Genomic DNA, 56,132 nt, shown 5'->3' with positions numbered 1-56,132 from the left:
GGCGACGAAAACGCTGGTGCGAGGGGGCATGCCACCTCCAGGGTGTGAGAATCGGGTCCGGAAGTTTCCGGTACTGATCTTGTTTTAGCGCATTCCGGCGACGTTACGGCATGGCGGCCGGCATCTGCGAGTTGTCGGCTATGCGCATCTATTTCCGTTTTGCGCATCAACCTTTCAAGTGAGGCCCCGCGCGAGCAGATTCAAGGGCCGACGGCTATGTCCGAAAGCACTTAATTCGCCGCCAAGAAAGATTGAATTGTTTGCATCACCTTTCAGGGGTTACCTTGCGTGACCAGTTGCGCATGCTTGCGGCAGCCGCCGCGGGCGCAGATGACTGCGGGAGGGCGGCAAATGAATCCGTCGGGTCGGCTGTTGGGCGGCGCGTTGTCGCTCGCATCGCTGTGGCTGCTGGCCGCTTGCGGCAAGCAGGAGGCGCCGCAAGCGGTGCAGCAGGCAGTGCCCGTGCAGGTCGTCAAGACCGTGGCGCAGGACTTGCCAATCACTTTCGAGTTTGTCGGGCAGACCCAGAGCGACCAGGCGGTGGATATCCGCGGCCGGGTCTCGGGCTTCCTGGTCAAGCGCGGCTATAAGGAAGGCGCCATGGTCAAGGCCGGACAGTTGCTGTTCGAGATCGACCACAAGCCCTTCCAGGCCCAGCTCGACGCGGCCAAGGCGCAACTGGCGCAGGAGCGTGCGCGGCTGGAAGTGGCGCGCGCCAACCTGGCGCGGGTCAAGCCACTGGCCGAGCGCAACGCGCTGTCGGCGAAGGACCTCGACGACGCCACCGGCAACTATCATGCGGCCGCGGCCGGCGTGGAGCAGGCGCGCGCGCAGGTGGAGGAGCAGCAGCTCAACCTGTCCTATACCTATGTGCGCTCGCCGGTGGACGGCGTGTCGAGCTTCGCCGTGCTGCCCGAAGGCGCTTACGTGAGCCCCACCAACAGCCTGCTGACCACGGTGTCCACGCTCACGCCGATGCGTATCAATTTCAGCATCTCCGAGCCGCAGACGCTCGAGTTCCGCGCCGAGCAGGCCAACAAGCAACTGGTGCCGCCGCCTGACCAGCACTACGAGGTCACCGTAGTGCTGGCTGACGGCAGCGAGTATCCGCAGAAGGGCCGCATCACGTTCGCCGATGCCACCTACAACCAGCAGACCGGCACCTTCCTGGTCCGCGCGGAAATGCCCAACCAGGAAGGCGTGCTGCGCCCGGGCCAGTTCGTGCGCGTGCTGGTGAATGGCGCCAAGCGGCCCGCGGCCATCGTGGTGCCGCAGCGCGCCGTGGTCCACGGGCCCAAGGGCGACCTGGTCTTCGTGGTGGACAAGGACAGCAAGGCCACGCCCCGGCCGGTGACGGTGGGCGACCTGTCCGGCTCGATGTGGCGGATCTCCCAGGGCCTGGGACCCGGCGAGACGGTGGTGGTGGATGGTGCGAGCAAGATCGCGCCGGGTGCAACGGTGAAGATTACCGGCGAGGCCCCGCCCGCCGCCGTGGGCGCGGGCAGCGTGCCGGCGCCGGCCTCCGCGCCCGCGGCCAAGTCATCCTGAAGCGGAGACCAATATGCTCTCCGCCTTTTGCGTCCAGCGGCCCATCTTTGCGGCAGTGCTGTCACTGATCATCGTCATCGGCGGCGTGGTGGCCATGTTCGCCCTGCCGATCGCACAGTATCCCGATATCACGCCGCCCCAGGTCACCGTCAGCGCCACCTACGCCGGCGCGGATTCCGACACCGTGGCCCAGACCGTCGCCGCGCCCATCGAGACCCAGGTCAACGGCGCCGACAACATGATCTACATGCAGTCGACGTCCTCGCCCACCGGGTCGATGACGCTCAACGTGTACTTCGACATCGGCACCGATCCCGACACCGCGCAGGTGCAGGTGCAGAACCGCGTCAACCTGGCGCTGCCGCAGCTGCCCGACGCCGTGCAGAAGACCGGTATCAACGTGCAGAAGCGCTCCTCCAGCTTCCTGATGCTGATTGGCGTGTACTCGCCCGATGGCCGCTTCGACCAGCAATACATCAACAACTACGCCAACCTCTACGTGCTCGACGCCATCAAGCGCGTCAATGGCGCCAACCAGGCGCAGATCATGGGCTCGGCCGATCTCGCCATGCGCATCTGGCTCAAGCCGGATCGCATGGCGGCGCTCGGCATCACCGCGCAGGATGTGCAGCGCGCGGTGCAAAGCCAGAACGAACAGTTCGGCGCCGGCAGCGTGGGCCAGGCGCCCAACAGCAAGCCGGTGGAGTTGACCTTTCCGCTGGTCACACCGGGCCGCCTGACCACGCCCGCGCAGTTCGAGAACATCATCCTGCGCGCCGACAACACCGGCGCCGCGGTGGTGCGCCTGCGCGACGTGGGCCGCGCCGAGATCGGGCAGCAGCAGTACACGCTGCGCTCCGCGCTCAACGGCAAGCCCGCCACCATCATCGCGGTGTACCAGCAGCCCGGCTCCAACGCGCTGCAGGTGGCCAAGGATGTGCAGAAGGCGCTGGATGAGATGTCCAAGACCTTCCCGCAAGGCGTGAGCTACAAGGTGGCGCTCGACACCACCGAGTTCGTGCGCGCGTCCATCGACGAAGTGGTGCACACGCTGATCGAGGCCGTGATCCTGGTGGTGCTGGTGGTGTTCATCTTCCTGCAGAACGTGCGCGCCACCATCATCCCGGTGGTGGCGGTGTTCGTCTCGATCTTCGGCACGTTTGCCGGGCTGCTGGCGCTGGGCTTCTCGATCAACCTGCTGACCTTGTTCGCGCTGGTGCTGGCGATCGGCATCGTGGTCGACGATGCCATCGTGGTGGTGGAGAATGTGGAGCGCAACATGGCGGAGTTCAACCTCTCGCCAAAGGAAGCCACGCTGCGCGCGATGAAGGAAGTGACCGGCCCGGTGATCGCCATCGTGCTGGTGCTGTCCGCGGTGTTCATCCCGGTGGCCTTTGTCTCCGGCACCACCGGGCAGCTCTACCGGCAGTTCGCGCTGACCATCGTGGTGTCGGTGGTGCTGTCCGGTTTCGTCGCGCTGACCTTGTCGCCGGCGCTCGCCGCGCTGATCCTCAAGCCCGGGCATCATGAGCCATGGCGCGGCTTTGTCTGGTTCAACAAACGCTTTGACTGGCTGGTGGAGCACTACGGCAACTGGGTGCGCATCGTCATGCGCCGCTCGGTGGTGGCGCTGCTGTGCTTCGGCCTGATGCTGCTGGCGGTGTGGCAGCTGTTCGGCCGGATTCCCACGGCCTTCGTGCCGTCCGAGGATCAGGGCTATGTGCTGGTGGCGGTGATGATGCCGGACTCCGCCAGCCTGGACCGCACCGAGAAGATCACCTCGCAGGTGGCCGCCATGTTCCGCGAGCATCCGGCGGTGCAGGACGCATCGGCCCTGTCCGGCTACAGCTTTATCGACAGCCAGTACAAGACCAATGCCGGCACCGTCTTCGTGGCGATGAAGCCGTTCAAGGAGCGCAACGAGCCTGACCTGCTCGTGCCGGGTTTGCTGCAGTCGATGACGCCGAAGCTGCGGGCGATTCCCGAAGCCATCATCATTCCGGTCAATCCCCCGTCGATCCCGGGGCTGGGCTCGCAGGGCGGCTTCGAGTTCTGGCTGCAGAGCCGCGGCACCGGCACCACGGCGGAGCTGGAGGCCACCACGCGTGCGTTCATCAAGGCCGCGGCCAGCCACCCGGAACTAGGGCGGCTCAACAGCACCATCCAGGCGGCCTCGCGCCAGATGCGGGTGGAGGTGGACAAGGAGAAGGCGGAGACCATGGGCGTGCCCATTGCCGACGTCTACGGCACGCTGCAGACGCAGTTCGGCTCGCTCTATATCAGCCAGTTCTCGCAATACAGCCGGGTCTGGCAGGTGATCCTGCAGGCTGAGCCGCAGTACCGCGCCAATCCGAACGACCTGCAGTTCCTCTACGTGCGCCAGCAAAGCGGAGCGATGGCGCCGGTGTCCGGCCTGCTCAAGACCACCTACAGCAGCGGCCCCGACCTGCTCTCGCGCTTCAATAACTTCCCGGCGGCCAAGATCACCGGCGACGCCGCGCCCGGCTACAGCTCGGGCCAGGCACTGGCGGCGATGGAGGCGGTGGCCAAGGAGGCGCTGCCGCCCGGCTATGCCTACGGCTGGAGCGGCGAGGCGTTCGAGGCGAAGAAGTCGGGCAACACCACGGCCATCGTCTTCCTATTCGGCATCGTGATGGTGTTCCTGATCCTGGCCGCGCAATACGAGTCGTGGTCGCTGCCGCTGTCGATCCTGAGCGCGGTGCCGTTCGGCCTGTTTGGCGCACTGGTCGCCATCTTGCTGCGCGGGCTGTCCAATGACGTGTACTTCCAGATCGGCATGGTCACGCTCATTGGGCTGGCGGCGAAGAACGCCATCCTGATCGTGGAGTTCGCGGTGCTCAAGCAGAAGGAAGGCTTGTCGCACGCGGCCGCCGCGGTGGAGGCGGCCAAGCTGCGGCTGCGGCCGATCGTCATGACCTCGCTGGCGTTCATCCTGGGCGCGGTGCCGTTGTTCATCGCCAGCGGCGCGGGCTCCAACGCGCGGCATTCGATCGGCACCGGCATCATCGGCGGCATGATCGCCGCGACCACGCTGGCGCTGGTGTTCGTGCCGCTGTTCTCGTACCTGATCGGTACCGGCGTCGACAAGTGGGCCAGCCGCAAGGGGGCGCCGCCCGCCGCGGAGCCCACCAACCCGGCGGCGGGAGAGCCATCATGAGCGCCTCCCGCCTGCTGGTGGCCGCTTGCGCGATGGCGCTTGGGGCCTGCGCGCTCGGCCCGGACTACCGCCGCCCGGATGTGGCCCAGCCGCAGCAGTACCGCCTGGACACCGGCGCGCTGACGGTGGCCGCGGATAGCGCGTGGTGGGACAGCTTCGGCGATCCCGTGCTGAACGCGCTGGTGGATGCCGCGCTGCGCAGCAACTACGATGTGCGCATTGCCGCCGCGCGCATTGACGAGTTTCGTGGGCAGTTGCTGGTGGCGCGCTCCGGGCTGTTCCCGCAGGTCGGGCTCTCCGCCGCTGCCACGCGCCAGCGCGTGGGCACCTTCAACGGCACGCCGTTCGCGTCGCTGGACGGGCCGCGCAATAGCTACCAGCTGCTCGCCAATGCCAGTTGGGAGATCGATCTCTGGGGCCGCATCCGCCGCCAGGCGGAGGCCGCGCAAGCCAACCTGTGGAACGCGGAATACGCGCGGCGCGGCGTGGTGCTGGCGCTCGCCGCATCGGTGGTGCAGGGCTATGCCAACTTGCGCGGGCTGGATGCGCAACTGGACGTGGCCCGCCAGACGCTGGACGCGCGCGCCCACGCGCTGGAGATCTTCCGCTTGCGCTATGCGGGGGGCGTGGTCTCGCAGCTGGAGCTTGCGCAGGCCGAGAACGATTACTACGCCACCGAGGCATCCATCCCGCCGCTGCGCAGCGCCATCGCGCAGACCGAGAATGCGCTGTCGGTGTTGCTGGGACGCGAGGCCGGGCCGATCGAGCGTGGCAAGTCCATCGGCGAGCTGCAGGCGCCGCCGGTCGGCGCCGACCTGCCAGCGGCGTTGCTGGCGCGCCGCCCGGATGTATTGCAGGCCGAGCAGAATGCCGTGGCGGCCAACGCGCTGCTTGGCGCCGCCGAGGCGCTGTACCTGCCGGCGGTGAATCTCTCTGGCTTGTTCGGCGCGGTGGCCGCCTCGCCGGGCGCGCTGTGGCATAGCGCTTCGCAAGTGTGGGGCATGACCGCCGGGCTGACGCAGCCGATCTTCCAGGGCGGCGCCATCCGTGGCCAGGTGCAGACGGCCGGGGCGCAGCGCGAGCAGGCGCTGCTGGCCTACCAGGGCAGCGTGCTGGCGGCGCTGGCCGATGTGAACAGCGCGCTAGCCAATGGCATGGAGACGCGCAACCGGCTGGGCAGTCTGCAAAAGCAGGAGCGCAGCCTGACGGTGTATGCCGACCAGGCCGGCGCGCGCTACGAAGGTGGCTACTCCAGCTATCTTGAAGTCACCAACGCGCAGGAAAAGCTGTTCGATGCGCAGCTCGCCGCGATCCAAGGGCAGGTCGATGTGTTGAACGGCACGGCGGCCTTGTACAAGTCGCTGGGTGGTGGATGGCCGGCGGTGCCGGCCGAGGTCAGGGACGCCGGGCTGGGCGGCGACGCGCGCCCCGTGATGCGCTGAGGCGGGCGGCGCGTGCGCCGCCCGCCTCAGTCTCAGCGCGCCGACCAGTTAGTGCCGCGCACGCCGAACGCCGTTACCACGCCGTAGGCGGTGATGCCCAGCGCCACGCCCAGGAAGTGCCCGTCCAGGCCCATGCCCGCCACGTTCGCCAGCAGCCAGCCGCCGCCGGCGGCCAGCGCAATGCGCGAGATGCCGGCCGCGATCGGCCAGCCCATGCGGCTCGCGCCCATCGACGCGAAATACAGCGCCATGCCAAGCCCGAAGCCGCCAAAGGCCGGCGCCACCCAGGACAGCGCGCGCGCGGCGATGCTGGCCACCTCGGCATCCTTGGTGAAGAACCCGGCAAAGGCCTCCGGCGCCAGCCCCACCGTGGCGCCCACCGCGCCCGCCACCGCCAGCGCCATCAGCGCACCGGCCCATGCCGTGCGGCGCGCGGTGGCCCAGTCGCCGGCGCCTACCGCTCGGCCCACCAGCGCGGTCAGCGCCGAGCCAACGCCGAACGCCAGCGGGATCATCAGGAACTCCAGCCGTGCCGAGATGCCATAGGCGGCTACCGCGGCGGTGCCGTAGTGGCGCAGTTCCGCGGTCACCAGGATGGTGGACAGGTTGGCCACCGAGGCCAGCGCGCAGGCCACCAGCCCGACCGACAGGATGCGGGTGAACAGCGCGCGCGACGGGCGGATCCGCAAGGTCGGCACGAACCCCGCGCCGCCCCGCAGCACCACCCAGGCCATGGCCAGCGCCGCCGCCCACGACACCGCGGCCAGCGACGCACCGATGCCGGCCAGGCCCCATGCCCGCCGGTTCGGCCAACGTCCAGGCCAGCACCGGGAAGACGATCCACATCAGCGACAGCACCCGCGCCGCCAGCGCATGGCGCCACCGCCGCGCAGTACCGAAGCCAGCGTGTTGGCCAGCCAGGCTGGCACCGCGCCCGCGCCGAACAGCCAGATCGCGTACGTGGCGGCCGCGTCGGCCGCGCTCTGCCCGGCCACCGCGCCCAGGATGCCGCGCGGGAAGCCGGCCATCGCCACGGCAAAGGCCAGCCCCGCCGTGACCGCGATGATGAGCGCGTGCAGCACCAGCGACGAGGCCTCCTCGCGCTTGCCCGCGCCCAGCGCGCGGGCGATGGCCGCCACCACGCCGCCGCCCATGGCGCCGGTGGACATCTGCTGCAGCAGCAAGGCAAAGGGCAGCACGACCGCCCAGCCCGCCAGTGCAGCCGTGCCCTGGCGGGCCGCCAGCCAGGTCTCGATCAGTTGCGCGCCTGCCTGCAGGAAGGCGATCAGGCTGGTGGGCGCGGCCAGCACCAGGATGCGGCGCATCAGCTCGCGCATCAACGGGTGCGCGGGAGCGGGCGGCGGGCGCCAACGCGGCGCCGGCCATGGCGCTGGCTTGCGGCTCATGCATGGCTCGGCTCCGCTTGGTTCGTCGACTGATCGTCAGTGGCAGGTTGGTCCGGTCCGGCGCCAAAGCGCCGCCGCAGGTGGCTGCCCGCGCCGGGGCCGGGGACCACGCGCAGGTCGTCCAGCGTCAGCGGGCTGCCGTCCGGGCGCGCCAGCGCCGGCGTGGCGATCTCCGTGCCGGTGCGCTTGTCCTGCAGCAAGGTGAGCGGGCCGCGCTCGTCGGTCATCCAGCGGTCGGCCCAGGCCTTCAGCGCCACGAAGGCGGGGAAGAAGTCGCGGCCCTTTTCGGTGAGGTGGTAGACATGGCGCGCGCTGTCGGGCGCCGGCACGCGCTCCAGCATGCCATGCTCCACCAGCGTCTTCAGGCGTGTGCTGAGGATGTTAGGCGCGATGCCCAGGTGGCGCTGGAATTCGTCAAAGCGGGTGCTGCCGTAGAACGCCTCGCGCAGCAAAAGAATGGCCCAGCGCTCGCCCAGCACCGCCATCGAGCGGGCAATCGGGCAAGGCATGCTGGCAAAGTCGGTATGTCCCATGGTCTCCTCTCGCGCGGCTTGCAGGGTTAGCTCGGTTTTTACTTTTGTTTTGCAAGCCAGTGGTTTCGGCGCATCTTAACTTGCAATTTGAAAGTTTGCTGGCGCGCTGCAAGCGGCATGCGGGGAGACCCCTGCCACAGCGGATCAGGGGGCGCACAAAGCGGCATCACCCCGGTCGCTGAAGACATCCAGCGCCGGAATCCGCTCGCGCAGGAAATCGATCAAGGTGCGCGTGGCCATCGACGGATGCAGGTTGGGTGTGGTGATGATGTAAAGCCGGCTGCCCAATCCCTCCGGTTTCCATTCCGTCAGCACCGGCACCAGGCGGCCTTCGCGCACATCTTCCCAGCCGGCGTAGACCGGCAGCAGGCCCACGCCATGGCCGTCGCGCACCGCGCGCATCAGGAAGGGGAAGTGCTCGGACTGCAGGTGCGGGCTCAGTTCCACCTCCTCGCGCTGCTCGCCGCGATCGAGCGTGAGCATGAAGCGCCGCGCGGGGTAGGGCGGGCACAGGAACTGGCAGCGTGCCAGGTCGGCCGGGGTTTGCAGCGGGCCATGGCGGGCCAGGTAGCCAGGCGAGGCGCAGAGTTGCCAGTCGATGGCGCAGATATCGCGCGCCACGTGGTCCAGCGGCGGCTGCGAGGTGACTTTGAGCGCCACGTCGATCTCCGCGGCGATCAGGTCCACCACGCGGTTGGCAAAGAACACCCGCAGCGAGATGCCGGGATGCTGCCCGGTGAATTCCAGCAGCAGCGGCGCGAGGAAGGTGTCGCCCAGCCCTGTCGGCACGCTCACGCGCACGTGGCCGCGCAGGGTGGTGCCCAGGCTGTCGATCTCGGCTTGGGCGGAGGCCACTTCCTGCAGGATGCGCAAGCCGTGCTGGTAAAGCGAGCGGCCCGGCTCGGTCAACTCCAGCCGCCGCGTGGTACGGCGCAACAGCTGCGCGCCGGCCTGGTGTTCCAGCTCGCGCAGCTGGCGGCTGACCTGGGAGCGCGTGACGCCGCGCCGGCGTCCCGCCTCGGACAAATTGCCGGCTTCGACGATGTCGACGAAGGCCTGGATCAGGTTGAGGTCCATCCGGGATTCCATGGAGAATTGTCGCGTATGGCGCAACATTGTGAGTCGCGATGAGGGAATTGTCGATACCGGGAGCCGGGGCTACAGTGACCATGCCCGCCGGATTGCCAAGGCGGGGCCAGGCCGGCGCGACGCCGCCCTGAAACAGGCAGGAGACACCATGTTCAAGAACGATCTTTTCGCCGGGCAGCGCGTGCTGATCACCGGCGGCGGCACCGGGCTGGGCCTGATCATGGCCGAACGCCTGGCCGGGCTGGGGGCGGAACTGCACCTGTGCGGGCGCCGGCTGGCGGTGCTGGACGAGGCCGCGCAGATGTTGCGCCACCAGCACGGCACCAAGGTCGTGACGCACGCGGTGGACATCCGCGACGCGGCTGCCGTCGACGCCATGATCGAGACCATCTGGACCCGGCACGGCCCGCTCGATTGCCTGGTCAACAACGCCGCCGGCAACTTCATCAGCCGCACCGAGGACCTGTCGCCCAACGCCTTTCACGCCATCTCCGACATCGTCTTTCGCGGTACCTTCTACACCACGCAGGCCGTGGGCAAGCGCTGGATCCGCGACGGCCATCCCGGCTCGGTCCTGTCGATCGTCGTGACCTGGGTCTGGACCGGCTCGCCTTTCGTGGTGCCGTCCGCCATGTCCAAGGCGGGCGTGGATGCCATGACCAAGTCGCTGGCCGTGGAATGGGGCCGCCACGGCATCCGCTGCAACGCCATTGCGCCGGGCGTGATCCCCACCGAAGGCGCGGGCTCGCGCCTGCGCCCGCAGGATTCGCAGCAAGACGCGATGAGCGGCCAGAACCCCACGGGCCGCATCGGCCAGCCGCAGGACATCGGCAACCTGGCCGCCTTCCTGCTGGCCCGCGACAACTCCTGGATCAACGGACAGACCATTGCGCTGGATGGCGGCGATTACCTCGCCAACGGCGCTTATTTCAAGCAGTACCTCGATTGGGGCGACGCCGAGTGGCAAGCCGCGCGTGAGCGCATCGCGGCTAGAAACGCCGCTGATCGCGCCGGCCGCACCGTCAACGCACCCACCCCTACCCATACATCGACATCTAGCCAGGCTGGAGATAACTGATGGCCGCTGACCTCTGGTTTGAAGACACCCACCGTACCGGCGCCGAACTGAGCGAGCGCGGCGCGCACCTGGCCGGCGGCCTGCGCGCGCTCGGCCTGGCCGAGGGCGACGTGGTAGCGGTACTGCTGCGCAACGACCCGGTCTTTGCCGATATCGTGCACGCCTGCCGCACCGCCGGCACCTATTACTGCCCGATCAACTGGCATTTCACCGCGGAAGAAATCCGCTTCCTGCTGACCGACAGCGGCGCGCGCGCCTTGATTGTCAACGCCGACCTGATGGACGGCGTGCGCGCGGTGGTGCCGGCAGGCGTGCCGGTGCTGGCCGTGGCCGCGCCGGGCCAGGACAGGCCCGCCGGCACGACCGACTATGAAAGCTGGCTAGCCACGCAGCAGCCCTACGACGGCCCGCGCGTGGCGCCGCGTGGCCACATGGCCTACACCTCCGGCACCACCGGCCGCCCCAAGGGCGTGCTGCGCGCGGCGCCGCCGCTGACCATGCTGGACGAGCAACTGGCGCGCATGCGCTCGGTGGTCGCGCAGACCATGGGCATCGTGCAGGGCACGCGCGCGCTGATGGCCGCACCGCTCTATCACAGCGCGCCGGGCGTGTTTATCCAGAACGCGCTGCAGCTCGGCGAGCGCCTGGTGCTGTGCGCGCGCTTCGATCCGGAACAGGTGCTGGCGCTGGTGGAGAAGCACCGCATCGACGTGCTCTACCTGGTGCCGATCATGTATGTGCGCATGCTCAAGGTGCCGTCCGAGGTGCGCGCGCGCTACGACCTGTCCTCGCTGCGCTTTGTCGCCTCGACCGGCGCGCCGTGCGCGCCCGAGATCAAGCGCGCCATGCTCGACTGGCTCGGCCCGGTGATCCACGAGACCTATGCCTCGAGCGAGGCCGGCATGATCACCGTGGCCACCCCCGCCGACGCCATGGCCAAGCCCGGCACGGCGGGCCGCGCGGTGGACCAGGGCGAAGTGCGCATCCTGGATGAGCACGGCGTTGCCTGCGCGCCCGGCGAGATCGGCCTGGTCTATGTGCGCCAGCCGGCCTACCCGGACTTCACCTACCGCAACAACGAGGCCGCCCGCCGCGCCATCGAACGCGACGGCCTGGTGAGCCTGGGCGACATGGGCTACCTGGACGCCGACGGCTACCTCTTTATCTGCGACCGCGCCTCGGACATGGTGATCTCCGGCGGCGTGAACATCTACCCGGCCGAAATCGAGCACGAACTGGTGCGCTATCCCGGCGTGGCCGACTGCGTGGTGTTCGGCGTGCCAGACGATGAATACGGCGAGCGCCTGCTGGCCATGGTGCAACCGGCAGCGGACGCCACGCTGGAAGAGGGCGCCATCATCGAATGGCTGCGCCAGCGCCTGTCCGGCTTCAAGGTGCCGCGCACCATCGTGGTGGAAGCGCTGCTGCCGCGCGACGATACCGGCAAGCTGGCCAAGCGCCGCCTGCGCGACAAGTACTGGGAAGGCCGCACGCGGCGGGTGTGAGCCGTATCCAACACCAAGCACCAAGCACCAAGCACCAAGCACCAAGCACCAAGCACCGGACATCAGAAAAACCAAGGAGACGACCCCATGCATAGCTGGAAAACCGGATGGCGCGCCTGGGCTGGCGCCGCCGTCTTCGCCTGTTCGCAGCTGGCGGCTGCCGCCTATCCCGACCGCCCCATCAAGCTGGTGGTGCCCTACACGCCGGGCGGCTCCACCGACCAGTTCGGGCGCGGGCTGGCTGACGGCATGAGCCGTGCGCTCAAGCAGACCGTGGTAGTGGAGAACCGCCCCGGCGCGGCCACCATGATCGGCACGCAGAGCGTGGCGCGCGCGCCCGCCGACGGCTACACCATGGTGCTGGCCACCAACGGCAGCATGGTGCTCAACCCGATGCTCTACAAGAAGATTGCCTACGATCCGCCGCGTGACTTCAGGATCTTCACCGTCGGCGCCGAGGCGCCACTGGTGGTGGTGACCAACAGCCACGTGCCAGCGACCAATATCCGCGAGTTCGCGGCCTACGCCAAGGCCAGCGGCGGCAAGCTCAACTACGCTTCGGTCGGCCTGGGCAACGCGCTGCAACTCGCCACGGAAATGCTCAAGACCGAACTCGGCATCTCGGTCACCCATGTGCCGTACAACGGCAGCGCACCGGCGCTGTCGGCGCTGCTCGCCAACGATGTGCAACTGATGGTGGACGTGGTCAGCACCTCGCTGCCGCACATCAAGGGTGGCAAGCTGCGTGCGCTGGCGGTTACCGGCCGCAACAGGCTGGAAGTGCTGCCCAATGTACCGACGGTGGCCGAAAGCGGTTATCCCAACTTCCAGGCCGCGACCTGGTTCGGGCTCGCGGTGCCGGCGCAGACGCCGCCAGATGTGGTGGAAAAGCTGCAGGCTGCCGCAGCGCAGGTCCTCAAGGACCCGCAGTTCCGCGCGACCTTCAGCGCACTGGGACTGGTGATCCAGCCGCCGCGCACCCAGGCCGAGATCGACCGCTACATCGAGGCGGATCGTGAGCATTGGGGCAAGGTGATCCGCGCCAACCACGTCAGCCTGGATTGAGCGGTGGCCATGCGGTCCGGGATTGGCACGTGACGGGTGCGTGACGGGTGCGTGACGGGGGTGTGATTTGCGCGCGGCAGGCTTGGCGGCGATCGGCGTATAGTTCCATCACGCCGTGATGAATCCGGCCCTCGGGCCAGTCATGGCGTTTCCTTGCCCACGCCTGCCGCTCCATGAACGACGCCGAGCCAAATCACAACCCACATCCCGAACAGCCCGATTCCGGCGACGTCTCCGACCGCGTCTCCGACCGCGCCTCCGACCGCGATCGGCTGCTGGCGCTGCGCCGCCGCGCCAGCAAGGCCGCTGGCCGCAAGTCGCGCCAGATGTGGCGTATCTCCCGCACCACCTTGCGCTACGCCGTCTTCATGTGTGGAGCCGGCTGCGTGGCGCTGTTCTCATTGATCTTCGCCTGGATTGCCGAGATCGCCCTGCGCTGGAACGCGCAGCTCACATCGGCCACGCCCTGGCTGGCATTCGTGCTGCTGCCCTTCGGGCTGGCCGCGCTGCGCTGGCTTACGATCCGCCTCGCTCCGCAGGCGCGCGGCAGCGGCATCCCGCAGGTGATCGCCTCGTTCGGCCTGCCTCCGGCGGGACCCGCGCAGACCCTGCTGGTGTCGTTCCGCCAGTCAATGTGGAAAGTGCTGCTGACCACCGGCGGGCTGCTGGCGGGTGCCTCCATCGGCCGCGAAGGGCCGTCGGTGCAGGTAGGCGCCGCGGCCATGCTGAGCTGGGGGCGCTGGTGCCAGGAGAAGCTGCGCTTTCGCATCGGCTTTCATCCCAACGCGTTGATTGCCGCCGGTGCCGCTGGGGGCCTGGCCGCCGCCTTCAACACGCCGCTGGCCGGGGTGGTGTTCGCCATCGAGGAGCTTGGCCGCGGCACGGCAGTGCGCTGGGACCGGCTGGTGCTGTCAGGGGTGCTGACCGCCGGTTTTCTCTCGCTGGCGATCCTCGGCAACAATCCCTATTTCAGCGTCAAGCTGGCGATCCTCGGCAACAATCCCTATTTCAGCGTCAAGACGCCGATCCTCGCGCTGCATGATGCCTGGGGGCCGGTATTGCTGTGCGCCTTGGTCAATGGCGTGCTCGGCGGGCTGTTTGCCAAGCTGCTGATCGGCGGCGTGCCCGCGCTGATGCCGGCGCGGCTGCGCGCGTGGCCGTTGCAGCATCCCGTGCTGCTGGCCTTCCTGTGCGGCCTGGTAGCCGCGGTGATCGGCTGGTCCACCGGCGGCGCCACCTTTGGCACCGGCTACGCGCAGGCTGCCGGCCTGATCAATGGCGAGCCGCACGCCACGCTGTGGTTTGGCGTGGCCAAGCTGGTGGCGACCGTGGTCTCGTATTTCGCGGGCGTTCCCGGTGGCATTTTTACGCCGTCGCTGGCCATCGGTGCCGGCATCGGCGCCAATGTGGCGGATTGGGTCGGCCACCTCTTCGGCGTCATGGCCGAGCCGCGCGTGCTGGCGCTGGTGTCGATGGCGGCCTTCCTGGCCGCCGCCACCCAGGCACCCATCACCGCCAGCGTGATCGTGATGGAAATGACGCGCTCGCAGGACCTCACCTTGTTCCTGCTGGCGGCGTCGCTGCTGGCCTCGTTCCTGGCGCGCCAGTTTTGCCCGCAGCCGTTCTATCACTACGTGGGCCATGCCTTCCGGCGCGAGGCGCTAACGGTCACGCGGAAAGCGGCCCCGCTCGCATAAGGCGAGGCCATGGCCATGGTGCAGGGCGCCGCTTTGTCTTACCATGGGCGGCGCCCGGGCCATGCACCCGGCGCTGTGTATCGGCGGCACGAGTGGATCCGTGCCGGCACGACGAACCGGGGAGCACAGATGGCCACAAATCGACCGCCGGGCAGTAACACCGCACCACGCCGGCAGCCGCAGCAGCCGCAGCAGCCGCAGAAGTCACAGAAGTCACAGGGTGCGCAACGTCCGCAAAGCCTACGGAAGCCGCATGGCAAGGAAAGCACCGCGTTGCGCGACCTCGGGCCGGACACCGTCTGGCATACCCGTGGCCTGCACGGCCGTACCCGTCAGCGCCCGTCACGGCCATCATCGGTGCGCTCGCCGCGCCCGCAGTTGCCGCCCAGCCGGGTGCCGCGCCTGCTGCTCTGGGGCTTGCTGCTGGTGCTGCTGGCGGTGCTGGCCAACGCGGTGATGAATATGACGCATTAACTCCCGGCAGTGTGGCTGCCATGCCATCTTGTGGCTGGCGGCAGGAACCACGCGCGCGCGGGGCGCTCCAATCCGGAGCTTTTCTCAGGAGTCTGGATGAAATACCCCCTCGCCGGGCTGGCCGTTGCCAGCCTGCTGCTGGTTTCACCTTGGGCCGGCGCCGCCCCCAAGGATGGCGCCGCCGACAAACTGGCGCCGATGCTGGGTAGCCTGGAGATCGGCAGCCCGCTGCCCACGCTGCCCGATTGCGCCGACAAGCGCACCCCCGACGGACGTGACGTGACCGCCCTGTGTGTCGAAGTGCGTGGCGATGGCGTGATGCGCCAGGTTGGCGTGCCGCGCGACAAGCGGCCCGCCTTCATGGACGGACCCCACGTGGTGGCCTTTGTCGACGGTAATGCGCTGGTTGGCGTGATCGTGCCGACCGACGGCGTGCGCTCCGAGAAAGACGCGGTGGACAGCCTCACCGCGCGCTACGGCAAGCCGTTCCGTTCCGAGCAGGTGAAGATGAAGGACAAGGCCGGCCAGCCGGTCACCAGCCTGCATGCCGGCTGGATGAGAAAGCCGCTGACCGTCGAGCTCTACGCCATTCCGGAGGATCCCAATACTGGCACCATCGAACTCCTGCTGCCCCAGGCCCGCATCTTGATGGCCAACCAGGACAACGCCATGGCGCAACAGCTCAACCCCAAGCCGGCGTCCGCCCCGCAAGCGGCGCCGAGCGGCAAGGCCGGGGAGAAGAAGGGGAAGGAAGGCAGCTGGTAGCGTTGGTGGCTTCGCGGCGCCTGGCGCGCCGCAAAGCGCGCAAAGTACTCAGAGCCCCTCCATGACCTTGTCCAGCCCGCGCACCAGGCCCGTCACGGTATGCACCTTGCGGATCGCCAGCAGGGCGCCCGAGACATAGGGCTTGGAGCCGTCGCCGGACTCGTGCTTCAGGTGCAGGCGCTGCCCGTCGGCGCCGAAGATCACCTCCACGCCAAGCTGGTAGCCCGGCAGGCGCACGGCGTGCACCTGGCTGCCGGACATCGTTGCGCCACGCGTCTCTTTCGGGCCTTTGACCTGGTCGATGGGCACCGCTTGCGCGGCTTCGCGGACCTGGCCCAGGCGATAGGCCAGCTCGCGCACGGTGCCGGAGGGCACGTCGATCTTGCCGGCCTTGGCGTAGTCGATGATTTCCCAGTGTTCCAGGTGGCGTGCGGCCATCTCGGCGAACTTCTGCAGCAGCACCACGGTAATGGCAAAGTTGCCGCAGGCCAGCACGCCGCGCCCGGCCTGGCGCGCCGCGGCATCAATCTCGGCATAGTCCTCGTCGGATAGCCCGGAGGTGCCCACCACCACGTGCGCGCCCTTCGCCAGCGCTTGCAGGATGTTGCGCTTGGCAATGTCCGGCTTGGTGTATTCCACATAAACGTCGAAGGCGCCTTGCGCCAGCTCGTCGATGCTGGCCACCGCCACGCCCGGCGTGCCCTTGTGCGCGGTCAGCGCCGCCAGGGTCTGGCCGGCCGCACCGCGCGACAGCCCGGCCACCAGCGTCATGTCGTCCGCGTGCGCCACGCCGCGCGCCAGTTCGCCGCCGGCCCAGCCGGTCACGCCGCCCACGGCGACTCGAATGCGATTGCTCATCGTCTTGCTCTCCTGATCTGGATGGTTTTCCGGGGTGCCCAAGCGCGCCGGGCTGGTTGCCAGGCTGTGCAGCATAAGCCTTTTGCGTGTGCGCCGCTGGCTCAGTCCGCGGCGCGGCGCCGGTCAATCTTGCGCGCCAGCACGATCGAGGTGGTGGTGTGGTTGACGCCATCCAGCGCGCCGATTTCGTCCAGCAGCTTGTCCAGCCTGGCATGGGTGTCGCAGCGGATCACCGCCATGTAGTCGACCGGGCCGCTGACCGAGTTTAGCTCCTCGATTTCCGGAAAGCGCTGCAGCGCCCGCACCACCGCGGGTGCGGTCTTCGGCATCACCGACATGCCGCAGAACGCCAGGATGGCGTTGTCCTCCATGACCTTGCCCAGCCGCACGCCATAGCCGGCGATCACGCCATCGCGCTCCAGCCGCGCAATGCGGGCCACCACGGTGGTGCGGGCAATGCCGAGCTTGCGCGCGAGGTTGGCGGCGTTCTCGCGCGCGTTGGCCTGCAGCAGGGAGAGCAGGTGGCGGTCGGTCTGGTCGAGTTCGGTCATGGGCGGGCTAGCGGCTGGAGGCTGGGGGTCGCGGGCTAGAGGCTGCGGGCAGGTCAAAGGCATGGGGTTCGTCGATTCGACCATTGATGTCGCCGAATCGTTTGATTGTGGGGCCTTTTCGTCAATCTTGTCCCTTCATTCTGACTATGCCCGCAACCATACTTCAGCCATGGCCGCACTCCGCCGAATCACTTCCACGAGGCACATCATGACCCGCATCACGCCAACCGGCCACCTGGACCAGACTGGACAGAACACCCAAGCCAATGCGCCCGCCGCTCCGCCCGCTCAAGCCAGGCAGACGCCGATGCCGGTGGTTGTGCTGGGCGCGGGCAAGATCGGCCGCACCATTGCCGTCATGCTGCATGACAGCGGCGACTACCGCGTGACCCTGGTCGACCGCGAGCCCGCCCATCTCGAAGGCATGCCGGAGGGCATCGCCGTGCGGGTCGGCGACCCGGACCAGACCCAGGATTGCGCGTGGCTGCTTGGCGGCGCGCAGGCCGTGCTCAACGCGCTGCCGTTCCATGCCGCGGTCGGCGTGGCCACGGTGGCGGCCAGCCTCGGCGTGCATTACTTCGACCTGACCGAAGACGTTGCCGCCACCCACGCCATTCGCCGCCTGGCCGAGGGCGCGCGCTCGGTGCTGATGCCGCAATGCGGGCTGGCACCCGGCTTTATCGGTGTGGTCGGCAATGACCTCGCGCAGCGCTTCCTGCGCGGCGGCGGCGAGCTACTCGACCTGAAGATGCGCGTCGGCGCGCTGCCGCGCTACCCGAGCAATGCGCTCAAGTACAACCTGACCTGGAGCACGGAAGGGCTGATCAACGAATACTGCAACCCATGCGAGGCCATCGTCGATGGCCGCAGGGTGGAAGTCCCCGCGCTGGAAGGGCTGGAGAGCTTCGCGCTGGACGGCATCGAGTACGAGGCCTTTAATACTTCAGGAGGGCTCGGCACCTTGCCCGAGACGCTGGCCGGCCGGGCGCGCGACGTGGATTACAAGTCGATCCGCTATCCGGGCCACTGCGCGGTGATGAAGCTGCTGCTCAACGACCTGCGCCTGCGCGAGCGCCGCGACTGGATGCGGGAAATCTTCGAGAGCGCGATTCCCGCCACGCAGCAGGACGTGGTGATCGTGTTCGCCAACGCCACCGGCTATGCCGCCGGCGGCAAGGGCGGGCGCGGTCCGCTGACGCAGGCGTCGTTCTCGGTGCGCATAGGCGGTGCGCAAACGGCGGCCGGCCATGTCAATGCGATCCAGCTCACCACGGCGGCCGGCATCTGCACCGCGCTGGACCTGGTTGCCAGTGGCGAGCTGCCTCAGGCCGGCTTCGTTGCGCAAGAGGCGATGCCACTGGACACTTTCCTGGCCAACCGTTTCGGCCGGCACTACACCCGTCATCCGCTTCAAGAGGCAACGGTATGAAAGCAAAGGAATTCGCGGCCTGCTGGCAGGCCATCGGGCTGACGCCGCCGTGGCGCGACGGCGAAGGCCCCGCCGGCGCCTTGCCGGTGCGCTCGCCGATTGACGGCGAGGCCTTCGGGCACTTGCCCGCCTGCAGCCTCGCCGAGGCCGATGCGCGCATCGAACGCGCCCGCGTGGCGCAAGCCAGCTGGGCGCTGGTGCCCGCGCCGGTGCGCGGCGAGGTGGTGCGGCGCTTTGGCGAAGTGCTGCGCGAACACAAGAAGCATCTCGGCCAGCTGGTGTCACTCGAAGCCGGCAAGATCCTGCAGGAAGGCCTGGGCGAGGTGCAGGAGATGATCGATATCTGCGACTTCGCGGTCGGCCTGTCGCGCCAGCTGCATGGCCTCACCATCGCCTCCGAGCGGCCCCAGCATGCGATGCGCGAGACCTGGCATCCTTATGGCCTATGCGGCGTGATCTCCGCCTTCAACTTCCCCGTGGCGGTCTGGGCCTGGAACGCGGCGCTGGCACTGGTGTGCGGCAACGGGGTCATCTGGAAGCCGTCGGAGAAAACCCCGCTGAGCGCGCTGGCCATGCAGAGCCTGCTCGACGGCGTGCTGGAAATCGCCGCGCCACGGCACGTTGGCATCGCCACCGTGCTCTCTGGCGGGCAGGCGCTGGGCCGGCACCTGGTGGAACACGCCGATGTGCGGCTGGTGAGCGCCACCGGCTCCACCCGCATGGGCCGCGAAGTGGGCATCGCCTGCGCCGAGCGGTTCAAGCGCGCCATCCTGGAGCTCGGCGGCAATAACGCGGCGATCGTCGCGCCCTCGGCCGATCTCGCGCTCGCCATCCGCGCCATGACCTTCTCCGCGGCAGGCACGGCCGGACAGCGCTGCACGTCGCTGCGCCGGGCCTTCGTGCATGTCGATGTGCTGGAGGCCGTCACCACGCGCCTGGTCCAGGTGTTCAGCCACCTGCCGGTAGGCGATCCGTTGGCCGAGACGACGCTGGTCGGCCCGCTGATCGATGGCGCTGCGGGTGCCGCCATGGCGGCCGCGCTGCTCCGGTGCCGCGAGCACGGCAACACCGTGCACGGCGGTGAACGCGTGCTGGCCGAACGGTATCCCAATGCCGAGTACGTGCGGCCCGCGCTGGTACTCACCGATCGCCAGCACGAGATGATGCTGAGTGAAACCTTCGCGCCGATTCTTTATGTGATGCCGTACACCACGCTGGAAGAAGCCATCGCGCTGAACAACGCGTCGGAGCATGGCCTGTCGTCCTGCATCTTCACCGAGTCGCTGCGGGAGGCGGAGCGTTTCATGTCGGCAACCGGCAGCGATTGCGGCATTGCCAATGTGAACATCGGCACCAGCGGGGCAGAGATTGGTGGCGCGTTCGGTGGTGAGAAGGCGACTGGCGGCGGGCGCGAATCCGGCTCGGATGCCTGGAAGGGGTATATGCGGCGCGCTACCAATACCGTGAACTATGGGGATGCGCTGCCGTTGGCGCAGGGGGTCCGGTTTGACGTCTGAGGTTTGAAGTTTCGGATTCGAGGCATTTACGTTCATCCAAACGTTGCGATTCGTAACAAGGGTTACAGCAGGTTGACCCTGTATTACTAAACCGCCCCGTATAACGTTCTTATGGCTAGACAAGCCACACAAGGACGATGAAATGAAAACGTTGATGATGGGACTCGCGGTGGCTGGCGCCGCCATGCTTGGCGGTTGCGCGGTCTACCCGGCTTATCCCGGCTATGGCTATGGGGGCGGCGAGGTCGCGGTGGCGCCGGCGCCGGTCTATGCCGCGCCGTCGGTGGTGGTGGCCCCTGGGTTTTACGGTGGCTACTATGGCTATCGCGGCGGCTACTACGGCGGCCGCCGCTATCGCTACTGGCATTGAAGCGAGCGCGCTAGCACGGGATTGAACCAGGTAAAACGCGTGTATCAGGCCTGGCCGTTGAGCCCGGCCCAGCTCGGTGCCAGCGTTTGCGGCACGTCGATCAGGTCCAGCACGCGGCCAACCGTATGGTCGACCAGCTCCGCCACGCTCTGCGGCTTCTGGTAGAAGCCGGGCTGGTAGAAGCCGGGGACCGGGGGAAAGATGATGCCGCCCATCTCGGTGACGGCGGTCATATTGCGCAGGTGCGCGAGGTTCAACGGCGTTTCGCGCACCATCAGCACCAGCTTGCGGCGCTCCTTGAGCGTGACATCCGCGGCGCGGGTGATGAGGTTGTCGGACAGGCCATGGGCCACCGCCGCGAGCGTGCGCATGGAGCAGGGCGCTACCACCATCGCATGGGCCGCAAACGAGCCGCTGGCAATGGTGGCGCCGATATCGCGCACGTTGTGGACCACGTGGGCAAAGGCTTCCACCTCGGCCTTGCTGATGTCGAGTTCGTGCTGCAGGTTCATCACGCCCGCCGCCGAGATCAGCAGATGGGCCTCCACGCCAGGCGCGGCGCCTAGTATCTGTACCAGGCGGACCCCATAGACCGCGCCGGTGGCGCCGGTGATCGCGACGACGATGCGCCGCGGCTTGCCGTCACCCGCTGCGGTCATGTCGCGCTCAGGCCTTGAGCAGCGATTGCAATTCGCCGTTCTGGTACATCTCCATCATGATGTCCGAGCCGCCGATGAACTCGCCGTTCACGTAGAGTTGCGGAATGGTCGGCCAGTTGGCGTAGGTCTTGATGCCCTGGCGGATGCCATCGTCTTCCAGCACGTTGACCGTGGTCGGTGCGTCGACGCCGCAGGCCTTCAGGATCTGGATGGCACGGCCGGAAAAGCCGCACATCGGGAACTGGGCGGTGCCCTTCATGAACAGGACCACCGGGCTGCCCTTGACGATCTGGTCGATCTTTTGCTGCGCGTCACTCATGATGTCTCTTTTCAGTTGCTCGCGGTGCCGGTACAGCCGGCGCCACTATCGGGAAATCGGAGGGCGCGCGTGATGTGCGCGCCTTGAAAGCATTCAAGCGGTCGATTTTACCGGAATCGGCCGCTTGCTTCAGGCGGCCGCCCCGGCCAGCGTTTGCAGGCGAGCGCCGCTGCAGCGCTCATGGCCGGCCAGGTCGCGCGCGGTAAAGATCTCGGCCATGCCGGCGGCGGCCAGCAGGTCGCGGGCAGCCTGGCCCTGGTCATAGCCATGCTCCATCAGCAGCCAGCCACCCTCGCGCAGGCGCGCGGCGGCCCCGGCCACGATGGCGGCGAGGTCCGACAAGCCGTCGCCGTGATCGGTCAGCGCGTCGATCGGCTCGAAGCGCAGGTCGCCCTGGCCCAGGTGCGGGTCTCCTGCGGCAATATAGGGCGGATTGCTCACGATCAGGTCAAAGCACAGGCCAGCGGGCAGCGCGGCGTACCAGTCGGAGGCAAGAAAGCGCACATTGCCGGCGCCAAGCGCACGCGCGTTGCCTTGCGCCACTTGCAGCGCGCCCGCCGAGATATCGGTGGCCCAGACCTCGGCGTCCGGCCGCTCGCAGGCCAGCGTGATGGCGAGCGCGCCGGAGCCGGTGCCCATGTCCAGCACGCGCGGGGCCGCCAGCGGCGCCAGCAGCTTCAAGGCGGCTTCCACGGCAATCTCCGTGTCCGGGCGCGGAATCAGCACATCAGGGGTGACGCGGAAGGCGCGCCCGAAGAACTCCCGTTCACCCAGCAAGTAGGCCACTGGCTCGCCGGCCAGGCGGCGCCCCAGCAAGGCGGCAACGCTGTCGCGCTGGGCCGGGGCAAGCGTCTCGCCGTCGCGCGTGATCAGTTGGGTGCGGGTGAGCCCGGTGACATGGCTCAACAGCAGGCGCGCCTCCAGCGCAGGCAAGCCGGCTGCCGCAGCCAGGGCCAGGGCTTCGCGGACCGTGGCCGTCTCAGGCAGTGAAACCGGCGTGGCGGCGTTGGCGCCGGGGGAGGAAGCGATGGGCGCGGCGGCCGCGCTGGTGGACGTGTGGCTGGGCATGGAGAAAGCAAAAATACAAAACCCCGTCGGGAGGTGCCCTGACGGGGTTTGCAGTGTAACGCGCTTGCCCGGGCGGCGGTGCCGGCGCGCGGTGCGCCAGCCCCTCGCAGCCGTGGCGTGCGGATTACTTGTTGACGGCGTCCTTGGCCTTGTCCGCGCTGGCGTTGACTGCGTCCTTGGCGGCGCCCTTAGCCTTTTCCATGGCATTGCCAGCCTCGGCCTTGGCCTTGTCGGCGGCGGCGGAAACGTCGGAGGCAGCGCTGCTGGCAGCAGCCTTGGCGGCATCGGCGGCATTGCTGGCGGCGGATGCGGCGTCGCTGGCGGCGGCCTTGGCGGATTCGGCGGCGCTCTGCATGGCGCTGTCCGCGCTCGGCGTGGCGGGGGCTTCTTCCTTCTTGCTGCAGGCAGCCATGGCGGCGGTGATCATCAACAGCGCGAGCAATTTCTTCATGATTTCGTCCTTTCGTCCGTTTTCGAGTGGCGACACGCCGACCTCTGGATGGTGGCTCAGTCGAAAACGATTATAGACAGCGAAAAATGACGCGCCAGTGCTGTTGCAAGCATTTACAACAGATACAAAGGTTTTCGTTCAAGAATCGCGATTTATGCAGTGCGATCCATAGATTTGCCTTAATGACCGGTAATTCGTCGCAATAACCTGCTATTGCGGAGCGATTAATGCCCGTCGCCCAGCGCCGCCAGTTGATCCGCCTGGTGTTCCGCGGACAGGGCGGACAGGAGTTCGTCGAGATCGCCGTCCATGATCATGTCGATCTTGTAGAGCGTCAGGTTGATGCGGTGATCCGTCACGCGCCCCTGCGGGAAATTGTAGGTGCGGATGCGATCACTTCTGTCGCCGGTGCCGATCAGGTTGCGCCGGGTGCTGGCCTCTTTCGCCTGCGCCGCGCGCAGCTTCGCGTCCATCAGCCGGGCCGCCAGGACCTTCATGGCCTTGTCCTTGTTGCGGTGCTGGCTACGGTCATCCTGGCACTCCACTACGATGCCGGTGGGCAGGTGGGTAAGGCGCACGGCCGAATCGGTCTTGTTCACGTGCTGGCCGCCGGCGCCGGAGGCGCGGAAGGTATCCACACGCAAGTCGGACGGATTGATCTCCACCTCGGTCACCTCGTCGGCCTCGGGCATGACCGCCACGGTACAGGCCGAAGTGTGGATGCGCCCCTGGGCCTCGGTGGCCGGCACGCGCTGCACGCGATGGCCGCCGGATTCGAACTTCAGCCTGGAAAAGGCCGCATCGCCGGCGATCCGGATAATCACTTCCTTGTAGCCGCCCAGGTCGGACGCCGATTCGCTCATCACCTCCACCTGCCAGCGCTGGCGCTCGGCGTAGCGCGTGTACATCCGCAGCAAATTGGCGGCGAACAGCGCGCTTTCCTCGCCGCCGGCACCCGCGCGGATTTCCAGCAGCAGGTTGCGGTCGTCGTTGGGATCCTTGGGCAGCAGCAGTTTCTGCAGGCTGCCTTCCAGCATTTCCAGCCGCTCGCGGGCCGTGGTGATCTCATCGGCCGCGAACTCCTTCATCTCGGGATCGTCCAGCAGCGCTTGCGCGGTGGCCAAGTCTTCCTGTGCCTGGCAGTACTGCGCATATTGCTCGGCCACAGGCGTCAGTTCGGCGTGTTCACGCGTGAGCTTGCGGTACTGGTCGATCTTGGCGGTGGCATCTTCGCGCGCAAGCAGGGCGTTGACTTCGTCGAGTCGCTCGGACAATTGGTCGAGCTTGGCAAGCATGCTGGCTTTCATGGAAATCCGATGGGGCGCGGTGAAACGGGTGGAGACGGATGTAGCTGCTGGGATGCGTGCGGGCCAATGGCCGCAGGCAGCAAGGCTGGCCGCGCGCAGGACACGCACGGCCGAGGTGAGCGCGGCTAGCGCTCGGAGTGGCTGCTGTGGCGGAACAGGCCCGGCACCAGGCGCAGCAAGGTCTCGCGGTCGTCGCCCTGGGTGTGGTTCAGGGCGTGGGTCGGGCCGTGCAGGAATTTGCGGGTGAGCGCGCCGGACAGGGCTTCGAGCACGGCTTGCGGGTCGTCGCCGCGCGCCAGCATGCGGCGCGCGCGCTCCAGCTCGGCCTGGCGCATGGCCTCGCCCTGCACCTGCAGTTCGCGGATGACCGGCACCACGCTGCGGGTTTCCAGCCAGTGCATGAAATTCTGCACGCGGCTTTCGATAATGGCTTCCGCCTGGGCCACGGCGGCCTGGCGCATGGCATTGCCCTCGCGCACGATGGCGCCGAGGTCGTCCACGGTGTACAGGAAGACGTCATCCAGGCGGGCGACTTCGGGCTCCACGTCGCGCGGCACGGCCAGGTCCACCATCATGATGGGGCGGTGGCGGCGCAGCTTGACGGCACGCTCCACCGCGCCCAGCCCGATGATGGGCAGGGAGCTGGCGGTGCACGACACCACGATGTCGAACTCATGCAGCCGCGCGCCCAGGTCCGACAGGCGGATGGCCTCGGTGGTCAGGCCCTGGCCGGCCAGCTGCTCGGCCAGCCGTTCGCCGCGTTCCACGGTGCGGTTGGCCACCACGATCTGGCGCGGCGTTTGCGCCGCGAAGTGCGTGGCGCACAGCTCGATCATCTCGCCCGCGCCGATGAACAGCACGCGCTGGGTCGTGACGCTTTCAAAAATCCGCTGGGCCAGGCGCACTGCGGCGGCGGCCATGGATACCGAATGCGCGCCGATCTCGGTCTGGCCGCGGACTTCCTTGGCCACCGCGAACGTGCGCTGGAACAATTGGTTCAGGTAGGTGCCAAGCGCGCCGGCTTCACCGGCGGTGCGCACCGCATCCTTCAACTGGCCCAGGATCTGGGTTTCGCCCAGCACCATCGAATCCAGCCCGCTGGCCACGCGGAACGCATGGCGCACGGCTTCGGACTGCGGCAACGAATACAGGTGGGGAGCGAGCTCGCCGGCGGGCACGTTATGGTGCTGCGCCAGCCAGCGCAGCGTGTGCTCGAAGCCTTCCGAACCCGACAACAGCACATCGGTGGCGCAGTAGATCTCGGTGCGGTTGCAAGTGGAAAGGATGGCGGCTTCGGTGCCGTTCTTGCCCGCCAAGTGGGTGCGCAAGGCGCCCAGGGCGGGTTTGATCTGCTCAAGCGGAAACGCCACTCGCTCGCGCAGCGAGACGGGTGCCGTGGTGTGATTGATACCGATCGCGAGCAGTTGCATGGTGGGGAGCATGTCTCTCTGGCCGGGCTCCGGGCAGCGGCCTTGCAGGCAGCAGCGCGGGAGTCAGGTGCAATCCGGGCATGAATTCAAGCGCGGATTCCGGCGCAAAGCGCCGCCGAACCGGGCTACATTATAGCGCCCGGCGCGGATCTTGCCCGAGCGCGGTCGGGTTTACCGTATTGTTACGGCCGCGCGCGGCGCCCGGCGGGCCTCCCCGGGGCAGCGCGCCATATTCATGAATTTGGGAGAAAGTGATGTTGGGTACGCTGGTGGTGGGGGTGCTGGTTGGGCTGGCCGCGCGGTGGCTGCACCCCGTGGGCCGCGTCAGCCTGCTGGCCGCGGTGGTGTTCGGCGCGCTGGGCGCGCTGGCCGCGTTCTACGGCGGCCGTGGGCTGCACTGGTTTGCCGACGGGCAGATGGCGGATGCCTCTCAACCTCGAATTAACGCAGAACCAGGCTTAAGCCAGGTTACCCGCGCCAGGTTACCCGCGCTGCTCCAGAAACCGCCTCAAAACCCCACTCGAATAATGGCTGGCCACGTCGGTCAGGAACGCCGCAAAATCCACGTGCGCGGTATCGTCGGCCCGATCCGATAGCGTGCGCATCACCGCATGCCGCACGCCATATTCATGGCAAACCTGCGCCACTGCGGCGCCTTCCATTTCCACCGCCAGCACGCCGGGCAAGCGCTCGCGCAATTCGGCCGCGGCGCCGGGCGAGCCGATGAACTGGTCGCCGCTGGCGATCATTCCCACATGCAGCCTGGGCGCGCTGACCCCGAAGCGCGCCAGCACGCCGGCCGGCACGGAGCTCGGCAGGTCATCCCGCAGGTAGCCTGCCACGGCCTCGCGCAGTGCGGCGGTAAGCGTCGGATCAGTGGGGAATTCGGCGCGCTCCAGCAGCGGCACCTCATGCCGGGCAAAAAACGGCCGCGCGTCCAGGTCATGCTGCAGCGTGCGGTCCGCCACCACCACGTCCCCGACCCGCGTCTCGGCCCCGATGCCGCCGGCCAGGCCGGTGAAGACAATGTCATCCACACCGAACTCGCGCACCAGGGTGACCGTGGTGGCCGCCGCCGCCACCTTGCCCATGCGCGCGAGCACCAGCACGCAGCGCTGGCCGTAGAGATGGCCGACGTGATAGTCGCGCATGCCGATGCGCTGCACGGTGGCGCGAGCATCATCGTGGCGCATGGCGGCGATCAGGCCATCGACTTCATCGTGGATGGCGGCGAGGATACCGAGGGTCATGGCAAGGCGTGGCTGGATTGGAGAAACGCACAGCATACCGGGCCGGGACAAGGCGGCAAAGCAGCGCTCGCGCATGCCGTTCGCGCACGCAAGGAAAGCTGCGCAGATGGCGGCACCTTTGCTACAGTGCGCTGGCGTATCCATCACATGGGGCAAAGATGCAGGCAACCACAACGCAGGGCTTTCAAGACCGGCGGGCAGCGCGCCAGGCGCTGGCGGACTGGCGTGAGCAGGGCGTGCTCGGCGCCGGCGGCGTGGCCGCCGGCTGGCCGGGGACCGAACCCGACGCGGCGCAGTGGCGGACCTGGCTCGATCGCACCTTGTTGATGCTGGGCGCGGCGTTGCTGTGCGCCGGCGTGATCGTGTTCTTCGCCTTCAACTGGCAGGATCTGCACAAGTTCGCCAAGTTTGGCCTGCTGGCCGGCGCGCTGACGCTGCTGGCGGGTTTCGCCTGGCTGCGCGCGCCGGCTGATATGGCGGGGCTGGCGGCGCTCTGCGGCGCCCAGGTGGTGGCCGGCGTGCTGCTGGCCGTGATCGGGCAGGTGTACCAGACTGGCGCCGACGCGTGGCAGCTATTCGCCCTGTGGGCGCTGCTGGCGATCCCGTGGGCGCTGGCCGCGCGCGCGGCGCCGCACTGGTGGGTGGTGATCGTGCTGGCCAATGTGGCGCTGCTGCGGTATTTCAGCGTGCGTCTTGGCGTGGGCGGTATGTTCGACCTGCTGTTTGGCGCCGCAGGCGAATGGGCCACCACGCTCTCGTTGCTGGTGGCCACGCTGGTGCAACTGGCGCTGTGGTTCGCGCTGCGCGCAGTGGCGCCGGCCTACGGCTTTCGCGGGCTGGCCGGCGCGCGCATCCTCGCCACGCTGGCGTGCGCCTACGCCGGCTGGCTCGGCCTTGCCAGCATCCTGCACAACCGCTTCGACGCTGCCATGTTCGGCGTGGCCATGCTCGCGCTGGGCGGGCTGCTGGCCTGGTTCCGGCTGCGGGCGTTCGATGTGGTGGCGCTCAGCCTGGCCAGCTTCTCGGTCATCGTGTTGCTGGTGACCGGGGTTGCCCGGCTGCTGCTGGAGGGCAACCGGGACACGTTCGGCGCCTTCCTGATCCTCGGGCTGCTGACCGTTGGCCTGTCCGCGGCGGCGGCGGCCTGGCTGCTGCGCGCCTATCGACACCACGGGCAAGCCCAAAGCGGCACGCCCACCGGAGAGCCGGCATGACCAGCGACCGTCTTGCAGTACAAAGGTTATGGCAGGACCTGGCCGCGCGCGGCCTCGTGCAAGGGCAGCCGCAGCAAGCGCAAGCGCGCACGCCATGGGCTGTGAGGCTGCTGATGGGCTTCGCGGGCTGGCTCGGCGCCGTGTTCTTCCTCGCCTTCCTGCTCGGCTCCGTCTTTGTGGCCACGCGCGACAACGCCACGGCAATGGCGCTCTGCGGCGCCGCCATGATCGCGCTGGCCGCGGTGCTGTACCGGCGCCGCGCGGGGCCACCGCGCTCGGGCAATTCGCGCTGGCCGTCAGCCTCAGCGGCCAGGGCCTGCTCGTGTACGGCGCGAGCCAGGCCTACGGCGGCAGCCGCCTGCTCGAATCGGCCACCTTCTGGGGCGCGCTCGCGCTGCTGGAGGCGGTGCTCTATGTGCTGGTCGGCAACCGGCTCCATCGCTTCCTGGCAGCGCTGGGCGTATGGACCGGCGTGGCCCTGGCGCTCCACCTGGCCATGACGCCGGGCCTGCGCCACGTCTGGCAAGCCATGAGTTTTTCGCTCGGCTGGCTCGCACCGTTCGCCATGACCCTGCTCACCGGTTTCGTCCTTGCGGAGGGGCGGCTCTGCGCCGCTGGGCTGCACAACTGGATCGAGCCGGCGGCGGATGCCACGCTGCTGTTCGCACTGGGCGCGGCCCTGGTGGTGACCGGCCTCAGCCAGCCCCAGGCACTGCTGTTCGATGCCGACACCGGCCGCCACGCCGGCAACTACTGGATGGCCGGCGCGTTGTTCGGCGCAGTGCTCGCCACGTTTGTCCTTGCCGAAGCAGGCCGGCTGCAGTTAAGCCCGGCGGTGCGGGGCACCGCGCTGGTCGGCGCGGCGCTGTTCAGCGGCCTGCTCGCCGGTGCGCCAGCGGTAGTCGCCGCCGCCCTCGCGCTCGGCCTGGCCCTGCGCCGCGGCTCGCTGCCCTGGCTGGGCCTGGCCGTCGCCGCGCTCGGCTGCGGCTTCATCTGGTACTACAGCGCGCTGCACTGGACGCTGCTGATCAAGTCCGCCACGCTCGCCGGCGCCGGCATCGCCGTGCTCCTGCTGCGCCTGGCGCTGCAGCGCGATAGCGCAAGGAGGCAAACATGAAACGCTGGATATTGTTGGCATGGGTGCTCACGCTCGGGCTGGCCGCCTTCGCCATCACCGGCAAGGAACGGCTGCTGGCGCACGGTGACACCGTCTACCTGCGCCTGGCGCCAGTCGATCCGCGCTCGCTCATGCAAGGTGACTACATGGCTCTCAACTTTGCCATCGCCGACGCCATCCGCGAGGCGCATCGCCGGCAAGGCATCGAGCCCGCGCGCGAGCAAGTGGCCGTGATCCGCCGCGACGCACGCGGTGAAGCCACCCTGGTCCGCCTGTACACGGGCGAGGGCCTGGCCAGCGGTGAACAACTGCTGCGCTTCCAGACCGTGCCGTCGCGCTGGGGCCGCACGCAGGCGCAGGTATCTACCGATGCGTACTTCTTCCAGGAAGGGCAGGGGGCAAGGTTCGAGAAGGCGCGCTATGGAGAGTTTCGCGTGGGGCCGGATGGGCAGGCGCTGCTGGTGGGGCTGCGGGGGGAGGATTTGGGGGCGTTGTGAGTGGGCCAGCCGTGCAACTCTTCTGAGTCTGGAACAAGCCGGTGGCCAGATGATCGTCCACGCCGGTGAGGTTTATTATCGATCACTTTTCCTCGCCTGCCCCTGGCCTGTGACCTGGCCATCTCCGAAGGACCCGAAAATCCCGCGAGTGCCTAAGCCGTTCCATGGTTCGGAGGCCACGGGCGAGGGCCACCCAAAAATCCCAGTGATCGGTGCGCCAAGCGGAGCAATTTTGATTGCTCTGGGTTCGCGCGTTGTTGCCGCATCACAACAAGGCGCTTTCGATGGTTCGCTAACCCACTGTTCGTGAGTATCGTTAACTGGTTGCTGGTACATAGTGCAATATCGACATGGACGGATCGCGTCGGCAAGCCATCGGGATAGTCCAGCGTTTCCAATCATCAGCTAACAGGGAGAGTGTTATGAGGATGAAATGGATTGCTGCCGTCGCTGCATTGGCCGCTGGCGGCGCGTACGCGCAGTCGACCGTGACGCTGTACGGGCTCCTCGACGCGGGCATCGAGTATCAGAATAACCAGCCCGGTGGCGGCCACAGCGTGACCCGCCTGACTTCGGGCAACCTGTCCGGCAGCCGTTGGGGCCTGCGTGGCGTGGAAGATCTGGGCGGGGGGCTGAAGGGCGTCTTCGTGCTGGAAAGCGGTTTCAACCTCGACACGGGCACCTCGGCCCAAGGTGGCCGTCTGTTCGGTCGTAACGCTTACGTCGGCCTGCAGAACCAGTACGGCGCAGTGACCCTGGGCCGCCAACAGACCCCGCTCTATGATTTCGGTCTGCAGTTCGACCCAATGGCCATTGCCACGAACTACTCGATCATCGGCCAGGATGCGGGGTTTACCAGCCGTGCCGACAACTCGGTCAAGTACGCCGGCACCTTCGGCGGCCTGACCGCCAGGGCCCTGTATAGCTTCGGCGCAAACACCGGTGGTGGCTCTTTTGGTGAAGTCCCGGGTAGCCCCAAGATTGGCCAGGAGCTCAGCGCTGGCCTGACCTATGCCGTCGGTCCGTTAGCCGCCGGGGCGACATACGATGAAACCAACCTCGGCCTGGCCTCGACCGGTGCCCTGACTGGCGCCAAGATCCGTCGCGCCACCGTGGCCGGTTCCTACGTCTTCGGCCCGGCCAAGATGTATGCTGGCTATCGTTGGGCCATGGCGCTCGACGGTGCCACGCTGCCGGGCAACCTCGGGGCTAACAATGTCTCGAACCTGTACTGGCTGGGCGTTGGCTATCAGGTACTGCCTGCGCTATCGCTGACCGGCGCTGCCTACTATCAAGATTTTCGCGGTACCAAGGCCGATCCGTGGAGTTTCGTGGCATCGGTTGACTACACCCTATCCAAGCGTACCGATGCCTACGTGAACCTTGGTTACACCAAGAACAAGGATGGTTCGAACCTGGGCCTGACCTCAGGCGGTACCGGCGCGATCCAAAGCACCGGCTTTGGCACGGTGAGCGGGTCGGACAATCAGTTCGGCGCGGTCGTCGGTATCCGTCATAAATTCTGAAGGGAATCCTGCTGACGCCTCAAGAAACAAGAAAGCCCGCTGGGAAGCGGGCTCCGGGGCAATCGTGAAGTCGGCTGGGGTCTCGTGAACCCCTGCGTACGGCTTAGACGTTGAACAAGAAGTTCATCACGTCGCCATCCTTCACCACATATTCCTTGCCTTCCGCGCGCATCTTCCCGGCTTCCTTCGCGCCTTGCTCACCCTTGTAGGTGATGAAATCCTCATAGGCGATGGTCTGGGCGCGGATGAAGCCGCGTTCGAAGTCGGTGTGGATCACGCCGGCCGCTTGCGGGGCGGTGTCGCCCACGTGGATGGTCCAGGCGCGGACTTCCTTCACGCCGGCGGTGAAGTAGGTCTGCAGGCCGAGCAGGGTGAAGCCGGCACGGATCACGCGGTCCAGGCCGGGTTCTTCCATGCCGAGGTCGGCCAGGAACACGGCCTTGTCTTCGTCGTCGAGGTCGGCGATTTCGGCTTCGATGGCGGCGCAGACGGCCACGACCGGCGACTTGGTCTTGGCGGCGTGGGCGCGCACGGCGTCCAGGTGGGGGTTGTTCTCGAAGCCGTCTTCACGCACGTTGGCCACGTACATGGTGGGCTTGGCGGTGATCAGGCAGAGCGGCTTGATGGCGGCCCATTCTTCGTCGGACAGGTCGAGCGTGCGCACGGCCTTGGCTTCGTTGAGCACGGCCTGGGCCTTGTCCAGCACGGCCACCAGGCGCAGCGCTTCCTTGTCGCCGGCGCGCGCGGGCTTGATGTAGCGGGCGTGGGCCTTCTCGACGGTGGAGAGGTCGGCCAGCGCCAGTTCGGTGTTGATCACCTCGATGTCGGACAGCGGATCGACCTTGCCGGCGACGTGGATCACGTTGTCGTCCTCGAAGCAGCGCACCACGTGGGTGATGGCGTCGGTTTCGCGGATGTTGGCCAGGAACTGGTTGCCCAGGCCTTCACCCTTGGACGCGCCCGCCACCAGGCCGGCGATGTCGACGAATTCGACCACGGCCGGCAGGATGCGCTCGGGCTTGACGACCTCAGCCAGCTTGGCGAGCCTCGTATCCGGCACTTCCACCACACCCACATTGGGCTCGATGGTGCAGAACGGATAGTTCTCGGCGGCGATGCCGGCCTTGGTCAGGGCGTTGAACAGCGTGGACTTGCCGACGTTGGGCAGGCCGACGATGCCGCATTTGAGGCTCATGGTAAACCTTTAAGAATCAATGGGTTGCGGTTCACCCTGGGTGCGTCCCGGCGCACTGGAATGGCGCAGCGATGGGGACGCAGAGGGGAGAGTTCAGCACGAGACAAGTCAGCCAAAGCGGGGCGTTGCTCACCGGTTTTGTGCTGGGGTGCCATCGGAAAGATGGCTATTGTAACCTCGCCGGACGTTGCGCTGAACCGGCTGGCCGCGCCTCCCGCCTGCTGAATTTGTACTCCGCGAGCGCGCGCGGCCCTTTGCCGCAGGCGCCGGGGCGCCGCTTCAAGCGCGCGGGGGCGCACCAAAGCCATCGTGCAGGGGTGGCTATAATCCACACATGACTCGTCCATCTCCCTCCCGTTTCCAGGTTGCCGTGGTTGGCGGCGGTATCGTCGGCAAGGCTTGTGCATTGTTGCTGGCCCAGCAGGGCATGCAGGTGGCGCTGATCGCGCCGCGATCGCCTGCCCCCGCGGCCGCGCCGGAGCCTGGCCAGTGGGACAGCCGCATCGGATGCAGCCGGTGTGCGACATGCGCGTGTTTGGCGATGCCAGCGCGGCGCAGGCGGATGCCTCGGCCGCCGGTGATCTTCATTTCTCGGCCTACGCGGCCACCGTTGCGCAGCTGGCGTGGATCATCGAATCCGGCCATGTGGAGCGTGTGCTCGATACCGCGCTGCGCTTCCAGCACCAGGTGCACTGGCATGACGATACCGCGGCGGCGTTCGCGCGCGACCACGATGGCGTGACGCTGACCCTTGCCGGTGGCGACAAGGTGCGCGCGGCTTGCGTGGTGGGCGCCGACGGCGCGCGCTCGTGGGTGCGCGAGCAATGCCATATTCCTGTCACCAAGCGGCACTATCGCCAGCTTGGCGTCGTGGCTAATTTCGAATGCGAGCTGCCGCACCAGGACACGGCCTGGCAGTGGTTCCTGGGCACGCCGCCCAAGCTGATGGCGGACGAGGAGCCGGCCAACGGCGAGATCCTGGCGCTGCTGCCGTTGCCGGGCCGGCGCGTGTCGATGGTGTGGTCGGCCGACGATGCCCATGCGAGTGAGCTGCTGGCGCTGTCGCCCGAGGCGTTGGCCGATACCGTGATGCAGGCTGCCAGCGGTGCCGTGGGGCGCCAGTTTGGCGCGCTGCGCTGCGTCACGCCCGCGCAGGGCTTCCCCCTGGTGCTGCAGCGCGCCGATCAGTTTGTGCAGCCGCATGTGGCGCTGGTGGGCGACGCCGCGCACGTGGTGCACCCGCTGGCGGGGCAGGGCATGAACCTGGGTTTGCGCGACGTGGCGGAACTTGGCCGCGTGATGGCCGACAAAGAGTCTTTCCGCGCAGAGGGCGACCTGCGCCTGCTGCGACGCTACGAGCGGGCGCGCGCCACCGATCTGTTGTCGCTGACCGCCGCTACCGATGGCCTGCACCGGCTGTTTTCCTTGCCCGGCGGTGTGGCGCGCACAGTGCGTAATACCGGCATGCGGGTCGTGGGCGGGCAGTCGTTGCTTAAGCGTTTTCTTATCGGCCGCGCGCTGGGCTGAGCGCCCAGCCCTTGAACACTGAATGCCGAGCTCGCTCGGGCGAACCGAATCATCGAATTACTGGAGTCATCATGTTGCAATTCCTGCGCCGCCGTCCCGCCCTGTCCGCCACCATCGTCGGCGGCATTGCGGCTGCCGGCTTCGCGCTGCACGCCATGGCGGCGGGCGAGCCCGGCACCGACCGCATCAAGGAATCGATGCAAAAGATGCTGGGCGGACGCGCCGAAGTGAAGAGCGTGGCCAAGACCCCGGTGCCCGGCCTGTTCGAGGTCAATATCGGCGGCCAGGTGGTCTACACCGACGCCACCGGCCGCTACATCATCAACGGCGAGATGGTCGACTCCAAGACCGGCGCCAACCTGACCGAGGAGCGGCTGGCCGATCTCAACCGCATCAAGTGGTCGGACCTGCCGCTGGCGCGCGCGATCAAGTGGAGCAAGGGCGATGGCAGCCGTCAGGTGGCGGTGTTCTCCGACCCCAACTGCGGTTACTGCAAGCGCATCGAGCAGACGTTCCAGCAGATGGACAACATCACGGTCTACACCTTCCTGTACCCGGTACTGTCGCCGGATTCGTCGGTGAAGGCCAAGCAGGTGTGGTGCGCGGCCGATCGCACCAAGGCCTGGCGCGACTGGATGATCAGCCACGTCGCGCTGACCGGCAACGGCAGCTGCAAGACCCCTGTGGATGACAACCTGGCGCTAGGCCAGAGCCTGAACATCACCGGCACCCCGGCCGTGTTCTTCATGGACGGCACCCGCATTCCCGGCGCTGCCGACGCCGCCACGCTCGAGCGCAAGCTCGCCGGCCTCAAGAAGTAAGCACATCGCGCCGGCGGCCTTCCCGGCGCGACGTGCCGGAGCCGTCCGGTCGTCTTTGGTTAGAGATCAAGAACCGGAAGGAGACTCCATGACGTTCCAGGCATTGCTGCTGACCCAGGCCGACGGCGCCACCCAGGCCGCCGTTACCGCGCTCGACGAATCGAGCCTGCCCGCTGAGGGCGATGTGCTGGTGGCGGTCGACTACTCCACCATCAATTTCAAGGACGGGCTGGCCATCACCGGCCGCTCGCCGGTGGTGCGCAAGTGGCCGATGGTGGCGGGCATCGACGGGGCCGGCACGGTGCTGGAATCCACGCATGCGCGCTGGAAGGCCGGCGACAAGGTCGTGCTCAACGGCTATGGCGTGGGCGAGACGCACTGGGGTTGCCTGGCGCAGCGCGCCCGCCTCAAGGGCGACTGGCTGGTGGCGCTGCCCGCTGCGTTTACCACGCAGCAAGCCATGGCGATCGGCACCGCCGGCTATACGGCGATGCTGTCGGTGCTGGCGCTCGAGCGTGCCGGCGTCAAGCCGGGCGATGGCGAGGTGCTGGTGACCGGCGCCTCGGGCGGCGTGGGCTCGGTGGCCATCGCGGTGCTGGGCAAGCTCGGCTATCGCGTGGTGGCGTCCACCGGCAAGACGGCCGAGGCCGATTTCCTCAAGGCCTTGGGCGCGGCGGAGGTGATCGACCGCGCGGAGCTGGGCAAGCCGAACAAGCCGATGCAGAAGGAGCGCTGGGCCGCAGTGGTGGATTCGGTCGGCTCGCACACGCTGGTCAATGCCTGCGCGCAGGTGCGCTACGGCGGCGCGGTAACTGCGTGCGGGCTGGCGCAAGGGCTGGATTTCCCGGCTTCGGTGGCGCCCTTTATCCTGCGTGGCATCACGCTCTACGGCATCGATAGCGTGATGGCCCCGATGGCCTTGCGCGAGCAGGCCTGGCAGCGGCTGTCGCAGGACCTGGAGCCGGATCGCCTGCGCGCGATCACCCGCGAGATCGGCTTGTCGGAGGCGATCGAGGCTGGGCGCAGGATCGTCGACGGTGGCATGCGCGGCCGCGTGGTGGTGAACGTCAACGCCTGAGCCGGCGCGGAGTCCGGGGCGGCCATGGCGCTACAATCACGCTCATGAAGCCGATCCATTACGCCATTGCCCCGCTTCAACCGGAAGCGCACCTGTTCGCCGTCACCGTCACGGTAGACGCCCCCCATCCCGCCGGCCAGCAGTTCTACCTGCCGGCGTGGATTCCCGGCAGCTACATGATCCGTGACTTCGCACGCAATATCGTGCGCATTCGCGCGCAGGCCAGCGGCAAGCCGGTGGCGCTGACCAAGCTGGACAAGCAGAGCTGGCAGGCGGCCCCGGTCGACGGCCCGCTTACGCTTAGCTATGAGGTCTACGCCTGGGACCTGTCGGTGCGCGCCGCGCACCTCGACGCCACCCACGGCTTCTTCAATGGCAGCTCAGTGTTCCTCTGTGCCGATGGGCAGGAGAACCAGCCCTGCACAATCGACATCCATGCACCCGCCGGCGAGGCCTACGCTGGCTGGCGTGTCGCGACCGCCATGCGCGAGGCGCCGGGCCGTGGTGGCGCCAAGCGCTACGGCTTTGGCCGCTATCAGGTTGCCGACTACGACGAGCTGGTCGATCACCCGGTCGAAATGGGCAACTTCACCATGGGCAGCTTCCGTGCCTGCGGTGCCCAGCATGACGTGGTGTTCACGGGCCGCGTGCCGCAGCTCGATCTCGAGCGCGTCTGCCGCGACCTGAAGCAGATCTGCGAAGCGCAGATCCGGCTGTTCGAACCCAAGACCGAGGCCGCGCCTTTCCTCGACAGCAACCGCCGCTACGTGTTCATGACCATGGTCACGACCGACGGCTACGGCGGCCTGGAGCATCGCGCCAGCACCGCGCTGATGTGCGCGCGCGCTGACCTGCCGGCGCGCGGCAAGGAAGAAGCCACCGAGGGCTACCGCACCTTCCTCGGCCTGTGCAGCCACGAGTATTTCCATACCTGGAACGTCAAGCGGATCAAGCCCGCGGCGTTCGTGCCGTACCGGCTGCGCGAGGAAACCTACACGCCGCTGCTGTGGCTGTTCGAGGGTTTCACCAGCTATTACGATGACCTGATGCTGGTGCGCAGCGGCCGCATCACCGAAAAGCAGTACGTGGAATTGCTGGCCAAGACCTGGAACGGTGTGCTGCGCGGCAACGGCCGCACCAAGCAGAGCGTGGCCGCTAGCTCGTTCGATGCCTGGACTAAATACTATCGCCAGGACGAAAACGCGCCCAACGCCATCGTCAGCTACTACACCAAGGGCTCGCTCGTTGCCCTGGCGCTGGATCTCACCATCCGCGCGAAGACCCGCAACCGCCGCTCTCTCGACGACATCATGCGCGCGCTGTGGCAGCGCTACGGCAGCGGCTTCTACGCGCCGGGTGCGCAGCAGCGCGGTGTGACCGAAGCGCAGGTGCACGCCTTGTTCGACGAGGTCAGCGGCCTGCGCCTGGGCGCGCTGCTGCGCTCGCTCACCGAAGGCACCGGCGAGCTGCAGCTCGCCGCGCTCCTCAAGCCCTTCGGCATCAAGGCGGTGACGACCAAGCCGGAGCGCAACGCCACGCTCGCCGGGATCTCGGCGGGCGACCTGCTGGCCGCGGTGGATGGGCTGCGTGTAGCCCCTGGCCAGCTCGACAAGCTGCTGGCGCGCTACCGCGACGGCGATAGCGCCGAGTGTCATGTGTTCCGCCGCGATGAGCTGCATGTGCTGCCGCTGACCTTCGCGCGCGAGCCGGCGATGCAGTACACCGTGACGGCCGAAGGCGGCCGCCAGGCCATGCGTGCACGCTGGCTGGGCCGGTAGGCCGATCAGCCCCCAACGCCGCCGATCGCCACCACATGCAATACGCGCACGACGCCCGCACCTTCGTTTATTCGCATTACGTGTATCGCGGGTTGCGTTCCGCGACCGGGGTGGTCGGCGCCACGCTGATCGCCCTGCAGTTCGCGGACCTGCCCACGGCCATGGTGGTGTCGATGGGCGCGCTGTGCACCAGCCTGATGGACCTGCCCAGCCCGTTCAACCACAAGTTCAACGAGATGCTGGCCAGCGTGCTGCTGTGCACGGCGGTGACCTTGCTGGTGGCCATGGCCACGCCGTTTCCGCGTGTGATGCCGCTGGTGCTGGTGCTGGTGACCTTCCTGGCCGGCATGATGACGGTGTATGGCAACAAGACCTTGCCATTGCAGTTCTCGGCCTTGTTCGTCATGACGCTCACCATCAACGAGGATTTCGTGGTGCGGCGAGCGCTCGAGCATTCCCTGCTGTTCGGCATCGGCGCGGTGGCCTATACGGCGTACGCCATGGCGGTGAGCTGGGCCACGCAGCGGCGCACCAAGCAGCAGGTGCTGGCCGAGTCGCTGTATGAGATGGCCGGGTACCTCGAGATCAAGGCGGGCTTCTACGATGCCGGCAATGACTACGAGGTGCTGTTCAACCAGCTGGTGCGCCAGCAGATCGTGGTGGCGGAGCGCCAGCAGGCCGCGCGTGACCTGGTGCTGCGCGGCAACCGCAATACGCATGACGGGCTGCTGGTGCAGGTCCACATGCGCATGCTGGACCTGTACGAGTACATCCTCTCCACCAATACCGATTACCCGCTGCTGCGCCAGACCTTTGGCAGCACGCCGGTACTCGACCACCTGCGCCGGCTGGTGCAGTTGATGTGCGAGGACGTGGAGGGGATCGCTTACGACATCACCCGCGGCCGGCCTTCCTACGCTTCCGTGGATTACCGGGAGGAGCTGCGCGCCGTCGGGCAAGAGATCGCGCAATTGCGGTACCACCATATCAACCCGGCGGCGATGACGGCGGCGGTGGAAACGCTCGACATGATCAAGGGCGCCATCGTGCTGGTGGAGCAGCTGCACGAGGCATCGCGCACACCGGTGGAGCCCAGCAAGGTGCTGCCCGGGCCAGACATGACGCCGTTCCTGACGCGCCAGCGCTACGAGCTCAAGGTGCTGCGCGAGAACCTGAACTGGAAGTCGCCGGCGTTCCGCTTTGCGCTGCGCATCACCATGGCGGTGGGCGCGGGGCTCTGGATTGCGGAGCACCTGCCGTATGTGTCGCACAGCTACTGGATCCTGCTGACCATCATCGTCATCCTGAAACCCAATTTCAGCATGACCAAGCAGCGCTACAACGACCGCCTGATCGGCACGCTGATCGGCTGCGTGATCGCGGTGGGCGTGCTCAAGGTCGTGCACCAGCCGCTGATCCTGCTGGGCGTGCTGTTCCTGGCGCTGGTGGCCAGCACGGCGTTCTCCACGATCAAGTACCGCTACACGGCTGTCGCCGCCTGCGTGCAGGTGCTGATCCAGATCAACCTGCTGGTGCCGGGCAGCGCCACGGTAGCGGGCGAGCGGCTGATCGATACCGTGATCGGCGGCGTGATCGCCACGGTGTTCAGCTTTGTGCTGCCCAGCTGGGAATATCGCGCGCTGCCCGCGCTGGTGGAAAACGTGCTGCAGGCCAACCGCCGCTATATTGCCGCCACGCGCGACCTGCTGTTGCGCGTGGCCAAGGACGATTTTGCCTACCGGGTGCAGCGCAAGCAGTTCATGGACAGTCTGTCCGCGCTGATCGGGTCGTTCCAGCGCATGCTCGACGAGCCCAAGAGCCGGCAACGCGCGGTGGACAACCTGAACCGCTTCATCGTGCAGAACTACCTGGTGGCCGCGCATGTGGCCGCCGCGCGCATCCAGGTGCGCGAGCATTACGGCGAGCTGGACCTGCCGGCCGCCGAAGCCGCCATCCGCCAGGCCACCGATGCCGCCGCCAACAGCCTGCAACTGGCCAGCGAACGGCTGGCCGAGGATGATCGCGCTGGTGGGCGGGGGGCGGGTTTCATTCGCGCGGTGACGGACCCGGCGAAGGGGAAGGCGCCGGCGAAAGCCATGGAGACGGCAGGCCAGGTGAACGATCGTGTTGAAGCCAGGGCGGCGCTCGCCGTTGGTGTAGCCGATGGCGCCGATGCCGCCGTGGTGTCCGATATCCAGGCCGTGCGCGCCGCCGATGCTGCCATCGCCACGGATGCGCTCGCCGCGCCTGCCGCAGCCGAAGACGCCAGCGAGCGTCGCGCCCGCCTGGCCGACTCGGCCGACCGGCGCCGCGCCGATGTGCTGGTGCAGGCCGCGGCCTCGGGCGAGCTGACCCGGGCTGCCAGCGAGGCCGGCGGCACCGCCAGCACGGCGAGCTCCACGGGGCGCACCGCCAATGCCATCGTGCGCCGCTTGCGCGCGCTGCGCGAGGACACTGCCAAGATCGCCCTGCGTACCGGCGCGATCGGCCGGGCCATGCGAGAGCGCTAGGAACCTGCCAGGAGCCTGGGGAACCAGGCTCCCGGGCCGCGCCAATCAGGACTGCGTGCCCGTGCCTGGCGCCGGCTGCTCCTCGCGGGGCAGCGTCAGCATGCCGCTGTTGTAGCTGTATTCGTACACCTCGCCATAGCGGCCCCATTCGATTCCCAGCGTCAGCACACGCTCGGCTTCGTCCGGCTTGAGGAAGGCTTCGAGCTCGCGCAGCACGTGTTCCTCGCGGATCTCACCGTCCTCGGACTGCTCCAGCTCACGGCGGATATGCGCGGCCAGTGCCACGTGTTGCAGCAATTGCTTGCCGAACAGCACCTTGCGCTCGGGCGGTTCCGTCTCGTAGTACGCGCGGCCCAGGCCGGTGGCGCTGATGTCGCCGCGCTCGATGGTGGCCAATTGCAGCAGGTGCAGCGCTTCGCAGGCCGGGAGCAGGTCATCGTCGGTGAGCCCGGCTTCCTCGGCCAGGTGCGGCAGGTCGGCCCTGCCGAAAAAGGGTGCTTCGCACAGCAGGTCGAGAATGGCCTCCATCTGGCTGATGTCGGCATCCGGCAGGCGGTAGCCGATATCGCGCGCGGCCGCCAGCGCGGTGACGCGCGGGCCCATCGCGGCGGGCGAGGTCATCAGTGTGTAGACCTCGTCGATCAGCCCGCGTACCTGGGAAGAGTCGCGGTTGCGCGGGCGTGGGAACGGGATCTTCACCTCGGCGCGGATACGGCCCGGATCGCTCGACAGGATCACGATGCGATCGGCCATCATCACCGCCTCTTCGATATTGTGCGAGACGATCAGGATGCACTTGATGTTGGTGCGGCCGTCTTCCCACAGGTCGAGCATTTCGTCGCGCAGGGTCTCGCCGGTCAGCACGTCGAGCGCGGAGAAGGCCTCGTCCATCAGCAGCAGGTCGGGCTCGGTCACCAATGCGCGGGCAATGCCCACGCGCTGGCGCATGCCGCCGGAGAGCTCGCGCGGCAGCGCGCTATTGAAGCCCGACAGCCCGATCATGTCGATCGCCGCCTCGGCCCGGCGCGCGCGTTCTTCCTTGTGCACGCCTTGGGCTTCCAGCCCGAGCTCCACGTTTTGCTGCACCGTGAGCCAGGGAAACAGCGCGAACGACTGGAACACCATGGCGATGCCTTCGGCGGTGCCGCGCAGCGGCTGGCCGCGAAAGCGCACCTCGCCGCGATCGGCGCCGACCAGCCCGGCCATGATGCGCAGCAGGGTGGACTTGCCGGAGCCGGACTTGCCCAGCATGGCGACGATCTCGCCGCGCTTGAGGGTCAGGTCCACGCCTTCGAGCACGGCGCGGTCCGAGCGGTCCGCCGTGCGGAAGATCTTCGAGACGCCGTGCAGCTCTACTACGGATTCGGTTGCGTCTGCGGGGGGGCTTGCCATGATGGAATTCCGTTCAGATTCAGGGCTTCAAATGGGTGGCGTTTGGCGGCGTATTACGACGTATGGCGGCGTATGGCGGCGTACGGCGGCTCAAAGACGCGTGCGTTCCTGCGCCAGCAGGTAGAGGCGGTTCCACAGCAGGCGGTTGAAGCCCACCACGAACACCGCCATCACGCCGATGCCTAGTGCAATGCGGGGGAAGTCGCCCTTGGAGGTCATCTCCGCAATATAGCTGCCAAGGCCCGTGGCGATCAGCGTGCGGTCGCCCCAGGTGACGTACTCGGACACGATACTCGCATTCCACGAGCCGCCGGCCGCGGTCACCAGGCCGGTCAGCAGGCTGGGAAACACCGCGGGGATCAGGAAGCGCTTCCACAGCAGCCAGCCGCGCAGGCCAAAGTTGCGTGCGGCCAGCTTGAGTTCGGTGGGGATGCCGGAAGCACCGGCGATCACGTTGAACAGGATGTACCACTGCGTGCCGAAAATCATCAGCGGGCTGAGCCAGACCTCCGGGTTCAGCCCGAAGCGCACGATCAGCATCACCACCAGCGGGAACATCAGGTTGGCCGGGAAGGCCGCCAGGAACTGCGCCACCGGCTGGGCGATACGCGCCACGCTGGGGTTCAGGCCGATACGGATGCCGATGGGTACCCAGATCACCGCGGCCAGCGCGATCAGCACGATCACCCGCACCATGGTCAGCGTGCCCAGCCACAGCACATGGCCGACCTCCGCCCAACCCACCTCGGTGCGCACGAAGTGCATCACGCGATACAGGGCCAGCATGGCAATCACAATGATGACCACGTTGCCAGCGCGCTCGATCCACATTGCGCGCCGGCCATCGTTGGCCTTCGGCGCCACCGCCTTGCGCCCGGATCCCCAGGCCAGCGTGCGCTCGGCCAGCGCCGCCGTACGGCTCAGCAGCACGCGGACCCATTCCGAGCGGCGCAGCAGGTTGAGCAGCCACGATTGCGGCTCGGTCTCCTGCGCCATGATCTCGAAGCGGAAGCGGTCGGCCCAGGCAATCAACGGCCGGAACAGCAACTGGTCATAGAGGATGATGCCGATCAGCATGGCCAGGATGGCCCAGCCGATCGCCGCCAGGTTCTGCTGCTGGATCGCCAGCGAGATATAAGAGCCGATGCCCGGCAGCCGGATGTCGTTGCCCGATACCGAGATGGCTTCCGATGCCACCACGAAGAACCAGCCGCCGGACATCGACATCATCATGTTCCACAGCAGGCCCGGCATGGCGAACGGCACTTCGAGGCGCCAGAACTTCTGCCACGGGGAGAGCCGGAACATGGCTGCCGCCTCCACCAGGTCGGTCGGAATGGTGCGGATCGACTGGTACAGGCTGAACGCCATGTTCCAGGCCTGCGAGGTGAAGATGGCGAAGATGGCGGCGCATTCCACCCCGACCAGGCTCCCGGGGAACAGCGCGATAAAGCCGGTCACCGTGATCGACAGGAAGCCCAGCACCGGGATCGACTGCAGGATGTCCAGCGCCGGTACCATCACTTTTTCGGCGGTGCGGTTCTTCGAGGCAAGCGCCGCGAAGGCGAAGGAAAACAGCAGCGAGGCGCCCAGCGCGACCATCATGCGGATGCTGGTGCGCATGAGGTAGTAGGGCAGGTAGGCGATGTCCAGATGCACATCCAGCGGCTCGCCGGGCTGGTAGGGCACGTTCATCTGGCGGGCGGCAAAGGCCACCAGCACGATCACCGCCAGGATGATGGGCAGCAGCGCCAGGTCGAAGCGGTTCGGCGGCGCAGTCAGCAGCTGGCTGGCGTAGCCACGGGATGTGACCGAGCTGGCCTGGTCGTGTTCGGCTTGCTGCATTATCTTGGCAGTGGAAACGTTGGCTGCGATTGCCGCATGGGCCGGGTGGGGCCGGGCGGTCCGGGGCCAGGATGGATCGGATCGGTGATGCCAGCCAGGGCGCGGCGCCTTGCGCTGCGCTGGCTCAGGTTACGAACAGGATTTTCGGCTTGTCGACAGGGCGCGCCTCGCGCGTAGTTGTGCTGCGGACGTTACCTGCATCGGCCTGCTCTTACTGGTAACGCTTTGCATGGCGGTCTAGTTTACCTGTTATGCGTGTCGTAACCGTTTCAACGGATGTTTCAGCGCTCGCGCGCGGAAAGGGGAAGCCAGATGGAGACATGGCACATCGTGGTCAAGGGGAGGGTGCAGGGCGTGGGCTACCGCGTGGCCTGCGCGGGCCAGGCCGGGCGCTCGGTATCAACGGCTGGGTGCGCAACCGGCACGATGGCTCCGTCGAGGTAATGGCCTATGGGCCGCCGGATCGGCTGGAGGCCCTCTGCAACTGGATGCGGCGCGGGCCGCCGGACGCGCAGGTCAACGCGCTGGTGGCGTTGCCTGGCGCGGGTGAGTTCGAGGATTTCGACTGCCTGCCGACCGCTTGAGGCGTGCCCGCCAAGGGGGCGGCTGGCCGGCAGCTCAGGTGGCGCGCCAGTCGACCGGCGCGGCGCCGTGCTGTTGCAGCCAATCGTTGGCCAGGCGGAAGTGCCCGCAGCCCAGGAAACCCCGGTGTGCCGACAGCGGTGACGGATGCGGCGCTTCCAGCACGCAGTGCGTGCCGGCCAGCAAGGGCTTCTTGGCTTGCGCGTGGCTGCCCCACAGCAGGAAGACAAGGTGCGGGCGCGCGGCGGACAAGGCCTGGATCAGGCAATCGGTCACCGCTTCCCAGCCGCGCTTGGCGTGGCTGGCGGCCTGGCCTTGCTCCACCGTCAGCACGGTGTTGAGCAGCAGCACGCCCTGGCGCGCCCAGCCTTCGAGATTGCCGGAGGCCGGCGCAGCGCCGCCTTCATACTCCGCGGCGATTTCCTTGAAGATGTTGCGCAGGCTAGGCGGCACACGCACGCCGTCCGGCACTGAGAAGGCCAGGCCATGCGCCTGCGGAATCTCGCTGCCGTTGACCACGCCGGTGCCGTGATACGGGTCCTGGCCGAGGATGACCACCTTGACGGTCTCGGGCGGGGTCAGGTGCAAGGCGTGGAACACGTCATGCGGAAAGACCGGCTTGCCGCCGGCGCGCTCGCCGTCGACGAAGGCGGCCAGTTCCTGCCAGCCGGCGGTGTTCATGCAGGGGGCCAGCAATGCGCGCCATGCCGCTGGCAGCGCCGCGGCTTGTTCCTGCAGGCTGGCGGGTGCTGCGGCGGTTGCGGCTTCGGCAATGGCCGGGGCTGCGAACAGGTCGGCCTGTGCGCTGTTGTGTTTGCTCATGCTGGAGGGATACCTGGTTTCTTTTGGCGTTGCGTTGCGTGACGTGGCGTTGCGTGGTGTGGCGGGCCGGAGCGCAACCTCAGGTGCGGCCCGCGTCGGCAGCGGCAGCGAGCCGGTAGCCGCGCGCGGCTTTGCTTTGGTCGGATGGCTTGAGCGGCGCGACGTGCTGCAGGCGCAGCGCCAGCGCGCGCAGCGCGGCTTCGGCCTGTGCTTGCGTGAGACCCTGTCCGGCGTCGCCAGGCAGCCACTCCAGTTCCAGCTCCTGGATCGTCTCGCGCGCGGCGCTTCCCGGCGCCGAAATCGTCCCGATGTCGAGCGCGGCCTCGATGCGCACTCCGTCCTGTTCGACCAGCCAGGTGCGTCGCGCGAAATCGGTGCGGAACACCGGCGCCAGGGTGGCGGCCAGTGGCGCCAGCAGGGCACGGGCCTCGGGCGGGAAGGCGTCAAGCTCGATGGCTTCTGCCGCCACCTTGGTTTCCCACTCGTGGCGGGCGGCCAGCCCGGCTTCGCTCTTGCCGGCGGTTTTCAGCGTCTGCAGCCATTGCTCGCCGCGGCGGCGCAGCCGCAGGGCGGCACGGGCGCCGGCGAGGTCGCGCGCGGGCGTGTCGAGGTAGACGTTGAGCAGCGTGTGCTCGCCGCGCGCCTGTCCCTGCGCGTCCAGCCAGGCCGCGAGCGCTGGCATGGCGCCCTCGGGCACCGCCAGCTTGAGTTCGATTTCCTGGGCCATTGCGTTTTCCTGTTTCCCGTTCAGGCGAACAGGCGAGCCAGCTCGACGCCCGGGTCGGGCGCTCGCATGAAGGCCTCGCCAACCAGGAAGGCGTGCACATTGGCGTCGCGCATGCGGTGTACATCATCCGGGCCGATGATGCCGGATTCGGTCACCACCAGGCGGTCGTCCGGGATGCGCGGCAGCAGGTCCAGGGTATTGTCGAGCGATACCTCGAAGGTGCGCAGGTTGCGGTTGTTCACGCCCAGCAGCGGCGTTTTCAGGCGCAGCGCGGCGTCGAGTTCCTCGCCGCCGTGGACTTCCACCAGCACGTCCATGCCGAGCTCATGCGCGCAGGCTTCCAGCTCGGCCATCAGGCCCGGGTCCAGCGCGGACACGATCAGCAGGATGGCGTCGGCGCCCCAGCAACGGGCTTCATAGACCTGGTACAGGTCGATCATGAAGTCCTTGCGCAAGGCCGGCAGCGGGCAGGCGCCGCGGGCGCGCTTGAGGAAGTCGGCGTGGCCCTGGAAGAAGTTCACGTCCGTCAGGACGGAAAGGCAGGCCGCGCCATGCGTGGCATAGCTCTCGGCAATGGCCTCCGGCACGAAGTTCGCGCGCAGCACGCCCTTGGAGGGCGAGGCCTTCTTCACCTCGGCGATCACCCCGGCGTTGCCGGCGGCGATCTTCTCGCGCAGCGCGCGTTCGAAGCCGCGCGGCGCCAGGCCCGGCTCGGCGCGCAGGCTCTCGGCCTCGGCGCGCAGGCTGGGCAGGTCGCGCTTCTTGCGCGCCGCGTTCACTTCGTCGGCCTTCACGGCCAGGATTTTCTGCAGGATATCGGACATGCGGTCATTCTCTCGCGGGGCTGGATGGCTCTGGCTTACTTGAACTGCTGCGTGGCGCGCACGAACTGGTCGAGCTTCTCGCGCGCCGCGCCGCTGGCGATGGCCTCGCGCGCGCGCTGGATGCCGTCCTCGATCGAGCTGGCCACATTGGCCGCGTACAGCGCCGTGCCGGCGTTGAGCGTGACGATCTCGCGCGGGGTGCCGGGCACATCGGTGAGCGCTTCCAGCAGCATTTCCTTGGACTCGGTGGCGTCTGCCACCTTGAGGCCGCGATTGGAGATCATCTGCAGGCCGAAATCCTCGGGGTGGACTTCGTACTCGCGCACTTCGCCGTCCTTCAGTTCGCCCACCAGCGTGGCTGCGCCGAGCGAGACTTCATCCATGCCGTCCTTGCCGTAGACCACCAGTGCATGGCGCGCGCCCAGGCGCTGCATCACGCGCACCTGGATGCCGACCAGGTCGGGGTGGAACACGCCCATCAGGATATTGGGCGCGTCGGCCGGGTTGGTCAGCGGGCCCAGGATGTTGAAGATGGTGCGCACGCCCATTTCCTTGCGGATCGGGGCGACGTTCTTCATGGCCGGGTGATGGGTAGGGGCGAACATGAAGCCGATGCCGGTCTGCTCGATGCAATGCCCGACCTGCTCCGGCGTGAGCATGATGTTCACGCCCAGCGCCTCCAGCACATCGGCGCTGCCCGACTTGGAGCTCACCCCACGGTTGCCGTGCTTGGCAATGCGCGCGCCGGCAGCGGACGCCACGAACATCGACGCGGTGGAAATATTGAACGTGTGCGAGCCGTCGCCGCCGGTGCCGACGATGTCGACGAAGTTCTCGCGGTCCTTGACGGGCACCTTGTTGGCGAACTCACGCATCACCTGCGCCGCCGCCGAGATCTCGCCGATGGTTTCCTTCTTGACGCGCAGGCCGGTCAGGATGGCCGCGGCCATCACCGGCGACATCTGGCCCTGCATGATCTGGCGCATCAGGTGCAGCATCTCGTCATGGAAGATCTCGCGGTGTTCGATGCAGCGGGTGAGGGCTTCCTGGGGCGTGATGGACATGGCGGTCTCGGTCTTTGCGTTGGTGTGGGCCGCGCCAGGGACGGGCGCGTTAGGCGTATCGAGCAGTCTCATCGGGGCGCCTTGACGAAGTTGGCCAGCAGCGCATGGCCGTGCTCGGACAGGATGGATTCGGGGTGGAACTGCACCCCCTCGATGGCGAGCGTCTTGTGGCGCACGCCCATGATTTCGCCATCCGGTGTCCAGGCCGTCACTTCCAGGCAATCCGGCAAGGTCTCGCGCTCGATCGCCAGGGAATGATAGCGCGTCACGTCGAAGTGCTTGGGCAGGCCGGCGAACACGCCTTCCTGCGTGGTCTCGATGCGGCTGACCTTGCCGTGCATGACCTGCTTGGCGCGGATCACCTTGCCGCCGAAGGCTTCGCCGATGGCCTGGTGGCCCAGGCACACGCCCAGCATCGGGATGCGGCCGGCAAAGTGCTGCAGCACCGCCACGGAAATGCCGGCTTCGCGCGGGCTGCACGGGCCCGGCGAGACGCAGATATGGTCGGGCTTGAGCGCCTCGATCTCTTCCAGCGTGATTTCGTCGTTGCGATAGGTGCGCACGTCGGCGCCGAGTTCACCGAAGTATTGGACGATGTTGTAGGTAAACGAATCGTAGTTGTCGATCATCAGCAGCATGGCGGTTCCCCTGTTCCCTTTACCTTAGATATCCGAGTCCAGGCCGTCCTGGACCTGCTCGGCGGCGCGGATCACGGCGCGCGCCTTGGCTTCGGTTTCCCTCCATTCGGCTTCGGGGTCCGAGTCGGCAACGATGCCGGCGGCGGCCTGCACATAGAGGGGCGGTCACGTGGGGGCGGATCGCCTCGCATACCAGCGGGCCCACGGTCAGGTTCGGCACGTAATGGTTGTCCATCACGTCGAAATGGATCCAGTCGGCGCCGTCCGCGGTCACGCGCCGCACTTCCTCGCCCAGGCGGGCAAAGTCGGCGGACAGGATGGACGGGGCGATGCGGTAGGTGGGCGTGCTCATGGCGGGGCTCGAAAGGGGGGTGCTTCAAGGGGAAGCCTAGATGCCGCGCTTGCGCGGCTCCAGCTCATCGATGATCTCCATCGCGTGCACCTTGGGCGCGCCCGACAGCGTGCCGGCCGGGAAGGTGGCGCGCAGCACGTCGAGGTTGCTCATGCCGGGTTTGAGCGTGCCTTCGACCGAGCTGACGATGTGCTGCACGTGGGAGTATTTTTCGATCACCATCTGGTCGGTGACCTTGACCGAGCCGATCTCGGCGATGCGGCCGATGTCGTTGCGCGCCAGGTCGATCAGCATGACGTGCTCGGCGATTTCCTTGGGATCGTTGAGCAGTTCGGTGGCCAGTTGGGCGTCCTTTTCCGGCGTGTTGCCGCGCGGACGGGTACCGGCCAGCGGGCGGATGGTGACGATGTGATCCTCGCGCTGGTCGCCGTTGCTGCCTACGCGGCGGGTTTCCTGGCGCACCAGGATCTCGGGCGAGGCACCCACGATCTGGAAGTCGCCGAAGTTGTAGAAGTACATGTAAGGCGACGGGTTCAGCGAGCGCAGCGCGCGGTACAGCGTCAGCGGGGAGTCGCGGTACGGCTTGACCAGGCGCTGGCCGATCTGTACCTGCATCATGTCGCCGGCCATGATGTATTCCTTGGCCTTGTGCACGGCGGCGAGGTAGTCGGCCTTCTCGAATTCGCGGTAGACGTCCGTTTGCACCGAGGGGCTGGTGATGGGCACGTCCACCGGCTGGCGCAGCTTCATGCGCAGTTCACGCAGGCGCTGGCGGGCGCGGGCGTAGGCTTCCGGCGTGGTCGGGTCGGCGTAGACGATCAAATAGAGCTTGCCGGACAGGTTGTCGATCACGGCCAACTCTTCGCACAGCAGCAACTGGATGTCGGGCAGGTTCAGGTCGTCCGGCTTTTGCGTGTTGGCGAGCTTCTTCTCGATATAGCGCACCGCGTCGTAGCCGAAGTAGCCGGCCAGGCCGCCGCAAAAGCGCGGCAGGCCGGGGCGCAGTGCCACCTTGAAGCGCTTCTCGAAGGCAGCGATGAAGTCGAGCGGGTTGCCTTCATGGGTTTCCACTACGCGGCCATCCGTGACCACTTCGGTGCGCATGCCCGAGGCGCGCAGCAGGGTGCGGGCGTGCAGGCCAATGAACGAGTAGCGTCCGAAGCGCTCGCCGCCCACCACGGATTCCAGCAAGAAGGTGTTGACCCCGCGCGTTTGCGATTGCGCCAGCTTCAGGTACAGCGACAGCGGCGTTTCCAGGTCGGCGAAGGCTTCGGTGATCAGGGGGATACGGTTGTAGCCCTGCTCGGCCAGCGATTTGAATTCCAGTTCGGTCATGTCGATCCTCTTGTGCAGCGGCGCCTGTCAACTCAGTATGGCGTACGTTGCGATGTCGGCAACTTGGGGCTGGAAGGTCGTCAGACCCGCCCCGCAGAGACCATCGCGCGGACGAGTGTCCACGCACGGCCGGGGTGGGCGTGCAGCGCGTTCGGATGACACCGGCACAAGGCTGGGATGTCGGGCGGCTGGAAAATCAGAGAAGGTCCGGCAACCTGCCGGTCTGGCCGGCCCCCTCCTGGTACGGATGCATCGCGGGGATGCAGGAAGGGGGCGGTCAGGAGACTCGCGAACGCACTTTACGCCTGTTGGGAGGCGCGCCAGCGACGCCAGGGCCAGGCCTGCCGATCACTGCCAGAAGAGATGCGTTTGCGGTTCAGAAACATGAAATCGTGTTCAGCGATTTATGGTTTGGATATTGGGTGGTGCTTTGGCTTCGGCGGCCTTTCGGCCGCCGGGGTCATGCCCGGTGTGCCGCCAACAGCTCGGCAACGCGAACAATGGAATCGACTATACCATCGGCGTCAACGCCTTGTACAGGATTGCCGTGGTTGTAGCCGTAGGGCACAAGCAGCACTCCCATGCCAGCGGCGCGAGCCGCCTGCGCATCGTTTTCCGAGTCGCCGATCGCGGCCATTTCGGCCGGCTCCAGGCGGAATGCCTCGGCTACCTTGAGCAGAGGCAGGGGGTCCGGCTTGCGCAGGGCGAAGGCATCACCGCCGTAGACCAGCTCGAAGAACCGTCCCAGGCCGGTCTTGGCCAGCAGCGGCTCGGTGAAGTTATGTGGTTTGTTGGTCACGCAGGCCAGCCGGAGGCCTGCTGTCTTCAGGGCCGCCAAGCCTTCGGCGACGCCGGGGTAGACCTGCGAGAACTGGCCGTTGATGCGCAGGTATTCGCGATCGTACAGCGCCAGCGCATCGGCAAACATGCCGTTGGCGTGGGCTGGCGAGAAGCGCGCATCCAGCACGCGCCGGATCAGGTTCTCCGAGCCCTTGCCGACGAAGCTGACGATCTCTTCCTTGCTCATTGGCGTGGCGTTGCCAAGCTGCGGGTGCAGGTGGACCAGCGCCTTCAGCATGGCATTGACCGCCGCGTGGAAGTCGCCGGCGGTGTCCACCATGGTGCCGTCCAGGTCCACGATGACGCCGCGGATGCCGCGCCAGTCGGTGCGCTTCAGCTGCGCCGAGCTCATTGGCCTGCCTTGCCGACCTTGGCCAGCTCGCTGCGCATGGCCGACAGCACGCCCTTGTAGCCGCCGTCGGCGTCCGGCTTGCTGAACACGGCGGAACCGGCGACAAAGGTGTCGGCCCCGGCCGCGGCGATCTCGGCGATGTTGTCGATCTTCACGCCACCGTCCACTTCCAGCAGGATGCGGCGTCCGGTGCGCTCGGCGTACGCGTCGATGCGCTTGCGGGCTGCGCGCAGCTTGTTGAGCGTCTCGGGGATGAAGGACTGGCCGCCGAAGCCGGGGTTGACCGACATCAGCAGGATCACGTCGATCCGGTCCATCACGTGATCCAGGTGGTGCAGCGGCGTGGCCGGGTTGAACACCAGGCCGGCCTGGCAGCCGTGTTCGCGGATCAGCGCCAGCGAGCGGTCGATATGCTCGCTGGCTTCCGGGTGAAAGGTGATGATATTGGCGCCTGCCTTGGCGAAGTCCGGAATGATGCGGTCCACCGGGCGCACCATCAGGTGCACGTCGATCGGGGCGGTCACGTGGGGGCGGATCGCCTCGCATACCAGCGGGCCCACGGTCAGGTTCGGCACGTAATGGTTGTCCATCACGTCGAAATGGATCCAGTCGGCGCCGTCCGCGGTCACGCGCCGCACTTCCTCGCCCAGGCGGGCAAAGTCGGCGGACAGGATGGACGGGGCGATGCGGTAGGTGGGCGTGCTCATGGCGGGGCTCGAAAGGGGGGTGCTTCAAGGGGAAGCCGATATTTTACCCTCCCTCTCGCCGGCCGCCCGCCTCCCGCGTCCGTTCCCGGCGGCGGCTTAGCTTGCCGCTCCCCGAGCCATGCCGCACAATGCGGCTACCCTGATCCCGCCCTTTATGTGTCGACAATGAGCGAATACGCGTTTTCCGTGGCCGTACGCACCCAGTACCTGGCCGACCAGTCCGACCCTGAGCGCGGGCGCCATGCCTTCGCCTACACCATCACGATCCACAATACCGGCGAGGTGGCTGCGCAGCTGATCTCCCGGCACTGGGTCATCACCGATAGCGACAACGGCACCCAGGAAGTTGCTGGTCTTGGCGTGGTCGGGCACCAGCCCCTGCTCAAGCCGGGCGAGCATTTCGAGTACACCAGCTGGGCCACCATCTCGACCCCGGTGGGCTCGATGAAGGGAGAGTATTTCTGCGTGGCCGAGGATGGTCATCGCTTCGAGGTGCCGATCCCCGAGTTTGCGCTGGTCCTGCCGCGCATGTTGCACTGAGAGACGCCGGGACATCGGCGGAACCTATTGGCCCGAAGTGCTGTCCTGATCCTGTTGGGTACGCGCCGTGCCTTGTCCCGCATTCCCTCCATGTCCCGCGCGCGACGGATGATCGTCCGGCGCGCGGCTGGGGCGCGGGTTCTTCTTGGCCGTGCCCATGGTCCAGACCACGATGAAGATCAGCAGGAAGAGCGCCAGTCCGGCCTCGAGGGCGAACAGCAGCATGGGATGGGCTTCAAAGAACTTGCTCATGACAGGGCTACATGGAGGCGACGGTGGGCATTGTAGGCCATCGGCAGATGCGTCCGGCCGCGATACGCTGAGTTTTCACCCAAACAAGATGGCATACCTGCATTCCTTAATCCGCTTTCCTTTTTCGTCTTCCCGGTCCTCGTCGGGACAGGCAAGTACCGCGGCCAGCGGCCGCCGGCTTGGCTGGCTCGGGCTTGCCGCCGCCGCCACGCTGCTGGCCGGCTGCATGAGCGGCCCGCCGCCCCGCATCGAAGGCCCGGGCCCCCGGCCCGCGGCGCCGCCCACCGGTTCCACCCAGAAGGGCGTGCTGCAAGCGGCCAGCTGGGGCGAGATCGGCGGCTGGAGCCAGGACGACATGCGCGCCGCCTGGCCGGCGTTGCAGGCCAGCTGCCAGGCCCTGAAGAAGCGGGCCGAATGGAGCCGCGTCTGCGCGCTCGGCCTGATGGTCGATGCCGGCGACCTGCTCGCCATGCGCACCTACTTCGAGTCCAACTTCCAGCCCTTTCGCGTGGTCAACGGCGACGGCACCGACAGTGGGCTGATCACCGGCTACTATGAGCCGATCCTGCACGGCGCGCGCACGCGCCAGGGCCAGTACCAGATCCCGCTGTACCGCAAGCCGCCCCAGTGGGGCAACCGGCCGCTGCCGGCGCGCGGCGAACTGCTGCAGAGCCCTGCATTGCGCGGCCAGGAGCTGGTTTGGGTGGATGACGCCGTGGAAGCCGCGTTCCTGCAGATCCAGGGCTCCGGCCGGATCCGCCTGCCCGACGGCAGCGTGATGCGGGTGGGCTTTGGCGGCACCAACGACCAGCCCTTCCGCTCGTTCGGCAAGTGGTTGCTCGACCGCGGCGAGATCACGCCGGCGCAGGCCACCATGCAAGGCATCAAGGGCTGGGCGCGGGCAAATCCGGGGCGCGTTGACGAAATGCTCAACGTCAATCCGCGCTTCGTGTTTTTCCGCGAACTGCCGGCCAATAACGATGGCCCGGTCGGCGCGCTGGGCGTGCCGCTGACTGCCGAGCGCTCCATCGCGGTCGACCCCGCCACCATCCCGCTGGGCGTGCCGGTCTTCCTCTCGACCACGCGGCCGCTGTCGTCCGAACCGATCCAGCGCCTGATGTTCGCGCAGGATACGGGCTCCGCCATCAAGGGCGGGGTGCGGGCTGACTTCTTCTGGGGGGCTGGCGACGCAGCCGGCGAGACCGCCGGACGGATGAAGCAGGGCGGGCGCATGTGGGTGCTGATGCCGCGCGGTTAGGGCATGACAACAAGAGCCGGCCAATCCTGGCCGGCTCCTGTTGTTACCTCTGCCTTCAGCGCCTCAGCGCCTCAGCGCGGGCGCTGGTCGACAATGCGCCGTGCCTTGCCCACCGAGCGCTCCACGCCGCCGGTAGGCAGGACCTCGATGGCAACCGTCACGCCGATAAACGCCTTGATATCGTAGGTCAGCTTGGCGCTGGCCTGCTGCGTCGCCGCCGGGTCGATGTCATGCGCGCATTCCACGCGCACGGTCAGCACATCGAGATGGCCATCCTTGGTCAGCACGCACTGGTAGTGCGGCGCCAGTTCGGCGTGCTTGAGGATCAGCTCCTCGATTTGCGAGGGGAACACGTTGACGCCGCGGATGATCATCATGTCGTCGCAGCGGCCGGTCACCTTCTCCATGCGGCGAAAGGCGCCGCGGGCGCTGCCGGGCAGCAGCCGGGTGAGATCGCGGGTCCGGTAACGGACGATCGGCAGGGCCTCCTTGGACAGGGACGTAAAGACCAGCTCGCCGAATGCGCCGTCGGGCAGTACCTCGCCGGTGACGGGATCAATCACTTCCGGGTAGAAATGATCCTCCCAGATGGTCGGGCCGTCCTTGGTCTCGGCGCATTCGCTGGCCACGCCCGGCCCCATCACTTCCGACAGCCCGTAGATATCCACCGCCGAGATGCCCATGCGCTTCTCGATGGCCAGGCGCATCTCGGGCGTCCACGGCTCCGCGCCGAAGATGCCGACCTTGAGCGAACTGGAGGTCGGGTCGATGCCCTGGCGCTCGAACTCGTCGGCAATGGCCAGCATGTAGCTGGGCGTGACCATGATCACTTCCGGCTTGAAGTCCTGGATCAGCTGCACCTGCCGCTCGGTCTGGCCGCCACCGAACGGGATCGCGGTGAGCCCAGCCTTTTCCACGCCATAGTGCGCGCCGAGTCCGCCGGTAAAGAGCCCGTAGCCGTAACTGATATGCACCTTGTCGCCGCGCCGCGCGCCGGCCGCGCGGATCGAGCGCGCCACCACCGTGGCCCAGGTGTCGATGTCCTTCAAGGTGTAGCCCACCACAGTGGGCTTGCCGGTGGTACCCGACGAGGCATGGATGCGCGCCACGCGGTCCTGCGGCACGGCGAACATCCCGAAGGGATAGCTGTCGCGCAGGTCCTGCTTGGTGGTGAACGGAAAGCGTGCGAGGTCGGCCAGCGTGCGGACCTGATCCGGATGGACGCCGGCGGCATCGAACTTGCGGCGGTAGACCGGCGAGTTCTGATAGGCGTGGTTGAGCGACCATTGCAGGCGTTCCAGTTGCAACGCCTGCAATGCGTCGCGGCTGGCGGTCTCGATCGGCTCGAGCGGCAGATCTGTCAGGCGCGTCATGGTGTCTCCTGCGCGGGGCTTATGTTTGCTTGTCTGCGTCTGGGCCAGGCATCACTGCGCCGCGCCCGGCGGGGTGACCACATGCCCCTTGATCTGGGCCGACTTGCCGCGGAACAATGCCACCGCCTCGCCGGCGCGGTTGGTCACCCGGATATCGTAGATGCCATGCCGGCCCGACAGGACCTGTTCGGTGGCCTCGGCCGTCAGCATGTCGCCGCCCTCCACGGGTTTGAGGAACTCGATGCTGCAGCCCGCCGCCACCGTGTTGATGTTGTGGCTGTTGCAGGCGAAGGCAAAGGCCGAGTCGGCCAGCGTGAACATCAGGCCGCCGTGGCAGATGCCGTGGCCGTTGAGGAATTCGCGGCGCACCTGCATGGACAAGCGTGCGTAGCCGGGCCGCACGGCCTCGACGGTGATGCCCAGCCAGCGGCTGCAGGTGTCGGCTTCGTACATGCTGGCGGCGGCGCTTTCCGCGAGGGCCTGGGGATTGTGGGTCAAGCTGGTCTCCTGTTTGGGCAAGGGCTGGGGGCTGCGCTGCGGTACTGGCGATCCTATCGCCCGGTGAAGCGCGGCGCGCGTTTTTCCAGGAAAGCGTTCACGCCCTCGGCATAGTCGGGCGACGCGCCCAGCTCACGCTGCAGGTCGCGTTCCAGGTCGAGCTGGGCATCGAGCCCCTGGCTAGCGCCGGCGTGCATGGCTTGCTTGATGGCGGCCAGGGCGCGCGTCGGCTGGGCCGCCAGGTGCGTGGCCAGGGCCAGCGCCTGCTCGGGCAGCAGCGGATCGTCCATCGCCTCCCAGATCAGCCCCCACTTCTCGGCCTCGTCGGCGCTGAGCTTGTCGCCCGTCATGGCCAGGCCCATGGCGCGGGCCATGCCGATGCGCTTGGGCAGCAGCCAGGTGCCGCCAGAATCCGGCACCAGCCCGATCTTGACGAAAGCCTGGATAAAGCTGGCCGAGCGCGCCGCCAGCACCATGTC

General features: G+C 67.4%; 50 protein-coding genes and 6 pseudogenes (1 of these 56 running past the window's edge). 25 read left to right on the top strand and 31 right to left on the bottom strand.

All coding sequences use genetic code 11. The annotated features are described in order from the left end of the window. Window positions 1–30: part of a metallophosphoesterase coding region (locus tag OR16_RS31075; RefSeq protein WP_006162629.1), annotated on the bottom strand (this coding region is incomplete at its 3' end). The annotated region extends 1,032 nt beyond the left edge of the window; the window shows 30 of its 1,062 annotated nt. A gap of 321 nt (window positions 31–351) precedes the next feature. On the opposite strand from OR16_RS31075, the gene OR16_RS31070 reads away from it, so the two are divergent. The 3 genes from OR16_RS31070 to OR16_RS31060 are packed head-to-tail and all read left to right on the top strand — an operon-like array spanning window position 352 to window position 6,168. After that, window positions 352–1,548 carry an efflux RND transporter periplasmic adaptor subunit gene (locus OR16_RS31070; protein WP_006162628.1) on the top strand — a complete coding sequence of 399 codons (1,197 nt, stop codon included), beginning with the start codon at window positions 352–354 and terminating at the stop codon, window positions 1,546–1,548. Between the two features lie 13 nt (window positions 1,549–1,561). Continuing rightward, window positions 1,562–4,726: an efflux RND transporter permease subunit gene (locus tag OR16_RS31065; protein WP_006162627.1), complete on the top strand. Its 3,165-nt coding sequence runs from the start codon at window positions 1,562–1,564 to the stop codon at window positions 4,724–4,726. Continuing rightward, window positions 4,723–6,168 carry an efflux transporter outer membrane subunit gene (locus OR16_RS31060; RefSeq protein ID WP_006162626.1) on the top strand — a complete coding sequence of 482 codons (1,446 nt, stop codon included), beginning with the start codon at window positions 4,723–4,725 and terminating at the stop codon, window positions 6,166–6,168. Before OR16_RS31065 ends, OR16_RS31060 begins: the two co-directional genes overlap by 4 nt. 32 nt (window positions 6,169–6,200) lie before the next feature. Here the strand turns inward: OR16_RS31060 and OR16_RS46600 are convergent, their stop codons facing one another. The 4 genes from OR16_RS46600 to OR16_RS31045 all read right to left on the bottom strand — a co-directional run bounded on the left by OR16_RS46600 (window position 6,201) and on the right by OR16_RS31045 (window position 9,184). Next, entirely contained in the window at window positions 6,201–6,926 is a 726-nt protein-coding gene (locus OR16_RS46600) for an MATE family efflux transporter (protein WP_237717291.1), read from the bottom strand. An 87-nt stretch (window positions 6,927–7,013) separates the two neighbouring features. Then, on the bottom strand, window positions 7,014–7,574 hold the full coding sequence (locus OR16_RS46595) for an MATE family efflux transporter (protein ID WP_237717290.1): 561 nt from the start codon (window positions 7,572–7,574) through the stop codon (window positions 7,014–7,016). Further along, complete coding sequence (locus OR16_RS31050; RefSeq protein ID WP_006162625.1) at window positions 7,571–8,107, bottom strand: winged helix-turn-helix transcriptional regulator; 537 nt, start codon at window positions 8,105–8,107, stop codon at window positions 7,571–7,573. The genes OR16_RS46595 and OR16_RS31050 overlap by 4 nt, the downstream gene beginning before the upstream one ends. A 144-nt stretch (window positions 8,108–8,251) precedes the next feature. Beyond that, window positions 8,252–9,184 carry a LysR family transcriptional regulator gene (locus OR16_RS31045; protein ID WP_006162624.1) on the bottom strand — a complete coding sequence of 311 codons (933 nt, stop codon included), beginning with the start codon at window positions 9,182–9,184 and terminating at the stop codon, window positions 8,252–8,254. 160 nt (window positions 9,185–9,344) lie between these two features. Here OR16_RS31045 and OR16_RS31040 point away from each other — a divergent pair, with 160 nt between their 5' ends. The 6 genes from OR16_RS31040 (at window position 9,345) to OR16_RS31015 (ending at window position 15,780) form a co-directional block, all read left to right on the top strand. After that, on the top strand, window positions 9,345–10,274 hold the full coding sequence (locus OR16_RS31040) for an SDR family oxidoreductase (protein ID WP_006162623.1): 930 nt from the start codon (window positions 9,345–9,347) through the stop codon (window positions 10,272–10,274). Further along, window positions 10,274–11,779: an acyl-CoA synthetase gene (locus tag OR16_RS31035; RefSeq protein WP_006162622.1), complete on the top strand. Its 1,506-nt coding sequence runs from the start codon at window positions 10,274–10,276 to the stop codon at window positions 11,777–11,779. The genes OR16_RS31040 and OR16_RS31035 overlap by 1 nt, the downstream gene beginning before the upstream one ends. Before the next feature lie 87 nt (window positions 11,780–11,866). Next, window positions 11,867–12,844 (top strand): Bug family tripartite tricarboxylate transporter substrate binding protein, encoded by a 978-nt coding sequence (locus OR16_RS31030; protein WP_006162621.1) that lies wholly within the window; start codon window positions 11,867–11,869, stop codon window positions 12,842–12,844. 173 nt (window positions 12,845–13,017) lie between these two features. Beyond that, window positions 13,018–14,541: a chloride channel protein gene (locus tag OR16_RS31025; RefSeq protein ID WP_006162620.1), complete on the top strand. Its 1,524-nt coding sequence runs from the start codon at window positions 13,018–13,020 to the stop codon at window positions 14,539–14,541. Window positions 14,542–14,814: 273 nt separating this feature from the next. Next, window positions 14,815–15,015, top strand: coding sequence for a hypothetical protein (locus tag OR16_RS43165; protein ID WP_192816469.1), 201 nt, complete (start codon window positions 14,815–14,817; stop codon window positions 15,013–15,015). A 96-nt stretch (window positions 15,016–15,111) separates the two neighbouring features. Further along, window positions 15,112–15,780, top strand: coding sequence for a hypothetical protein (locus OR16_RS31015; protein ID WP_006162618.1), 669 nt, complete (start codon window positions 15,112–15,114; stop codon window positions 15,778–15,780). A gap of 48 nt (window positions 15,781–15,828) precedes the next feature. Here the strand turns inward: OR16_RS31015 and dapB are convergent, their stop codons facing one another. Both dapB and OR16_RS31005 read right to left on the bottom strand, forming a co-directional pair. Beyond that, complete coding sequence (dapB, locus tag OR16_RS31010; RefSeq protein WP_043421874.1) at window positions 15,829–16,638, bottom strand: 4-hydroxy-tetrahydrodipicolinate reductase; 810 nt, start codon at window positions 16,636–16,638, stop codon at window positions 15,829–15,831. Between the two features lie 101 nt (window positions 16,639–16,739). Further along, on the bottom strand, window positions 16,740–17,189 hold the full coding sequence (locus OR16_RS31005) for an Lrp/AsnC family transcriptional regulator (RefSeq protein ID WP_006162616.1): 450 nt from the start codon (window positions 17,187–17,189) through the stop codon (window positions 16,740–16,742). Between the two features lie 307 nt (window positions 17,190–17,496). Between OR16_RS31005 and OR16_RS31000 the strand changes: the two genes are divergently transcribed. From OR16_RS31000 to OR16_RS30990, 3 genes are all read left to right on the top strand, one after another. Further along, window positions 17,497–18,618, top strand: a complete 1,122-nt coding sequence (locus OR16_RS31000; RefSeq protein ID WP_050983161.1) for a saccharopine dehydrogenase C-terminal domain-containing protein — start codon at window positions 17,497–17,499, stop codon at window positions 18,616–18,618. Then, window positions 18,615–20,135: an aldehyde dehydrogenase family protein gene (locus tag OR16_RS30995; RefSeq protein ID WP_006162614.1), complete on the top strand. Its 1,521-nt coding sequence runs from the start codon at window positions 18,615–18,617 to the stop codon at window positions 20,133–20,135. Before OR16_RS31000 ends, OR16_RS30995 begins: the two co-directional genes overlap by 4 nt. Window positions 20,136–20,277: 142 nt before the next feature. Further along, the gene (locus tag OR16_RS30990; RefSeq protein ID WP_043421871.1) at window positions 20,278–20,505 is read left to right on the top strand and encodes a hypothetical protein; all 228 of its coding nucleotides are present in this window, start codon (window positions 20,278–20,280) and stop codon (window positions 20,503–20,505) included. 44 nt (window positions 20,506–20,549) lie between these two features. Here OR16_RS30990 and OR16_RS30985 read toward each other — a convergent pair whose 3' ends face one another. The 7 genes from OR16_RS30985 to OR16_RS30955 all read right to left on the bottom strand — a co-directional run bounded on the left by OR16_RS30985 (window position 20,550) and on the right by OR16_RS30955 (window position 26,989). Continuing rightward, window positions 20,550–21,164 (bottom strand): UbiX family flavin prenyltransferase, encoded by a 615-nt coding sequence (locus tag OR16_RS30985; RefSeq protein ID WP_006162612.1) that lies wholly within the window; start codon window positions 21,162–21,164, stop codon window positions 20,550–20,552. A gap of 7 nt (window positions 21,165–21,171) precedes the next feature. Then, on the bottom strand, window positions 21,172–21,483 hold the full coding sequence (gene grxD, locus OR16_RS30980) for a Grx4 family monothiol glutaredoxin (protein ID WP_006162611.1): 312 nt from the start codon (window positions 21,481–21,483) through the stop codon (window positions 21,172–21,174). A gap of 129 nt (window positions 21,484–21,612) precedes the next feature. Beyond that, complete coding sequence (gene prmC / locus OR16_RS30975; RefSeq protein ID WP_006162610.1) at window positions 21,613–22,551, bottom strand: peptide chain release factor N(5)-glutamine methyltransferase; 939 nt, start codon at window positions 22,549–22,551, stop codon at window positions 21,613–21,615. Between the two features lie 124 nt (window positions 22,552–22,675). Further along, on the bottom strand, window positions 22,676–23,002 hold the full coding sequence (locus OR16_RS30970; protein WP_006162609.1) for a hypothetical protein: 327 nt from the start codon (window positions 23,000–23,002) through the stop codon (window positions 22,676–22,678). A 224-nt stretch (window positions 23,003–23,226) separates the two neighbouring features. Next, window positions 23,227–24,309 (bottom strand): peptide chain release factor 1, encoded by a 1,083-nt coding sequence (prfA, locus tag OR16_RS30965; RefSeq protein WP_006162608.1) that lies wholly within the window; start codon window positions 24,307–24,309, stop codon window positions 23,227–23,229. Window positions 24,310–24,434: 125 nt separating this feature from the next. Further along, on the bottom strand, window positions 24,435–25,739 hold the full coding sequence (gene hemA / locus OR16_RS30960; RefSeq protein ID WP_006162607.1) for a glutamyl-tRNA reductase: 1,305 nt from the start codon (window positions 25,737–25,739) through the stop codon (window positions 24,435–24,437). A gap of 482 nt (window positions 25,740–26,221) precedes the next feature. After that, on the bottom strand, window positions 26,222–26,989 hold the full coding sequence (locus tag OR16_RS30955; protein WP_006162606.1) for a 5'-methylthioadenosine/adenosylhomocysteine nucleosidase: 768 nt from the start codon (window positions 26,987–26,989) through the stop codon (window positions 26,222–26,224). 158 nt (window positions 26,990–27,147) lie between these two features. Between OR16_RS30955 and OR16_RS30950 the strand changes: the two genes are divergently transcribed. From OR16_RS30950 to OR16_RS30935, 5 genes and pseudogenes are all read left to right on the top strand, one after another. After that, window positions 27,148–28,203: a DUF2157 domain-containing protein gene (locus OR16_RS30950; protein WP_006162605.1), complete on the top strand. Its 1,056-nt coding sequence runs from the start codon at window positions 27,148–27,150 to the stop codon at window positions 28,201–28,203. Beyond that, a pseudogene (locus OR16_RS47895) lies at window positions 28,200–28,406 on the top strand (DUF4401 domain-containing protein); the annotation flags it as partial. The gene OR16_RS30950 and the pseudogene OR16_RS47895, both read left to right, overlap by 4 nt. Before the next feature lie 119 nt (window positions 28,407–28,525). After that, the gene (locus OR16_RS30945; protein WP_006162604.1) at window positions 28,526–29,320 is read left to right on the top strand and encodes a DUF4401 domain-containing protein; all 795 of its coding nucleotides are present in this window, start codon (window positions 28,526–28,528) and stop codon (window positions 29,318–29,320) included. Next, a complete protein-coding gene (locus OR16_RS30940; protein WP_006162603.1) occupies window positions 29,317–29,817 on the top strand; it encodes a GDYXXLXY domain-containing protein in 501 nt (166 codons plus the stop codon). The genes OR16_RS30945 and OR16_RS30940 overlap by 4 nt, the downstream gene beginning before the upstream one ends. A 422-nt stretch (window positions 29,818–30,239) precedes the next feature. Further along, window positions 30,240–31,343: a porin gene (locus tag OR16_RS30935; RefSeq protein WP_043421869.1), complete on the top strand. Its 1,104-nt coding sequence runs from the start codon at window positions 30,240–30,242 to the stop codon at window positions 31,341–31,343. A 103-nt stretch (window positions 31,344–31,446) separates the two neighbouring features. On the opposite strand, the gene ychF is transcribed toward OR16_RS30935, so the two are convergent. After that, window positions 31,447–32,538 carry a redox-regulated ATPase YchF gene (gene ychF, locus OR16_RS30930; protein ID WP_006162601.1) on the bottom strand — a complete coding sequence of 364 codons (1,092 nt, stop codon included), beginning with the start codon at window positions 32,536–32,538 and terminating at the stop codon, window positions 31,447–31,449. 334 nt (window positions 32,539–32,872) lie between these two features. Here ychF and OR16_RS30925 point away from each other — a divergent pair. From OR16_RS30925 to OR16_RS30905, 5 genes and pseudogenes are all read left to right on the top strand, one after another. After that, window positions 32,873–34,065, top strand: a pseudogene (locus OR16_RS30925) (UbiH/UbiF family hydroxylase). A 71-nt stretch (window positions 34,066–34,136) separates the two neighbouring features. Continuing rightward, entirely contained in the window at window positions 34,137–34,886 is a 750-nt protein-coding gene (locus OR16_RS30920; RefSeq protein ID WP_006162599.1) for a DsbC family protein, read from the top strand. A gap of 88 nt (window positions 34,887–34,974) precedes the next feature. Then, window positions 34,975–35,964, top strand: a complete 990-nt coding sequence (locus tag OR16_RS30915) for an MDR family oxidoreductase (protein ID WP_006162598.1) — start codon at window positions 34,975–34,977, stop codon at window positions 35,962–35,964. A 44-nt stretch (window positions 35,965–36,008) separates the two neighbouring features. Further along, a complete protein-coding gene (locus OR16_RS30910) occupies window positions 36,009–37,742 on the top strand; it encodes a M61 family metallopeptidase (RefSeq protein ID WP_006162597.1) in 1,734 nt (577 codons plus the stop codon). A gap of 35 nt (window positions 37,743–37,777) precedes the next feature. Further along, on the top strand, window positions 37,778–40,252 hold the full coding sequence (locus tag OR16_RS30905) for an FUSC family protein (protein WP_006162596.1): 2,475 nt from the start codon (window positions 37,778–37,780) through the stop codon (window positions 40,250–40,252). 45 nt (window positions 40,253–40,297) lie between these two features. On the opposite strand, the gene OR16_RS30900 is transcribed toward OR16_RS30905, so the two are convergent. Both OR16_RS30900 and OR16_RS30895 read right to left on the bottom strand, forming a co-directional pair. Next, window positions 40,298–41,644, bottom strand: a complete 1,347-nt coding sequence (locus OR16_RS30900; protein WP_006162595.1) for a nitrate/sulfonate/bicarbonate ABC transporter ATP-binding protein — start codon at window positions 41,642–41,644, stop codon at window positions 40,298–40,300. Window positions 41,645–41,734: 90 nt separating this feature from the next. After that, entirely contained in the window at window positions 41,735–43,489 is a 1,755-nt protein-coding gene (locus OR16_RS30895; protein ID WP_006162594.1) for an ABC transporter permease, read from the bottom strand. Between the two features lie 312 nt (window positions 43,490–43,801). On the opposite strand from OR16_RS30895, the pseudogene OR16_RS30890 reads away from it, so the two are divergent. Beyond that, a pseudogene (locus tag OR16_RS30890) lies at window positions 43,802–44,073 on the top strand (acylphosphatase). A 34-nt stretch (window positions 44,074–44,107) separates the two neighbouring features. On the opposite strand, the gene OR16_RS30885 reads toward OR16_RS30890, so the two are convergent. The 10 genes and pseudogenes from OR16_RS30885 to rpe all read right to left on the bottom strand — a co-directional run bounded on the left by OR16_RS30885 (window position 44,108) and on the right by rpe (window position 51,732). Then, complete coding sequence (locus tag OR16_RS30885) at window positions 44,108–44,893, bottom strand: uracil-DNA glycosylase (RefSeq protein ID WP_006162591.1); 786 nt, start codon at window positions 44,891–44,893, stop codon at window positions 44,108–44,110. 79 nt (window positions 44,894–44,972) lie between these two features. Further along, window positions 44,973–45,620 carry a CYTH domain-containing protein gene (locus OR16_RS30880; RefSeq protein WP_006162590.1) on the bottom strand — a complete coding sequence of 216 codons (648 nt, stop codon included), beginning with the start codon at window positions 45,618–45,620 and terminating at the stop codon, window positions 44,973–44,975. 20 nt (window positions 45,621–45,640) lie between these two features. After that, complete coding sequence (gene trpC, locus OR16_RS30875; RefSeq protein ID WP_006162589.1) at window positions 45,641–46,444, bottom strand: indole-3-glycerol phosphate synthase TrpC; 804 nt, start codon at window positions 46,442–46,444, stop codon at window positions 45,641–45,643. A 35-nt stretch (window positions 46,445–46,479) separates the two neighbouring features. Beyond that, on the bottom strand, window positions 46,480–47,508 hold the full coding sequence (trpD, locus tag OR16_RS30870; protein ID WP_006162588.1) for an anthranilate phosphoribosyltransferase: 1,029 nt from the start codon (window positions 47,506–47,508) through the stop codon (window positions 46,480–46,482). Window positions 47,509–47,576: 68 nt separating this feature from the next. Continuing rightward, complete coding sequence (locus OR16_RS30865; RefSeq protein WP_006162587.1) at window positions 47,577–48,146, bottom strand: aminodeoxychorismate/anthranilate synthase component II; 570 nt, start codon at window positions 48,144–48,146, stop codon at window positions 47,577–47,579. Between the two features lie 24 nt (window positions 48,147–48,170). Then, window positions 48,171–48,313: pseudogene (locus tag OR16_RS43765) on the bottom strand (chorismate-binding protein); the annotation flags it as partial. Between the two features lie 47 nt (window positions 48,314–48,360). Next, a pseudogene (locus tag OR16_RS43160) lies at window positions 48,361–48,498 on the bottom strand (ribulose-phosphate 3-epimerase); the annotation flags it as partial. Between the two features lie 39 nt (window positions 48,499–48,537). Beyond that, a pseudogene (locus tag OR16_RS30860) lies at window positions 48,538–49,833 on the bottom strand (anthranilate synthase component I family protein); the annotation flags it as partial. A gap of 460 nt (window positions 49,834–50,293) precedes the next feature. Continuing rightward, on the bottom strand, window positions 50,294–51,025 hold the full coding sequence (gene gph, locus OR16_RS30855; protein ID WP_006162584.1) for a phosphoglycolate phosphatase: 732 nt from the start codon (window positions 51,023–51,025) through the stop codon (window positions 50,294–50,296). Next, window positions 51,022–51,732 carry a ribulose-phosphate 3-epimerase gene (gene rpe / locus OR16_RS30850; protein ID WP_006162583.1) on the bottom strand — a complete coding sequence of 237 codons (711 nt, stop codon included), beginning with the start codon at window positions 51,730–51,732 and terminating at the stop codon, window positions 51,022–51,024. The genes gph and rpe overlap by 4 nt, the downstream gene beginning before the upstream one ends. A gap of 165 nt (window positions 51,733–51,897) precedes the next feature. On the opposite strand from rpe, the gene apaG reads away from it, so the two are divergent. Beyond that, on the top strand, window positions 51,898–52,272 hold the full coding sequence (gene apaG, locus OR16_RS30845) for a Co2+/Mg2+ efflux protein ApaG (RefSeq protein ID WP_006162582.1): 375 nt from the start codon (window positions 51,898–51,900) through the stop codon (window positions 52,270–52,272). Window positions 52,273–52,296: 24 nt separating this feature from the next. Here apaG and OR16_RS30840 read toward each other — a convergent pair whose 3' ends face one another. Beyond that, entirely contained in the window at window positions 52,297–52,524 is a 228-nt protein-coding gene (locus OR16_RS30840) for a hypothetical protein (RefSeq protein WP_006162581.1), read from the bottom strand. Between the two features lie 88 nt (window positions 52,525–52,612). Between OR16_RS30840 and OR16_RS30835 the strand changes: the two genes are divergently transcribed. Further along, a complete protein-coding gene (locus tag OR16_RS30835) occupies window positions 52,613–53,782 on the top strand; it encodes a murein transglycosylase A (RefSeq protein ID WP_006162580.1) in 1,170 nt (389 codons plus the stop codon). A 71-nt stretch (window positions 53,783–53,853) separates the two neighbouring features. On the opposite strand, the gene paaK is transcribed toward OR16_RS30835, so the two are convergent. The 3 genes from paaK to OR16_RS30820 form a co-directional block, all read right to left on the bottom strand. Continuing rightward, window positions 53,854–55,155, bottom strand: a complete 1,302-nt coding sequence (gene paaK / locus OR16_RS30830) for a phenylacetate--CoA ligase PaaK (RefSeq protein WP_006162579.1) — start codon at window positions 55,153–55,155, stop codon at window positions 53,854–53,856. A 51-nt stretch (window positions 55,156–55,206) separates the two neighbouring features. Then, window positions 55,207–55,653: a hydroxyphenylacetyl-CoA thioesterase PaaI gene (paaI, locus tag OR16_RS30825; protein WP_006162578.1), complete on the bottom strand. Its 447-nt coding sequence runs from the start codon at window positions 55,651–55,653 to the stop codon at window positions 55,207–55,209. A 53-nt stretch (window positions 55,654–55,706) separates the two neighbouring features. Beyond that, window positions 55,707–56,132, bottom strand: a 426-nt coding sequence (locus OR16_RS30820; RefSeq protein ID WP_006162577.1) for an enoyl-CoA hydratase-related protein, incomplete at its 5' end; no start/stop codon positions are given.

It is taken from the genome of Cupriavidus basilensis OR16, assembly GCF_000243095.1.
Classification (GTDB): Bacteria; Pseudomonadota; Gammaproteobacteria; order Burkholderiales; family Burkholderiaceae; genus Cupriavidus; species Cupriavidus basilensis_D.
Note: the sequence above shows the minus strand (reverse complement) of the source record. Positions and strands in the feature narration are given on the sequence as shown.

Bases quoted from the DNA above. Each gene is read 5' to 3' on its own strand.
- OR16_RS30950 (WP_006162605.1), top strand. From the start codon at position 27,148: ATGCAGGCAACCACAACGCAGGGCTTTCAAGACCGGCGGGCAGCGCGC.
- OR16_RS31045 (WP_006162624.1), bottom strand. From the start codon at position 9,184: ATGGACCTCAACCTGATCCAGGCCTTCGTCGACATCGTCGAAGCCGGC.
- OR16_RS30935 (WP_043421869.1), top strand. From the start codon at position 30,240: ATGAGGATGAAATGGATTGCTGCCGTCGCTGCATTGGCCGCTGGCGGC.
- OR16_RS31025 (WP_006162620.1), top strand. From the start codon at position 13,018: ATGAACGACGCCGAGCCAAATCACAACCCACATCCCGAACAGCCCGAT.
- OR16_RS30995 (WP_006162614.1), top strand. From the start codon at position 18,615: ATGAAAGCAAAGGAATTCGCGGCCTGCTGGCAGGCCATCGGGCTGACG.
- OR16_RS30985 (WP_006162612.1), bottom strand. From the start codon at position 21,164: ATGACCGCAGCGGGTGACGGCAAGCCGCGGCGCATCGTCGTCGCGATC.
- OR16_RS30940 (WP_006162603.1), top strand. From the start codon at position 29,317: ATGAAACGCTGGATATTGTTGGCATGGGTGCTCACGCTCGGGCTGGCC.
- prmC (WP_006162610.1), bottom strand. From the start codon at position 22,551: ATGCCCAGCCACACGTCCACCAGCGCGGCCGCCGCGCCCATCGCTTCC.
- OR16_RS31035 (WP_006162622.1), top strand. From the start codon at position 10,274: ATGGCCGCTGACCTCTGGTTTGAAGACACCCACCGTACCGGCGCCGAA.
- OR16_RS30900 (WP_006162595.1), bottom strand. From the start codon at position 41,644: ATGGCAAGCCCCCCCGCAGACGCAACCGAATCCGTAGTAGAGCTGCAC.
- ychF (WP_006162601.1), bottom strand. From the start codon at position 32,538: ATGAGCCTCAAATGCGGCATCGTCGGCCTGCCCAACGTCGGCAAGTCC.
- rpe (WP_006162583.1), bottom strand. From the start codon at position 51,732: ATGAGCACGCCCACCTACCGCATCGCCCCGTCCATCCTGTCCGCCGAC.
- OR16_RS31015 (WP_006162618.1), top strand. From the start codon at position 15,112: ATGAAATACCCCCTCGCCGGGCTGGCCGTTGCCAGCCTGCTGCTGGTT.
- trpC (WP_006162589.1), bottom strand. From the start codon at position 46,444: ATGTCCGATATCCTGCAGAAAATCCTGGCCGTGAAGGCCGACGAAGTG.
- OR16_RS30895 (WP_006162594.1), bottom strand. From the start codon at position 43,489: ATGCAGCAAGCCGAACACGACCAGGCCAGCTCGGTCACATCCCGTGGC.
- OR16_RS30840 (WP_006162581.1), bottom strand. From the start codon at position 52,524: ATGAGCAAGTTCTTTGAAGCCCATCCCATGCTGCTGTTCGCCCTCGAG.
- dapB (WP_043421874.1), bottom strand. From the start codon at position 16,638: ATGAGCAATCGCATTCGAGTCGCCGTGGGCGGCGTGACCGGCTGGGCC.
- OR16_RS30905 (WP_006162596.1), top strand. From the start codon at position 37,778: ATGCAATACGCGCACGACGCCCGCACCTTCGTTTATTCGCATTACGTG.
- prfA (WP_006162608.1), bottom strand. From the start codon at position 24,309: ATGAAAGCCAGCATGCTTGCCAAGCTCGACCAATTGTCCGAGCGACTC.
- OR16_RS31030 (WP_006162621.1), top strand. From the start codon at position 11,867: ATGCATAGCTGGAAAACCGGATGGCGCGCCTGGGCTGGCGCCGCCGTC.
- OR16_RS30865 (WP_006162587.1), bottom strand. From the start codon at position 48,146: ATGCTGCTGATGATCGACAACTACGATTCGTTTACCTACAACATCGTC.
- hemA (WP_006162607.1), bottom strand. From the start codon at position 25,739: ATGCAACTGCTCGCGATCGGTATCAATCACACCACGGCACCCGTCTCG.
- gph (WP_006162584.1), bottom strand. From the start codon at position 51,025: ATGAGCTCGGCGCAGCTGAAGCGCACCGACTGGCGCGGCATCCGCGGC.
- OR16_RS31050 (WP_006162625.1), bottom strand. From the start codon at position 8,107: ATGGGACATACCGACTTTGCCAGCATGCCTTGCCCGATTGCCCGCTCG.
- OR16_RS30970 (WP_006162609.1), bottom strand. From the start codon at position 23,002: ATGAAGAAATTGCTCGCGCTGTTGATGATCACCGCCGCCATGGCTGCC.
- OR16_RS30955 (WP_006162606.1), bottom strand. From the start codon at position 26,989: ATGACCCTCGGTATCCTCGCCGCCATCCACGATGAAGTCGATGGCCTG.
- OR16_RS30835 (WP_006162580.1), top strand. From the start codon at position 52,613: ATGGCATACCTGCATTCCTTAATCCGCTTTCCTTTTTCGTCTTCCCGG.
- OR16_RS30880 (WP_006162590.1), bottom strand. From the start codon at position 45,620: ATGGCCCAGGAAATCGAACTCAAGCTGGCGGTGCCCGAGGGCGCCATG.
- OR16_RS30915 (WP_006162598.1), top strand. From the start codon at position 34,975: ATGACGTTCCAGGCATTGCTGCTGACCCAGGCCGACGGCGCCACCCAG.
- OR16_RS31040 (WP_006162623.1), top strand. From the start codon at position 9,345: ATGTTCAAGAACGATCTTTTCGCCGGGCAGCGCGTGCTGATCACCGGC.
- paaK (WP_006162579.1), bottom strand. From the start codon at position 55,155: ATGACGCGCCTGACAGATCTGCCGCTCGAGCCGATCGAGACCGCCAGC.
- OR16_RS31000 (WP_050983161.1), top strand. From the start codon at position 17,497: ATGCCGGTGGTTGTGCTGGGCGCGGGCAAGATCGGCCGCACCATTGCC.
- OR16_RS31070 (WP_006162628.1), top strand. From the start codon at position 352: ATGAATCCGTCGGGTCGGCTGTTGGGCGGCGCGTTGTCGCTCGCATCG.
- OR16_RS46595 (WP_237717290.1), bottom strand. From the start codon at position 7,574: ATGAGCCGCAAGCCAGCGCCATGGCCGGCGCCGCGTTGGCGCCCGCCG.
- grxD (WP_006162611.1), bottom strand. From the start codon at position 21,483: ATGAGTGACGCGCAGCAAAAGATCGACCAGATCGTCAAGGGCAGCCCG.
- OR16_RS31065 (WP_006162627.1), top strand. From the start codon at position 1,562: ATGCTCTCCGCCTTTTGCGTCCAGCGGCCCATCTTTGCGGCAGTGCTG.
- OR16_RS31005 (WP_006162616.1), bottom strand. From the start codon at position 17,189: ATGACCGAACTCGACCAGACCGACCGCCACCTGCTCTCCCTGCTGCAG.
- OR16_RS30990 (WP_043421871.1), top strand. From the start codon at position 20,278: ATGAAAACGTTGATGATGGGACTCGCGGTGGCTGGCGCCGCCATGCTT.
- OR16_RS31060 (WP_006162626.1), top strand. From the start codon at position 4,723: ATGAGCGCCTCCCGCCTGCTGGTGGCCGCTTGCGCGATGGCGCTTGGG.
- OR16_RS30885 (WP_006162591.1), bottom strand. From the start codon at position 44,893: ATGAGCAAACACAACAGCGCACAGGCCGACCTGTTCGCAGCCCCGGCC.
- OR16_RS30920 (WP_006162599.1), top strand. From the start codon at position 34,137: ATGTTGCAATTCCTGCGCCGCCGTCCCGCCCTGTCCGCCACCATCGTC.
- OR16_RS30910 (WP_006162597.1), top strand. From the start codon at position 36,009: ATGAAGCCGATCCATTACGCCATTGCCCCGCTTCAACCGGAAGCGCAC.
- apaG (WP_006162582.1), top strand. From the start codon at position 51,898: ATGAGCGAATACGCGTTTTCCGTGGCCGTACGCACCCAGTACCTGGCC.
- trpD (WP_006162588.1), bottom strand. From the start codon at position 47,508: ATGTCCATCACGCCCCAGGAAGCCCTCACCCGCTGCATCGAACACCGC.